This window comes from Nocardia rosealba (genome assembly GCF_020216065.1).
In the GTDB taxonomy this organism is placed as follows: domain Bacteria; phylum Actinomycetota; class Actinomycetes; order Mycobacteriales; family Mycobacteriaceae; genus Nocardia; species Nocardia rosealba.
Window position 1 is genome coordinate 1429147 of sequence record NZ_JAIWNA010000001.1, and the last position, 57114, is coordinate 1486260.

General features: G+C 68.6%; 51 protein-coding genes and 2 tRNA genes (1 of these 53 only partly in view). 36 read left to right on the top strand and 17 right to left on the bottom strand.

The genetic code is table 11. The annotated features are described in order from the left end of the window. The 4 genes from LDL21_RS06445 to LDL21_RS06460 all read left to right on the top strand — a co-directional run. Positions 1 to 33, top strand: the end of a protein-coding gene (locus tag LDL21_RS06445) for a fumarylacetoacetate hydrolase family protein (protein ID WP_225279150.1). 741 nt of this gene lie to the left of the window's left edge; the window shows 33 of its 774 coding nt (coding positions 742-774); the start codon falls outside the window, past its left edge; the stop codon is at positions 31 to 33. Positions 34 to 50: 17 nt separating this feature from the next. After that, positions 51 to 1526 carry a glutamate--tRNA ligase gene (gene gltX, locus LDL21_RS06450; protein ID WP_225279151.1) on the top strand — a complete coding sequence of 492 codons (1476 nt, stop codon included), beginning with the start codon at positions 51 to 53 and terminating at the stop codon, positions 1524 to 1526. Between the two features lie 187 nt (positions 1527 to 1713). Further along, positions 1714 to 1785: transfer RNA gene (locus LDL21_RS06455), tRNA-Gln, on the top strand. Between the two features lie 28 nt (positions 1786 to 1813). Beyond that, positions 1814 to 1889 (top strand) — tRNA-Glu (locus LDL21_RS06460). Positions 1890 to 1931: 42 nt separating this feature from the next. On the opposite strand, the gene LDL21_RS06465 is transcribed toward LDL21_RS06460, so the two are convergent. Then, positions 1932 to 2633, bottom strand: coding sequence for an IclR family transcriptional regulator (locus LDL21_RS06465; protein ID WP_067493334.1), 702 nt, complete (start codon positions 2631 to 2633; stop codon positions 1932 to 1934). Positions 2634 to 2696: 63 nt separating this feature from the next. On the opposite strand from LDL21_RS06465, the gene leuC reads away from it, so the two are divergent. The 3 genes from leuC (at position 2697) to LDL21_RS06480 (ending at position 5579) form a co-directional block, all read left to right on the top strand. Then, entirely contained in the window at positions 2697 to 4121 is a 1425-nt protein-coding gene (leuC, locus tag LDL21_RS06470) for a 3-isopropylmalate dehydratase large subunit (RefSeq protein ID WP_181698441.1), read from the top strand. A gap of 36 nt (positions 4122 to 4157) precedes the next feature. Beyond that, positions 4158 to 4766 (top strand): 3-isopropylmalate dehydratase small subunit, encoded by a 609-nt coding sequence (leuD, locus tag LDL21_RS06475; protein WP_067493338.1) that lies wholly within the window; start codon positions 4158 to 4160, stop codon positions 4764 to 4766. A gap of 156 nt (positions 4767 to 4922) precedes the next feature. Further along, positions 4923 to 5579, top strand: a complete 657-nt coding sequence (locus LDL21_RS06480) for an HU family DNA-binding protein (RefSeq protein WP_225279152.1) — start codon at positions 4923 to 4925, stop codon at positions 5577 to 5579. A gap of 117 nt (positions 5580 to 5696) precedes the next feature. Here LDL21_RS06480 and LDL21_RS06485 read toward each other — a convergent pair whose 3' ends face one another. From LDL21_RS06485 to cofC, 3 genes are read right to left on the bottom strand one after another with little or no spacing between them, the layout of a single operon-like run. After that, positions 5697 to 6617 carry an NUDIX hydrolase gene (locus LDL21_RS06485; protein WP_225279254.1) on the bottom strand — a complete coding sequence of 307 codons (921 nt, stop codon included), beginning with the start codon at positions 6615 to 6617 and terminating at the stop codon, positions 5697 to 5699. Positions 6618 to 6646: 29 nt separating this feature from the next. After that, entirely contained in the window at positions 6647 to 8815 is a 2169-nt protein-coding gene (locus LDL21_RS06490; RefSeq protein ID WP_181698444.1) for an RNA degradosome polyphosphate kinase, read from the bottom strand. Between the two features lie 60 nt (positions 8816 to 8875). After that, complete coding sequence (cofC, locus tag LDL21_RS06495; protein WP_225279153.1) at positions 8876 to 9547, bottom strand: 2-phospho-L-lactate guanylyltransferase; 672 nt, start codon at positions 9545 to 9547, stop codon at positions 8876 to 8878. Positions 9548 to 9578: 31 nt separating this feature from the next. Between cofC and LDL21_RS06500 the strand changes: the two genes are divergently transcribed. Together LDL21_RS06500 and LDL21_RS06505 are read left to right on the top strand one after the other, a co-directional pair. Then, positions 9579 to 10574 (top strand): NAD(P)H-dependent glycerol-3-phosphate dehydrogenase, encoded by a 996-nt coding sequence (locus tag LDL21_RS06500; RefSeq protein ID WP_067636818.1) that lies wholly within the window; start codon positions 9579 to 9581, stop codon positions 10572 to 10574. 44 nt (positions 10575 to 10618) lie between these two features. Beyond that, entirely contained in the window at positions 10619 to 11713 is a 1095-nt protein-coding gene (locus LDL21_RS06505; RefSeq protein ID WP_181698446.1) for a D-alanine--D-alanine ligase family protein, read from the top strand. Between the two features lie 84 nt (positions 11714 to 11797). Here the strand turns inward: LDL21_RS06505 and LDL21_RS06510 are convergent, their stop codons facing one another. Then, positions 11798 to 12472, bottom strand: a complete 675-nt coding sequence (locus LDL21_RS06510) for a DUF3515 domain-containing protein (protein ID WP_225279154.1) — start codon at positions 12470 to 12472, stop codon at positions 11798 to 11800. Positions 12473 to 12619: 147 nt separating this feature from the next. On the opposite strand from LDL21_RS06510, the gene LDL21_RS06515 reads away from it, so the two are divergent. The 3 genes from LDL21_RS06515 to LDL21_RS06525 are packed head-to-tail and all read left to right on the top strand — an operon-like array spanning position 12620 to position 14593. Continuing rightward, positions 12620 to 13597 (top strand): thiamine-phosphate kinase, encoded by a 978-nt coding sequence (locus LDL21_RS06515; RefSeq protein ID WP_372462143.1) that lies wholly within the window; start codon positions 12620 to 12622, stop codon positions 13595 to 13597. A gap of 11 nt (positions 13598 to 13608) precedes the next feature. Further along, the gene (locus tag LDL21_RS06520) at positions 13609 to 14292 is read left to right on the top strand and encodes a uracil-DNA glycosylase (RefSeq protein WP_181698448.1); all 684 of its coding nucleotides are present in this window, start codon (positions 13609 to 13611) and stop codon (positions 14290 to 14292) included. Between the two features lie 49 nt (positions 14293 to 14341). Next, positions 14342 to 14593 carry a hypothetical protein gene (locus tag LDL21_RS06525; RefSeq protein WP_225279155.1) on the top strand — a complete coding sequence of 84 codons (252 nt, stop codon included), beginning with the start codon at positions 14342 to 14344 and terminating at the stop codon, positions 14591 to 14593. A gap of 139 nt (positions 14594 to 14732) precedes the next feature. Here the strand turns inward: LDL21_RS06525 and LDL21_RS06530 are convergent, their stop codons facing one another. The 3 genes from LDL21_RS06530 to rpmB all read right to left on the bottom strand — a co-directional run bounded on the left by LDL21_RS06530 (position 14733) and on the right by rpmB (position 16264). Then, on the bottom strand, positions 14733 to 15506 hold the full coding sequence (locus tag LDL21_RS06530; RefSeq protein ID WP_225279156.1) for an enoyl-CoA hydratase/isomerase family protein: 774 nt from the start codon (positions 15504 to 15506) through the stop codon (positions 14733 to 14735). Positions 15507 to 15520: 14 nt separating this feature from the next. Then, on the bottom strand, positions 15521 to 15991 hold the full coding sequence (locus LDL21_RS06535; RefSeq protein ID WP_225279157.1) for a GNAT family N-acetyltransferase: 471 nt from the start codon (positions 15989 to 15991) through the stop codon (positions 15521 to 15523). Positions 15992 to 16072: 81 nt separating this feature from the next. Beyond that, the gene (gene rpmB / locus LDL21_RS06540; RefSeq protein ID WP_011210730.1) at positions 16073 to 16264 is read right to left on the bottom strand and encodes a 50S ribosomal protein L28; all 192 of its coding nucleotides are present in this window, start codon (positions 16262 to 16264) and stop codon (positions 16073 to 16075) included. Positions 16265 to 16514: 250 nt separating this feature from the next. Here rpmB and LDL21_RS06545 point away from each other — a divergent pair, with 250 nt between their 5' ends. Next, positions 16515 to 18839: a DAK2 domain-containing protein gene (locus tag LDL21_RS06545; RefSeq protein ID WP_225279158.1), complete on the top strand. Its 2325-nt coding sequence runs from the start codon at positions 16515 to 16517 to the stop codon at positions 18837 to 18839. A gap of 3 nt (positions 18840 to 18842) precedes the next feature. Next, positions 18843 to 21104: an ATP-dependent DNA helicase RecG gene (recG, locus tag LDL21_RS06550; protein ID WP_225279159.1), complete on the top strand. Its 2262-nt coding sequence runs from the start codon at positions 18843 to 18845 to the stop codon at positions 21102 to 21104. A 47-nt stretch (positions 21105 to 21151) separates the two neighbouring features. Here recG and LDL21_RS06555 read toward each other — a convergent pair whose 3' ends face one another. Beyond that, positions 21152 to 22576 carry a short-chain fatty acyl-CoA regulator family protein gene (locus tag LDL21_RS06555; RefSeq protein WP_084456592.1) on the bottom strand — a complete coding sequence of 475 codons (1425 nt, stop codon included), beginning with the start codon at positions 22574 to 22576 and terminating at the stop codon, positions 21152 to 21154. Positions 22577 to 22848: 272 nt separating this feature from the next. On the opposite strand from LDL21_RS06555, the gene LDL21_RS06560 reads away from it, so the two are divergent. The 3 genes from LDL21_RS06560 to coaD are packed head-to-tail and all read left to right on the top strand — an operon-like array spanning position 22849 to position 27296. After that, positions 22849 to 26247 carry a pyruvate carboxylase gene (locus LDL21_RS06560; protein WP_225279160.1) on the top strand — a complete coding sequence of 1133 codons (3399 nt, stop codon included), beginning with the start codon at positions 22849 to 22851 and terminating at the stop codon, positions 26245 to 26247. Continuing rightward, complete coding sequence (gene rsmD, locus LDL21_RS06565; protein WP_225279161.1) at positions 26244 to 26807, top strand: 16S rRNA (guanine(966)-N(2))-methyltransferase RsmD; 564 nt, start codon at positions 26244 to 26246, stop codon at positions 26805 to 26807. The genes LDL21_RS06560 and rsmD overlap by 4 nt, the downstream gene beginning before the upstream one ends. 3 nt (positions 26808 to 26810) lie before the next feature. Continuing rightward, the gene (gene coaD, locus LDL21_RS06570) at positions 26811 to 27296 is read left to right on the top strand and encodes a pantetheine-phosphate adenylyltransferase (protein WP_181698456.1); all 486 of its coding nucleotides are present in this window, start codon (positions 26811 to 26813) and stop codon (positions 27294 to 27296) included. 85 nt (positions 27297 to 27381) lie between these two features. Here the strand turns inward: coaD and LDL21_RS06575 are convergent, their stop codons facing one another. Next, the gene (locus tag LDL21_RS06575) at positions 27382 to 27921 is read right to left on the bottom strand and encodes a GtrA family protein (RefSeq protein WP_225279162.1); all 540 of its coding nucleotides are present in this window, start codon (positions 27919 to 27921) and stop codon (positions 27382 to 27384) included. A 208-nt stretch (positions 27922 to 28129) separates the two neighbouring features. Between LDL21_RS06575 and LDL21_RS06580 the strand changes: the two genes are divergently transcribed. The 10 genes from LDL21_RS06580 to LDL21_RS06625 all read left to right on the top strand — a co-directional run bounded on the left by LDL21_RS06580 (position 28130) and on the right by LDL21_RS06625 (position 38443). Further along, a complete protein-coding gene (locus LDL21_RS06580; protein ID WP_225279163.1) occupies positions 28130 to 28903 on the top strand; it encodes a DivIVA domain-containing protein in 774 nt (257 codons plus the stop codon). Positions 28904 to 28979: 76 nt separating this feature from the next. Beyond that, on the top strand, positions 28980 to 29666 hold the full coding sequence (locus LDL21_RS06585) for a YceD family protein (RefSeq protein ID WP_067493375.1): 687 nt from the start codon (positions 28980 to 28982) through the stop codon (positions 29664 to 29666). A gap of 2 nt (positions 29667 to 29668) precedes the next feature. Continuing rightward, a complete protein-coding gene (rpmF, locus tag LDL21_RS06590; protein ID WP_022565580.1) occupies positions 29669 to 29851 on the top strand; it encodes a 50S ribosomal protein L32 in 183 nt (60 codons plus the stop codon). Between the two features lie 22 nt (positions 29852 to 29873). Then, a complete protein-coding gene (gene rnc / locus LDL21_RS06595; protein ID WP_225279164.1) occupies positions 29874 to 30593 on the top strand; it encodes a ribonuclease III in 720 nt (239 codons plus the stop codon). Between the two features lies 1 nt (position 30594). After that, entirely contained in the window at positions 30595 to 31503 is a 909-nt protein-coding gene (gene mutM / locus LDL21_RS06600; protein ID WP_225279165.1) for a bifunctional DNA-formamidopyrimidine glycosylase/DNA-(apurinic or apyrimidinic site) lyase, read from the top strand. Between the two features lie 61 nt (positions 31504 to 31564). Next, on the top strand, positions 31565 to 32146 hold the full coding sequence (locus LDL21_RS06605) for a dihydrofolate reductase family protein (protein ID WP_181698459.1): 582 nt from the start codon (positions 31565 to 31567) through the stop codon (positions 32144 to 32146). 2 nt (positions 32147 to 32148) lie between these two features. Beyond that, positions 32149 to 33177, top strand: a complete 1029-nt coding sequence (locus LDL21_RS06610; RefSeq protein ID WP_225279166.1) for a PHP domain-containing protein — start codon at positions 32149 to 32151, stop codon at positions 33175 to 33177. An 86-nt stretch (positions 33178 to 33263) separates the two neighbouring features. After that, positions 33264 to 34772 carry a substrate-binding domain-containing protein gene (locus LDL21_RS30000; RefSeq protein WP_225279167.1) on the top strand — a complete coding sequence of 503 codons (1509 nt, stop codon included), beginning with the start codon at positions 33264 to 33266 and terminating at the stop codon, positions 34770 to 34772. 372 nt (positions 34773 to 35144) lie between these two features. Beyond that, on the top strand, positions 35145 to 36308 hold the full coding sequence (locus LDL21_RS06620) for a glycosyltransferase family 4 protein (protein WP_225279256.1): 1164 nt from the start codon (positions 35145 to 35147) through the stop codon (positions 36306 to 36308). Beyond that, positions 36305 to 38443 (top strand): amylo-alpha-1,6-glucosidase, encoded by a 2139-nt coding sequence (locus LDL21_RS06625; RefSeq protein WP_225279168.1) that lies wholly within the window; start codon positions 36305 to 36307, stop codon positions 38441 to 38443. The genes LDL21_RS06620 and LDL21_RS06625 overlap by 4 nt, the downstream gene beginning before the upstream one ends. Before the next feature lie 44 nt (positions 38444 to 38487). Here LDL21_RS06625 and LDL21_RS06630 read toward each other — a convergent pair whose 3' ends face one another. The 4 genes from LDL21_RS06630 to LDL21_RS29745 form a co-directional block, all read right to left on the bottom strand. After that, the gene (locus LDL21_RS06630; RefSeq protein ID WP_225279169.1) at positions 38488 to 39357 is read right to left on the bottom strand and encodes a potassium-transporting ATPase subunit C; all 870 of its coding nucleotides are present in this window, start codon (positions 39355 to 39357) and stop codon (positions 38488 to 38490) included. Between the two features lies 1 nt (position 39358). Beyond that, the gene (kdpB, locus tag LDL21_RS06635) at positions 39359 to 41494 is read right to left on the bottom strand and encodes a potassium-transporting ATPase subunit KdpB (protein WP_225279170.1); all 2136 of its coding nucleotides are present in this window, start codon (positions 41492 to 41494) and stop codon (positions 39359 to 39361) included. Between the two features lies 1 nt (position 41495). Continuing rightward, the gene (kdpA, locus tag LDL21_RS06640; protein ID WP_225279171.1) at positions 41496 to 43166 is read right to left on the bottom strand and encodes a potassium-transporting ATPase subunit KdpA; all 1671 of its coding nucleotides are present in this window, start codon (positions 43164 to 43166) and stop codon (positions 41496 to 41498) included. A gap of 83 nt (positions 43167 to 43249) precedes the next feature. Continuing rightward, complete coding sequence (locus LDL21_RS29745; protein WP_255495634.1) at positions 43250 to 43378, bottom strand: hypothetical protein; 129 nt, start codon at positions 43376 to 43378, stop codon at positions 43250 to 43252. A gap of 100 nt (positions 43379 to 43478) precedes the next feature. On the opposite strand from LDL21_RS29745, the gene LDL21_RS06645 reads away from it, so the two are divergent. From LDL21_RS06645 to LDL21_RS06675, 7 genes are all read left to right on the top strand, one after another. Further along, complete coding sequence (locus LDL21_RS06645; protein WP_225279172.1) at positions 43479 to 46001, top strand: sensor histidine kinase; 2523 nt, start codon at positions 43479 to 43481, stop codon at positions 45999 to 46001. A gap of 4 nt (positions 46002 to 46005) precedes the next feature. Continuing rightward, positions 46006 to 46746: a response regulator gene (locus tag LDL21_RS06650; protein ID WP_225279173.1), complete on the top strand. Its 741-nt coding sequence runs from the start codon at positions 46006 to 46008 to the stop codon at positions 46744 to 46746. Between the two features lie 190 nt (positions 46747 to 46936). Then, complete coding sequence (locus tag LDL21_RS06655) at positions 46937 to 47383, top strand: OsmC family protein (RefSeq protein ID WP_181700893.1); 447 nt, start codon at positions 46937 to 46939, stop codon at positions 47381 to 47383. A gap of 15 nt (positions 47384 to 47398) precedes the next feature. Then, positions 47399 to 47677: an acylphosphatase gene (locus tag LDL21_RS06660; protein WP_225279174.1), complete on the top strand. Its 279-nt coding sequence runs from the start codon at positions 47399 to 47401 to the stop codon at positions 47675 to 47677. A 25-nt stretch (positions 47678 to 47702) separates the two neighbouring features. Further along, positions 47703 to 48404 (top strand): hypothetical protein, encoded by a 702-nt coding sequence (locus LDL21_RS06665; protein WP_225279175.1) that lies wholly within the window; start codon positions 47703 to 47705, stop codon positions 48402 to 48404. Further along, a complete protein-coding gene (locus LDL21_RS06670; protein ID WP_181700897.1) occupies positions 48404 to 49567 on the top strand; it encodes a glutathionylspermidine synthase family protein in 1164 nt (387 codons plus the stop codon). The genes LDL21_RS06665 and LDL21_RS06670 overlap by 1 nt, the downstream gene beginning before the upstream one ends. Before the next feature lie 27 nt (positions 49568 to 49594). Next, positions 49595 to 50050, top strand: a complete 456-nt coding sequence (locus LDL21_RS06675) for a DUF350 domain-containing protein (protein ID WP_067636770.1) — start codon at positions 49595 to 49597, stop codon at positions 50048 to 50050. Positions 50051 to 50180: 130 nt separating this feature from the next. Here the strand turns inward: LDL21_RS06675 and LDL21_RS06680 are convergent, their stop codons facing one another. Then, the gene (locus tag LDL21_RS06680; RefSeq protein ID WP_225279176.1) at positions 50181 to 50648 is read right to left on the bottom strand and encodes a DUF1707 SHOCT-like domain-containing protein; all 468 of its coding nucleotides are present in this window, start codon (positions 50646 to 50648) and stop codon (positions 50181 to 50183) included. 244 nt (positions 50649 to 50892) lie between these two features. Here LDL21_RS06680 and LDL21_RS06685 point away from each other — a divergent pair, with 244 nt between their 5' ends. Continuing rightward, positions 50893 to 54828 carry an AAA family ATPase gene (locus LDL21_RS06685; protein ID WP_225279257.1) on the top strand — a complete coding sequence of 1312 codons (3936 nt, stop codon included), beginning with the start codon at positions 50893 to 50895 and terminating at the stop codon, positions 54826 to 54828. Between the two features lie 3 nt (positions 54829 to 54831). Here the strand turns inward: LDL21_RS06685 and LDL21_RS06690 are convergent, their stop codons facing one another. Continuing rightward, positions 54832 to 55734 carry an NmrA family NAD(P)-binding protein gene (locus LDL21_RS06690; protein WP_225279177.1) on the bottom strand — a complete coding sequence of 301 codons (903 nt, stop codon included), beginning with the start codon at positions 55732 to 55734 and terminating at the stop codon, positions 54832 to 54834. Between the two features lie 123 nt (positions 55735 to 55857). On the opposite strand from LDL21_RS06690, the gene LDL21_RS06695 reads away from it, so the two are divergent. After that, positions 55858 to 56634, top strand: coding sequence for a TetR/AcrR family transcriptional regulator (locus tag LDL21_RS06695; RefSeq protein WP_225279178.1), 777 nt, complete (start codon positions 55858 to 55860; stop codon positions 56632 to 56634). 4 nt (positions 56635 to 56638) lie between these two features. Here LDL21_RS06695 and LDL21_RS06700 read toward each other — a convergent pair whose 3' ends face one another. Beyond that, on the bottom strand, positions 56639 to 57028 hold the full coding sequence (locus LDL21_RS06700; RefSeq protein WP_019048221.1) for a DUF2237 family protein: 390 nt from the start codon (positions 57026 to 57028) through the stop codon (positions 56639 to 56641). Between the last annotated feature and the right edge of the window lie 86 nt (positions 57029 to 57114).

A 57114-nucleotide genomic window follows, 5' to 3' on the forward strand; every position in this document is an offset into this window, starting at 1 on the left:
ACCCTCACCAATCCTGTTGCCACCAAGCGCTGATAGCGGAGAAGAGAGTCATGACACAAGTACGGGTCCGTTTCTGCCCGTCGCCGACCGGCACGCCGCACGTCGGCCTGATCCGCACGGCGCTGTTCAACTGGGCGTTCGCCCGCCATCACGGCGGCAGCTTCGTGTTCCGGATCGAAGACACCGATGCCGCACGCGATTCCGAGGATTCCTACCGCGCGCTGCTCGACGCGCTGCGCTGGCTCGGGCTCACCTGGGACGAGGGTCCGGAGGTCGGCGGCCCGTACGAGCCGTACCGGCAGTCGCTGCGCCGCGACCAGCATCTCGACGTCGTGCGCAAGCTGCTCGAGGCCGGCGAGGCCTATGAGGCCTTCTCCACACCCGAGGAGGTCGAGGCCCGCCATCGCGCCGCCGGGCGTGATCCGAAACTCGGCTACGACAATTTCGATCGCGATCTGACGCCCGAGCAGATCGCCGCCTACAAAGCCGAAGGCAGGCCGGCGGTGGTGCGTTTGCGCATGCCCGACTCCGATCTCGGCTGGAATGATCTTGTTCGTGGCGAAACCACCTTCAAAGCGGGCACTGTTCCCGATTTCGCGCTCACCCGTGGAAATGGTGATCCGCTGTACACACTGGTGAATCCGGTCGACGACGCGCTCATGAAGATCACCCATGTATTGCGCGGTGAAGACCTGCTCTCGTCGACCCCGCGTCAGCTCGCGCTGTATGCCGCGCTGCAGCGTATCGGTGTTGCCGACTTCACGCCGGAGTTCGGTCACCTGCCGTTCGTGATGGGCCAGGGCAACAAGAAGCTGTCCAAGCGCGACCCGGAATCGAATCTGTTCCTGCACCGCGATCGGGGATTCGTTCCCGAGGGTTTGCTGAATTACCTCGCACTGCTCGGCTGGAGTATCGCCGAGGACCGCGACGTGTTCTCCATGCAGGAAATGGTCGCCGCTTTCGACATTTCCACCGTGAATTCGAATCCGGCTCGTTTCGATCAGAAGAAGGCCGACGCGATCAATGCCGAACAGATTCGTCTGCTCGAGCCCGGTGATTTCGGCCACCGTTTGCGTGAGTTCCTGACCGCGCAGGGGCATATCGGTGCCGAAATCGACGAGAAGACGTTCCTGGCCGCCGCCGAACTCGTGCAGACCCGGATCGTCGTGCTCGGCGACGCCTGGGACCTGCTGAAGTTCCTTTTCGTGGCACCGGGGGAGTTCGCGATCGACCAGGCCGCGGGCACGAAGAACCTCGGTGCCGAGGCCGACCAGGTGCTCGACGCCGCCATCGCCGCGGTGGAGCCGCTGGCCGAATGGACCACACCGGCCCTGGAAGAGGCCCTGAAGAAGGCGCTGATCGACGATCTGGGCCTCAAGCCACGCAAGGCCTTCGCGCCCGTGCGGGTCGCGGTGACGGGCTCGCACATCAGCCCACCGCTCTACGAATCGATGGAATTGCTCGGCCGCGAGGTCTCGCTCGACCGCTTGCGTGCCGCACGCGGTTGGCAGCCCACCGCGCAGTAGCCGTACGGCAGGCGGGTGCGGCACGCGCCGCACCCGCCCGGCGGCCGGAAATCGCTCGAAAAGTGGCCGCTGACCAGGCGATTTGTAGTTTACCCCCTGCTGTTTGGTAATCTTCTCATCGCCGCGGAACACGGCCTCGCAACACCGACAACCACTCGGTGAGCGCAGGGCCGAGCGTTTCCATCCTTGGGGTATGGTGTAATTGGCAACACAGCTGATTCTGGTTCAGCCATTCTAGGTTCGAGTCCTGGTACCCCAGCAAGGTTTCACTTCGGTGAAATCGTCCTGGCCCCGTCGTCTAGCGGCCTAGGACGCCGCCCTCTCAAGGCGGTAGCGCGGGTTCGAATCCCGTCGGGGCTACCAAGAAAGGCCCCCGGTCGAATCCGACCGGGGGCCTTCTTCATTTCACAACCGTTTGTGCAGCGCCTCCGCCGCCGCCACCAGATCGGCCGCCCAGCGCGCGCCCGGCCTGCGGCCCATCCGGTCGATCGGGCCCGATACCGACACCGCCGCCACCAGTACGCCCGAGGCGTCACGCACCGGGGCCGAGACGCTCGCCACGCCCTGTGCGCGTTCTGCCGCGCTCTGCGCCCACCCCCGCCTGCGGACCTCGGCCAGCGCCCGCTCGCCGAACACGGCGTCGGCCAGGACGGTGCGCTGTAGCTCCGGGTCGGCCCACGCCAGCAACACCTTCGCCGCCGAGCCCGCGGTGAGCGGTAGCCGCGAGCCGACGGGCACCGTGTCGCGCAGGCCGACGGGCGGCTCGAGCGCGGCCACGCACACGCGCGCATTGCCGTCGCGGCAGTACAGCTGGACGCTCTCACCGGTGATCTCGCGCAGCCGGGGCAGAATGGCTCCCGCCGCCTCGACCAGCGGATCGGCGGCCCCCGCCGACAACTCACTGAGCGCGGGCCCCGGCCGCCACAGGCCGTTGGCGTCGCGTGCCAGCAGCCGATGCGTCTCCAGCCCGACCGCCAGCCGGTGCGCGGTGGCACGTGGCAGGCCGGTTCGGGTGCACAGGTCGTTGAGACCGCATGGCTCGTCGGCGACGGCGTAGAGCACCGCCACGGCTTTGTCGAGAACACCGATACCGCTATGCTGTCTCATAGAACGATACTAACTTCTCATATGTTGAGATACCAAGTATGCCCGTCGAAAGGTGATCAAGCAATGGCCGAGCGCGCCCGCACACTGGCCGAGAAGGTGTGGGAACAGCACGTCGTCGTCCCCGGCAACGGTGACGGCACTTCCCGCGAACCCGACCTGATCTACATCGATCTGCACCTCGTGCACGAGGTGACCAGCCCGCAGGCCTTCGACGGGCTCCGCGCGGCCGGACGGCCGGTCCGCCGGCCCGACCTCACCATCGCCACCGAGGACCACAACGTCCCAACGGCCGACATCGACAAGCCGATCGCCGACCCGATCTCGCGCATCCAGGTGGAGACGCTGCGCCGCAACTGCGCCGAGTTCGGTGTGCGCCTGCACCCCATGGGCGATGCCGAACAGGGCATCGTGCACGTGGTCGGTCCGCAGCTCGGGCTGACCCAGCCGGGGATGACCGTGGTGTGCGGCGACAGCCACACCTCGACCCACGGCGCGTTCGGCGCGCTGGCCATGGGCATCGGCACCAGCGAGGTGGAGCACGTGCTGGCCACCCAGACGCTGTCGCTTCGCCCGTTCAAGACGATGGCCATCACCGTCGACGGCGAATTGGCGCCCGGCGTCACGAGCAAGGACCTGATCCTGGCCGTGATCGCCGAAATCGGCACCGGTGGCGGCCAAGGGTATGTGCTCGAATATCGCGGCGAGGCCATTCGCAAACTGTCGATGGAAGCGCGGATGACGATCTGCAACATGTCGATCGAGGCGGGCGCCCGCGCGGGCATGATCGCCCCCGACGAGGTGACCTACGAATTCCTGAAGGGCCGTCCGCACGCACCGCAGGGCGCCGACTGGGACGCCGCCGTGGCCGCCTGGGAGGCGCTGAAGACCGACGAGGACGCGGTTTTCGATGCCGAGGTGCACATCGACGCCGGCACGCTGACCCCGTTCGTCACCTGGGGCACCAACCCCGGTCAGGGCCTGCCGCTCGGCGCGAACGTGCCCGACCCGGCCCAGATCGCCGACGAGTCCGAGCGCGAGTCCGCCGAGAAGGCCTTGCGCTACATGGACCTGACGCCGGGAATGCCGCTGCGTGAGGTGAGCGTGGATACCGTTTTCGTCGGTTCCTGCACCAATGGCCGCATCGAGGATCTGCGTGCCGTCGCCGATGTTTTGAAGGGCCGCCGTGTGGCCGACGGTGTGCGAATGCTGGTTGTACCCGGCTCGATGCGGGTGCGCGCCCAGGCGGAAAAAGAAGGACTCGGCGAGATTTTCACCGCGGCCGGCGCGGAATGGCGCCAGGCGGGCTGTTCGATGTGCCTCGGGATGAATCCGGATCAGCTGGAACCGGGTCAGCGCTGCGCCTCCACCTCCAACCGCAATTTCGAAGGCCGACAGGGCAAGGGCGGGCGTACCCACCTGGTCTCGCCGCTGGTCGCCGCCGCCACGGCGGTGCGCGGCACCCTGTCGTCGCCCGCCGATCTGGCCTGAGCGGCCCCGAACCACCACGATCGAAGGAGAATCGTTATGGAAGCCTTCACTGTTCACAAAGGCATCGGGGTACCGCTGCGCCGGTCCAATGTCGACACCGATCAGATCATCCCCGCCGTTTACCTGAAGCGCGTGACTCGTACCGGTTTCGAGGACGGTCTGTTCGCCGGTTGGCGTACCGATCCGGACTTCATTCTCAACACCGAGCCGTACCGCAGCGGCAGCGTTCTGGTGGCCGGGCCGGATTTCGGCACCGGTTCCTCGCGTGAGCACGCGGTGTGGGCGCTGTCGGACTACGGCTTTCGAGTGGTGATCTCCTCGCGTTTCGCCGACATCTTCCGTGGGAATGCGGGCAAGGGTGGTCTGCTGGCCGCGCAGATGTCACAGAACGATGTCGAAATGCTCTGGAAGCTCATCGAGGAACAACCCGGCCTCGAATTGGTTGTCGACCTGTCGGCGCGCACCGTCACGGCGGGAACCATCGTGTTGCCGTTCGATATTGACGACTACACCCGCTGGCGTCTGCTGGAGGGTTTGGACGACATCGGCCTCACGCTGCGGCAAGGCGACGCGATCACCGAGTTCGAAAAGGGAAGGCCGTCATGGAAACCCGTGACGCTGCCGGAGCCTATTTCACCGGCGTAATCGGCTGGGGCGCTTAGGGGCGCTTCCCTGGGAGCGGTAGCTGGACGTGTGCTAAACCACATGAATTTTGGCGTGGCACATAGACTCTTGCTCAAACTGGGTTTACCGTGGTACCTAGTCGGTCCGACGACGGGCCATTAGTCTGCGGAGGATTCAATGAACAAGGCGGAACTGATCGACGTTCTGACCGAAAAGTTGGGTACGGACAGGCGCACGGCTACTGCGGCTGTCGAGAACGTGGTCGACACCATCGTCCGTGCCGTGCACAAAGGTCAAAGCGTCACCATCACCGGATTCGGTGTGTTCGAACAGCGCAAGCGTGCTCCCAGGGTTGCCCGTAACCCGCGTACCGGTGAAACCGTGAAGGTGAAGGCGACTTCGGTGCCTGCCTTCCGGCCGGGCGCTCAGTTCAAAGCGGTGATCGCGGGTAAGCAGAAGCTGGCCGCGTCCGGCCCTGCCGTGAAGCGTGGCGTGAATGCGCCCGTGGCGGCGAAGAAGGCGGCAGCCAAGAAGACCGCGGCGAAGAAGACCGCGGCCAAGAAGGCCACGCCGTCGAAGGGTCCGGCCAAGACCACGGCCCGCAAGGCCGCGACCAAGGCTCCCGCCGCCAAGAAGACGACGGCGGCCAAGGCCACCGCCGCCAAGAAGACCACGGCGGCAAAGAAGGCTCCGGCCAAGAAGACTGCCACCAAGGCCACCGCCGCCAAGACCACCGGTACCAAGGCCACGGCGGCCAAGAAGACCACCGCTGCTAAGAAGGCTCCCGCTAAGAAGACTGCTGCGAAGAAGACAGCCACCCGTCGTGCTCGTTGATCCTGCCGCAGCGGGATCAGGTCGGGGAATGTGCACGTAAAGCCGCATCACCCACCACTGGACCGAGAACGGCCCCGGAATTCCGGGGCCGTTTCGGCTGTGCGGGGTAACTTTTGTTCAGCCGGTGACGATTCCCGTAGACAACGCACGATCCATATGGTTCGCCGCGACTAATCGGTCCCCGATGAACGACAAAGCCCAGACGCTGCCCTTGCGATTACGAGCGGGCGGCAGGGTGAGTCCGTCGCGCTGCGCCAGCCACTGTGTCAGATCGGGAATCACGCCGCCCTGACTGCAGACCACCGGTACACCCCGATCTGTTACCAACGACAGAAATCGTTGCCGCGCCGCATCTTTCGCTGAATCGTAACCTTGCTCGGAAAACATTGGCTCGCAATTGATTTCGGCGTTCAGATGCTCCGCCAACGGGGTAACGGTTTGGATACAGCGCAGGGGATCGGCCGAATAGATCCGGGATGCTCCGAACGCCAGCAGATTCGGGACGAGAGCCGCGGCCTGCAGTCGTCCGGCGGCCTCGAGCGGGCGTTGGTCGTCCGGACCGTCGAACTCGGAGCGCTTGCCCGCCTTGGCGTGGCGGACGAGCAGCACGGTGGCCGTTTTCGGTGGGTGACGGGCGAAGACGCGCACGATCTGGCGGTCCATCGGGTACGACAGTTCGTCCATCACGTCGTCGAGCGGAATCCAGCGCAGCTGGTCGACTTCGGAGTTCTCGGTGAACTCGCCCTCGGCCGCCTCGGCGGCCCAGTAGTCCACCCGCTTGAGCTGGCGATGCCCCGGGATCGGGTAGGTGACCCGGCCGAGATAACGCCCGAGCGTGCACGGCAGGCCGGTCTCCTCGCCGACCTCACGCACTGCCGCGACCACCGGTGTCTCGCCGGGATCGAGCTTGCCCTTGGGTAGTGACCAGTCGCCGTACTTGGGCCGGTGGATCACCGCGATCTCCGGTCCGGTGGCGCCCGCACGCCACAGAACCGCCCCTGCGGCATGGATATTGGGCCGGACCCGCGGGTCGCGCATCGGTTCGGGCTTCTCCTGTGCGTGCTTGCTCACGGCTGTTCGGGACGACGCAACCGCATGAGGAATTCCTGGTGGTCGCGCACCTGGTTGGCGTCGGCGTCGGTGGGGCTCGCCTGCCAGGAGCCGTCGGGCAGCAGCACCCAGCAGCGCGTCATGGGGTCGAGCGCGGAATCGAAGACCACACCGAGCTGCTCGGTCAGACGCGGATCCTTCACCTGCACCATCACCTCCACCCGGCGGTCGAGATTGCGGTGCATCATGTCGGCGCTGCCGATCCAGGTCTGTTCCTGGGCCTGGAACTGCAGTACCCGCGAGTGCTCGAGGAAGCGGCCAAGGATCGAGCGCACCTCGATGTTCTCGCTGAGACCCGGCACGCCCGCGCGCAGGCCGCAGATGCCGCGCACCACGATCTGCACCGGCACGCCTGCCTGAGAGGCGCGGTAGAGGGCGTCGATGATCTGCTCGTCGACGATCGCGTTGGCCTTGAGCCGGATACGAGCGTCGAAACCCTCACGTGCCAGCTCGATCTCACGGTCGATCCGTTCGATGATGCCTGCGCGGACACCGAGCGGGGCGACCATCAGGTTGCGGTAGTCCTCCTTGCGGGAGTACCCGGTGAGCGAGTTGAACAGGTCGGTGAGGTCGGCGCCGATCTCCGGTGCCGCGGTGAACAACCCGACGTCCTCGTACAGGCGCGCGGTCTTGGGGTTGTAGTTGCCGGTGCCGATGTGGCAGTAGCGGCGGATGGTCGATCCCTCACGGCGCACCACCAGGCACGTCTTGCAGTGGGTCTTGAGGCCGACGAGGCCGTAGACCACGTGCACGCCCGCCTGTTCCAGCGCCCGCGCCCATTTGATGTTGGCCTGCTCGTCGAAACGTGCCTTGATCTCCACCAGGGCTACCACCTGCTTGCCCGCCTCGGCGGCCTCGATCAGGGCGTTGATGATGGGGGAGTCACCGGAGGTGCGGTACAGGGTCTGCTTGATCGCCAGCACCTGCGGATCGGCGGCGGCCTGTTCGATGAACCGCTGCACGCTGGTGGAGAACGAGTCGTAGGGGTGGTGCACCAGTACGTCGCCCTCGCGCAGCGCGCTGAAGACATTGCGCGGGGTCTCGCGCTCACCGAACGCGGCGGGGGTGGCCGGTACGTAGGGCGCGTCCTTGAGTTCGGGCCGGTCGACGCCGTAGACCTGCCACAGGCACGACAGGTCGAGCAGGCCGGGCACCTGGATCACATCGGCGGGGTCGACCTCTAACTCACGTAGTAGCAACTCCAGCATGTGCTCGGTCATGTCGTCGGAGACCTCGAGCCGCACCGGCTTGCCGAACCGGCGACGCGCCAGTTCGCGTTCCATCGCCTGCAGCAGGTCCTCGTCGCGGTCCTCGTCGACCTCGAAATCGGCGTTGCGGGTGATCCGGAACGAATGGGTCTCCACCACGTTCAGGCCGGGGAACAGCAGATCGAGGTGGGCGGCGATGAGTTCTTCCATCGGCAGGAAGGCCGCGATGGCCGACGGCGCGCCGGTGCGGCGCACGCGGACGAACCGGTCGACATTGTCGGGCACCTTCACGCGGGCGAAGTGCTCGCCGCCGGTGCCCGCGTCCTTCACCGTCACGGCGAGATTGAGGCTCAGGCCGGAGATGTAGGGGAACGGGTGGGCCGGGTCGACGGCCAGCGGTGTGAGGACCGGGAAGACCTGATCGGTGAAATAGTTCGAAAGACGTTGCCGTTCGGCTTCGTCGAGGCCCGACCAGCCGATGATGTCGATGCCCGCGCCTGCCAGCGCCGGGTTCACCGAATCGATGAAGACCTTCGCGTGCCGCTCGGCGAGTTCCTGTGCGCGAGCCGTGATCATCTCGAGCTGTTCGGACGGTGAGCGGCCGTCGGCGGAACGCACCGAGAGCCCGGTCTCGGCGCGGCGTTTGAGCCCGGCGACCCGGACCATGTAGAACTCGTCGAGGTTGGAGGCGAAGATCGCGAGGAACTTCGCGCGCTCCAGCAACGGCAGGGAGGCATCCTCGGCGAGGGCGAGCACGCGGGCATTGAAGTCCAGCCAGCTCAGTTCCCGGTTGAGGTAGCGATCGCGTGGCAATCGCTGCGAACTGCCGTCGGCGCCCGAGGCGATGGCGGCCGCAGGTGGCGGGGAAATCGGGGGCAGGGACTTGATGGTTTCCGTGTCGCTCACGCTGTCAATCATCCCCTACGGACCGCGTGGTCCGCAGCATGACATCGGGTGAACTCCTGGTGCGGCGACCGGCTAGCACACCGTGCGGACGGGATCGCCTCGGTGGGTGGTGATTCCGAACTCCCGCAGCGCGTCGGCGGTGTGGACGCCGACCCCGAGCGCGCGCACGGCGTCCAGATCCTCGGGTGTGTCGACGTCGCAGCGCAGGCCCGGCCAGTGGCCGGGCACGACGACGGCGCCGTATTCGCGGTGGGCGCGGGCCGAATCGGGGCCGAAGCGTGGTGCGAGCGCGTCCGGTGCGGTACCGGCCAGCAATGCCGAAGTGCCGGTCCCCGTGTGATCGATCACCACCGCGCGGGTGGCGGGCGCGACGGCGAGAAAGTCGACGAGTTCGGCGGTGCGCAGGGCAGGCAGGTCGGCCTGCAGGGCGAGCAGGCGGACCGGACCACTGCGGTGGCGTACGTCGTCGGCCGCGGCGGTGAGAGCGGTGTTGAGGGGGTCGTGGTCGGCGGGTGGCTCGGCCAGAACGTGCGCGCCGAGTTCGCGTGCACGGGCGGCGACGACGGGGTCGGGGGTGACGACGGTCAGCGAACCGATCGCGGGCACGGCGGCGGCCGCCTCGACGGTGTCGGCGAACATGGCCAGCACCAGCCGGGCGCGCTGGTCGGCGCTGAGCACGGCCGACAACCGGCTCTTGGCCCGGTCTCGGTGCTTGACCGCCATCACGGCGTGCACGGTGTGCATGGTCTCGATCCTTGCATGGCATATTGGGCTGATGACGAGGGCTGCGGTTATGGGTGCTGGGTCGTGGGGCACGGCATTCGCGAAGGTGTTGGCCGAAGCGGGTACCGAGGTGACGATCTGGGCCAGGCGCGAAGAAGTGGCTCGCGCGCTCGACACCGAGCATCAGAATCCGTTCTACCTGCCGGGCGTGCAGTTGCCGCCCGTCCGGGCCACCCACGATCACCGGATCGCGCTCGACGGCGCGGATCTGGTGGTGCTCGCGGTGCCGTCGCAGTCGCTGCGGGCCAATCTCGGCCACTGGAAGGACGACATCGGCGCCGACGCCACGCTGATGAGCCTGGCCAAGGGCATCGAGACCGGAACGCTGCTGCGGATGAGCCAGGTGATCGCGGAGGTGACCGGCGCCGAACAGGGCCGCATCGCGGTGCTCTCGGGGCCCAATCTCGCCCACGAGATCGTCGAACGTCAGCCCGCGGCCACCGTGATCGCCTGCACCGACACCGAACGCGCACAGCAGGCCCAACATGCCTGTGCCACCGGCTATTTCCGGCCCTACACCAATACCGATGTGGTGGGTTGCGAGATCGGCGGCGCGTGTAAGAACGTCATCGCCCTGGCCTGCGGTATCGCCTCGGGCATGGGCCTCGGTGACAACTCCGTGGCCAGTCTCATCACCCGCGGGCTGGCCGAGGTGATGCGGCTCGGGGTGGCGCTCGGCGCGCAACCGGTGACGCTGGCCGGACTCGCCGGCGTGGGCGACCTCGTCGCCACCTGCACCTCGCCGCTGTCGCGCAACCGGTCCTTCGGGTATGTGCTCGGACAGGGCGGGTCGATGCAGGCCGCGCAGGAGGCGACCAACGGTCAGGTCGCCGAAGGTGTGAAGTCGTGCACATCGGTGCGGGCACTCGCGGCCGAACACCAGGTGGAGATGCCGTTGACCGACGCGGTGCACAAGGTGTGCCACGAGGGGCTTTCGGTGAACGAGGCCGTCGGCAGCCTGCTCGGCAGGCGCATGAAACCCGAATAAGGCCGATGCCGCCGCGGCGGCGCGAACCTACTACGGTGACGTTCATGACGGAACGGATCAGGGTAGCTGTGGTGTTCGGCGGGCGCAGCAGCGAGCACGCCGTCTCGTGTGTGTCGGCGAGCAGCGTCCTGCGCAACCTCGATCCGCGACGCTACGAGGTGGTGCCCATCGGGATCACCACCACCGGCAGCTGGGTGCTTGCCGAGGGGATCGGCGAACTCACGCTCAGCCACGGCGAACTGCCCGCCGTCGATGCCACGGGCACCGCGCTCACCCTGGCCGCCGACCCCGGCCGTTCCGGCGCGCTCGTCGCCCTGGACGATCCGACCGCCACGCTCGGCACCGTCGATGTGGTCTTCCCCATCCTGCACGGCCCGTTCGGCGAGGACGGCACACTGCAGGGCATGCTCGAGCTGGCCGGGGTGCCCTATGTGGGTGCCGGTGTGCTGGCCAGCGCGGCCGGGATGGACAAGGAATTCACCAAGAAACTGCTGGCCGCCGAATCGCTTCCGGTCGGTGTGCAGGTGGTGCTGCGTCCCGGCACCCAGACCCTGACCGCCGAGGAACGCGACCGCATCGGCCTGCCCGCCTTCGTGAAACCCGCGCGCGGCGGTTCGTCCATCGGCATCACCAAGATCACCGACTGGTCGGCCCTCGACGACGCCGTCGCCACCGCCCGCGCCCACGACCCCAAGGTGATCGTCGAGGCGGGCATCGTGGGCCGCGAAGTCGAATGCGGTGTCCTCGAATTCGCCGACGGTGACGTGCGCGGCAGCGTCGTCTCCGAGATCCGCATGCCCGATGCCGACGCCGCAGCCCCCGAGTTCTACGACTTCGCCACCAAATACCTCGACGACGTGTGTGAATTCGACGTACCCGCCAAGCTCGACGACGCCGTCGCCGACGAGATCCGCGCCCTGTCGGTGCGTGCCTTCCGCGCCCTGGACTGCCAGGGCCTGGCCCGAGTCGACTTCTTCCTCACCGCCGACGGCCCGGTCATCAACGAGATCAACACCATGCCCGGCTTCACCCCCATCTCCCAATACCCCCGCATGTGGGAAGCGACCGGCATCGACTACCCGACGTTGGTGTCCACCCTCATCGAAACCGCCGTAGCCCGAGGCACCGGCCTGCGCTGACCCGCGCCACCGACTCCCATCGCGCCGAAAACCAAAACCGGTGGCGGCGCTTAGCGCCGACACCCGCGGCGCCAGCCGCCAAAATTACAGCTCGCCAGGGTTGATCGGTTGGGCGGGGAGGTTCGCGGTGATCGTGTCGGAGACCGTTTGCACAGCGGCGGTGCCCGACCCGTCGGGCACTGTCAGGGCGATGTAGGTTTCGCGATCGACGGCGAACCACGTGCCCGTCTTGGCCGTCTCGTCGCGAACCTGGAACCACTTCACCCCGTTGACCTCTTGCAGCGGTGAGGCACGGTTGAATTCGAGCGGCCGGTCCAGGCCGCAGCGCAGCACGATCGGCTCCCCGCCCTCGGGCAGCTGCCAGGCGCGGGTGGCGGGCGGGGCAGGTTCGGCGAGGGTCGATTTGGTGTAGTCGCCCAGGTCGGCGGGCAGGGCAGGCAGCAGGGCCGCGCAGGCGGGGCCGTCGGCGGCGGGCGCGGGGACCGGTCCCAGCGGGAGCGGTTCGCGTTCGACGGGGGCGCGCAGGATCAGGAAAGCGGCCACGAGGACGCCGACGATCAACACGATGGGCAGCGCCACGGCGGTGGCGATGAGCGCGGGGGAGTACTGGCTGTCGGTGGCCGGTTTGTCGTCGGGGCTCTCGTCGTCGGCCGATTCCGCTCCTGGAGAGTCCTTGCGGAGGGCTGACGGTTCGGCAGTGTCCTCGGGCCCGGTCGCCTCGTCGCGATCGTCCGCTGTCGGGTCCGACGATTCCGCCATAGCCGCGTGGTCCTTTCCTCGTCGCCTGCGCCGCGCACCGTCGGTGGTGCCCGATCGCCTCCGAAAGGGTACCGTCGTGGCGATTTCGTCGGTCGGGAGCACAGCGGGAAGGAGTCGGTCATCAGCGAGGACAGCCGTTCGCAGACGGTGCGTGAGCTGGGTGAATTCGCCTTGATCGACCGGATCAACGCCGGTCGCGAGCAGGCCGCGCACGTGCTGCTCGGTCCGGGCGACGACGCCGCGCTGCTCGCCGCGCCCGACGGCCGGTTCGTGGTGAGCACCGACATGCTCGTGGAGGGCAGGCACTTCCGGCTCGACTGGTCGACGCCGGCCGAGATCGGGCGCAAGGCGATCGCGCAGAACGCCGCCGACGTGGTGGCGATGGGGGCGCGGCCCACCGGCTTCGTCGTCGCGCTCGGATGTCCCGCCGACACTCCGGTACGGGTCGTCGAGGGCATCGCCGACGGCATGTGGGCCGAGGCCGTGCGTGCCGGCGGTTCCATCGCGGGCGGCGACCTGGTGCACAGCGAACAGTTGGTGATCTCGGTGACCGCGTTCGGTGACCTCGGTGGGCAGGGTGCGCTCACCCGTTCCGGTGCGGTCGAGGGCGATATCGTCGCTGTCGCAGGCGAACTCGGCTGGTCGGCCGGAGGGCTGGCCGTATTGTCCAGCGGGGCAGATGTTTCCGATCCTGCCTTCGCGCACGCGCTTACGGCACACCGGGTTCCGCAGCCGCCCTATGCCGAGGTGATCGACGTGTTCGGCGTCCACATCCCCAACGCCCTCACCGATGTCTCCGACGGTCTGCTCGCCGACCTCGGCCACCTCGCCGCCGCCTCCGGCGTCGCGATCGACGTGCACGCCGCCGCCCTCACCGACCCCGAACTCGACGTGGTCGCCGCCCGGCTCGAAGCCGATGCGGGGCAATGGATTCTGGCCGGGGGAGAGGACCACGCCTTCGTCGGCACCTGGTCGCCCGCGACCGCGCTGCCGCCGGGCTGGCGGCCCATCGGGGTCGTTACCGCAGGCAGCGGCGTCACCGTCGACGGTGCGCGGCCCGCCGGTGCCACCGGGTGGGAATCGTTCCGTGGGGCAGGCGCCACGGCCGCGCCCGGCGAACGATAGGTTGTGCGGTCATGGGTGCCAAACCACTGTCGGAGATCATCGACCCGGGCTGGGCCCGGGCCCTGGAACCGGTTGCCGACCGCATCAGCGAGATGGGTGAGTTCCTGCGCGCGGAGAACGCCGCCGGACGCGGATATCTACCCGCCGGGGAGAACGTGCTCCGCGCGTTCCGGCGCCCGTTCGACGCGGTGCGTGTGCTGATCGTCGGCCAGGATCCCTACCCGACTCCCGGCCACGCGATGGGACTGAGTTTCTCTGTCGCGCCGGATGTTTCGCCGATCCCGCGTAGTCTGTCCAACATCTTCGCCGAGTACACCAAGGACCTCGGCTTCGATACGCCCAAGTGCGGCGACCTGAGCCCGTGGTCGGATCAGGGTGTGCTGCTGCTGAACCGGGTGCTCACCGTCACCCCCGGCAGCCCGGCCTCGCATCGCGGCAAGGGCTGGGAAGCGGTGACCGAGCAGGCGATTCGCGCGCTCGTCGACCGCGACGAACCGCTCGTCGCCGTGCTGTGGGGCCGGGACGCGGGCTCGCTGAAGCCGACCCTGGTCGCCGCCGAGATCCCCTACATCGAATCGGCACACCCCTCGCCGCTGTCCGCCTCGCGCGGGTTCTTCGGGTCGCGACCCTTCTCCCGGGTCAACGAACTGCTCGACGAACTCGGCGCCGATCCTGTCGACTGGCGGTTGCCCTGACCCGGGGTGCCGCCCGCACGAGAAGAAAATGATGAAGGAGCACAACCGGATGCACACCACAACCGTTCGCGCCGCATTCGCGACCGCCGCCGTCGCCGCCGCCATCACCGCGGGCGCGGGCTCGGCCTCGGCCGCGGGCCTGCAGCTCGAGCCCTACAACGAGCAGGCGACCCCGGTCGCGACCAGCCCCGTCGGCGAGGAATGGACCTCCACCGGCACCTCGACCATCTCCTCCGGCGTCAACGCCAAGGTCACCTGCATCCTGCAGAACACTTTCAGCGCCCTGGGCGCTGTGTGTTAAAGCGGCTGGCGCCGCGGGATTTTCGGCCCTGAGGGCCTCGAATCCGAGGGGCGATACTTCGGCTTCGCCGTTACGTCTCGCCCCTCGGATCCGAGGCGGCCGAAAATCCGTGGTGGCGGAGTTCCGGCGTGAGCGCCGGTCAGGCGAGGTTCGTGTAGTCGGGCTTGCGCTTGGCGACGAAGGCGTCCACGCCTTCGCGCCCGGTGCTGCTGTTCGCGGCGGCGGCGATGCTGTCGCGTTCCGCGTCGAGCTGCTGGTCCAATGTTGCCGACGGCGACTGGGCCAGCAGCTTTTTCATGGCCGTGTAGGCGGCGCGGGGACCGGTGGTGAAGTCGGTGGCCACGCGCAGGGCCTCGGTGCGGATCTCGTCGTCGGGGACGATCCGGCTGAGCAGCCCGAGTCGTTCGGCCTGTTCGGCGCCGATCACGGCATCGGTCAACAGGATTTCGCGGGCCCGGCTGACGCCGACGATGCGCGGCAGCGACCACGACATCCCGCCGTCGGGGGTGAAGCCGATGCCGGGGTAGGCGGGACGCATCTGGGTCGACGGACCGCCGATGGCGATGTCGGCCGCGCATACCAGGCTCATGCCCGCACCGGCCGCCCAGCCGTGCACCGCCGCGACGACCGGGACGGGGGCGGCGGCCAGGGCGCGCACGAAGTCGTGCAGCTGGGTGGCCAGCTCGTGCAGGAAGGCGCCTCGGTCGTCGGCACCGGCGAAGTGACGGACATTGCCGCCGGCGCAGAAGTTCGCGCCCGCACCGGTGATCAGGATCGCGCCCACGTCGTCGCCGAGCGAACGCAGGGCGGCGGTGCCCGCGTTGATCAGGTCGAAATCGAGCGAGGTGCCCGCGGCCGCGGTCGCGATGGTCAGGTGCAGTACGCCGTCGACGACGACCGGTTCGCTACTCATGCCCGTCACATTAGCTAGGGGCGCGCCGCCAGTGTTGTTCGGGCAGCAGCGTGAACGGGTCGGTGCGGCGCAGACCCGTATCGGCAAAACCGTGCCTGCGGTAGAAGGCGTGCGCGCGCGGATAGTTGCCGAGCACCCACAGACTGCAGGGCGCGTGGGGGGACGGCGGCCGCGAGCAGGTCGTCGGCGACGCCGGTGCCGTGCCAGGCGGCGCGCACATACAGCGCTTCCAGCTCGCTGCCGGTCGGCTGCCGTGACGCGGCGGCGAAGCCGATCAGGTCGTCGCCGTGACAGGCGACGAGCAGCCGATAACGACCGTCGGTGCGGCGGCGTTCCCAGGTGATCGCCGAGCTGTCGAGATCGAACGCGGCGAGCAGGTGGGCGGGGACCAGCGAGTCGTAGGCCTCCCGCCAGCTGGCGATGTGGCAGGCCGCGAGCGCGGTAATGTGCGCGGCGCTCGCCGGGCCGATCCGCCACTCAACCACGAATCACCCGTTCGACGACAAAACCCCGGACAACCCATGAAGGGTGCCGGGGCACTGTCGGCAGAATGTACGGGCCGGAAATCAGCCGCGGACGACCTTGCCCGCCTTGAGGCAGGAGGTGCACACGTTCATCCGGCGGGTGTTGCCAGGGGCAACCTGCGCACGCACGGTCTGGATGTTCGGGTTCCAGCGACGGTTGGTGCGCCGGTGCGAGTGCGAGACCGACTTCCCGAAACCGGGGCCCTTGGCGCAGACGTCGCAAACGGCAGCCATGTCGCGAGCTCCTTCATGTCATAAGCGGTCAGCGCGCACGTGTGCCGCTGAACCGGAAACTGATGTCGTCAAATGCCTTGCCGACTTGCATCGGCCAGCGCAGACCTGTCGAGGCCGCACGAGGCAACCCTGCAAGCGTAGCGGGCCCGGCCGGGAACTTCCAAACCGGGTGTCCTGCTCGACGACGCGGACACGTGGTGCGCCCGTGGTCAGGGTACTGCTGTCGGTCGCTGGCGCTAACCTGGCTGCGATGCTCGGCGGTCGAGCACGGCCGACGGGGAACGAGGTGACGGTGACGCAGGTGCTCGAGGCGCTCGACGGCGCCGCGCTGCTGTCATGGGCCAGGTCCTGCCGCGCGGGCCTCGAGTCCCGCCGATCCGAGATCGACGCCCTCAACGTCTTCCCCATCGCCGATTCCGACACCGGAACCAACCTCCTGGCCACGATGCGGGCCGCCCTCGCTGCCGCCGAGGCCGACGACGGTGCGCAGGAGTGGTCGCGCGTGCAGCCCGAGCTGGGGAAGACGCGTTATGCAAACGACTCGGTAGCCGTCGCGCCACTGGGTGGAGCGGTTTCGGGTGGGGCGGCTGAGGCCATGTCGGCTGGCTCTTCGCCGGGTGTGCAGGCTTCGACCGGCGCGCAGTCGGCGGATGCGGTGCCAGGTGATCGTGGGGTGCAGGCGTCGGTTCCCGGGGAGCGATCGGAGATCGCGGGCGGCGGCGCGCTGGGCGATGGTCGGGCCGGGGAGGTGGCGAAGGCGCTGGCCCGTGGCGCCACGGCCGGGGCGCGGGGCAATTCCGGGATCATTCTTTCGCAGGTATTGCGGGGGATCGCCGAGGCGGTGGTGTCCGGGCCGTTGACCGGGGAGCGGTTGCGGGTGGCGTTGCGGCGGGCGGCGGTGCTGGTGCGGCAGGGGTTGAGTGCGCCGGTGGAGGGGACGATTCTGACGGTGCTCGACCGGGCCGCCGTCGCTGCCGCCGAGTCCGGCGACTCCTCGCTGGAGAGTGTGGCGAAGGCAGCGGCCGATGGTGCCGCACGTGCGCTGAACGAGACGCCCGCCCAACTGGGTGTGCTGCGGGCTGCGGGCGTGGTCGACGCCGGTGCGCGCGGTCTGCTGGTACTGCTTGATTGCCTTGTCGCCGAGGTGTGTGGTGTGGCTCCCGAACGCCACACCTACGCCCGTGAGCGAAGTGGCGGCGCGACACCGGCAACGGGTGCGGAGCGTCGGCACAGGCAGTCGATCAGTAGTTCCGAGCGCGGACGTGGTGAGGGGCAGCTGCCCAGGTCGGTCGGCGCGCATGCGGGTGGGGCCGATGCCCGGTGTGATCGCGGTGCGGCGCTCGGTGGTCGTGGGTTCGGCGAACACGCCGGGACGTGCGGTGACCACGACGAGGCGCCGGGGCGCTGGAATGGCGAGGGGCCGGCACGCTGGAATGGCGAGGGGCCGGGGCGCCGGGATGGCGAAGTGCCGAGACGCCGGGATGGCGAGGCGTGCGGGGTTGAGGGCGGGCCGGGCGGCGACCTGGACGAGTCGTTTTCTGGCCGCGACGGGGTGCGCGGAGAACGCGACGGTCTACGAGGGGACGAGGACCGGGGGCGCGGCGCAGACCCGCATTTCGAGGTCATGTATGTGATCTCCGGCACCGACGACGCCGGCGCGGGGGTGTTGCGGGAGCGGTTGGCGGTGCTCGGCGATTCCGTCGTTGTGGTCGGTGACGGGGATAGCACCTGGTCGGCACATGTGCACTGCCGTGACGCGGGTGCGGCGATCGAAGCCGGGCTTGCGGTCGGGGCGTTGAGTGCCATCCGGGTCGAAAGTTTCGCCGTCACAGCGCACAACGGCGTCGGCGACCATACGGAGTCGGCTCCGGTCGACGCGAGCTCCGTGGGGCGAACCACCCTTTCCACCGATGGGCTCGCTGACCGAGGGGTCGTCGCCGTCGTGGCCGGTGCTGATGCGGCGGAGCTTTTCGAGGACGCGGGTGCGGTGGTGTTGCGGGAGGACGAGGCCTTCGACGCCGACATCCTCCTGCGGACGATCCGGGCGATGCCGCACCGCGAGGTGCTTGTGCTGCCCAACGGTGCGCTGCCCGCGCAGGAACTGGTCGCCGTCGGTGTCGCCGCACGTGACGGTTCGCGCGACGTGCTGTTGTTGCCGAGCGCCTCGATGGTGCAGGGGCTCGCCGCGCTCGCGGTCCACGATCGGGGGCGGATCGCCGTCGACGACGCCTTCGCCATGTCCGAGGCGGCGGCGACCACCCGGTGGGGTGCGCTGCGAGCCGCCCGGGTGCGCGCGCTGACGATGGTCGGGACCTGTTCTCCCGGTGACGGTTTGGGTCTGGTCGGCGATGATGTGGTGGTGATCGACCCGGACGTGGTCGGCGCGGGACGCATCCTGCTCGACCGGATGCTCGGTCTCGGTGGGGAATTGGTGACCTTGCTGATGGGCGCGGGCGCCGGGCACGAACTGGGGCAGATTCTCGCCGATCATGTGCGCGCCGGATTCCCCGGCGTGGATGTGGTGGTGTATTCCGGTGGGCAGCAAGCGGATCTGGTGCAGATTGGGGTCGAGTAGACGATGACGACACTGAGCGACCGGCTCGACCACGTACTCGGCGTGAAGGCCGCCGACCGCCTGGCCGAGGCCTTCGACATGACCACCGTCGAAGACCTGCTGCGCCACTACCCGGCGCGCTACGCCACCCAGGGGCAGCCGCTGACGGAGGAGGAACCGGAAGAGGGCGCCCACATCACCGTCATCGGCCGGATCACCAAAACCGAACTGCGGCCGATGAAGAACCGCCGCGGCTCGCTGCTGAAGGTGCAACTCGACACCGGCGCCGCCCGTCCCATCGAGGCCACCTTCTTCAACGGTGACAAGGTCCGCTACCTGGTGAAAGACGGTGTGCGGGCAATGATGTCGGGCACCGTGCACTGGTGGCGCCCCGACCGCTGGAACCTCTCGCACCCCGACTATCTGATCCTGCCCGACAAAGCCGAGGCGGGCGTGGAGCAGCTCACCTCGGTGCGCGGCAGCGGTGCGTTGCGCGGGCTCGCCCAGAGCGCCAAAGGTGCCGGGGGAGTGGACGCTTCGTTCTTCGAGCGGGAGTTCGTCCCGGTGTATCCGGCGACGGCGAAGGTGCAGAGCTGGGATCTGCTCGCCTGTATCCGCCAGGTCCTCGACCAGCTCGACCCGATCGACGACCCGCTCCCGGTGGACCTGCGCGAGGAACGCAACCTGCTCGAGGTGTCGGACGCGCTTCGCCTGATCCACCTGCCCGAACACAAGCTCGATATCGAGCGGGCAAGGGACCGTTTACGTTTCGACGAGGCCCTCGCCCTGCAACTGGTGCTGGCCGAACGCCGTCACGAGGTGGAGGGCCGCACCGCCCCCGCCTGCCCGCCACGCACCGACGGCATCGCCGCCGACTTCGACCAGCGGCTGCCCTTCGAACTCACCGAAGGGCAGCGGCAGGTGATCGACGAGATCTCCGACGACATGTCGCGCACCCGCCCCATGCACCGCCTGCTGCAGGGCGAGGTGGGTTCGGGTAAGACGATCGTCGCCCTGCACGCCATGCTCCAGGCGGTGGACGCCGGTCGCCAGTGCGCGCTGCTCGCCCCGACGGAAGTGCTTGCCGCACAGCACTACCGGTCGCTGCGCGCGATGCTCGGCGATCTGGGCACCGCGGGCGAACTCGGCGCCGCCGAGAATTCGACCAAGGTGGTGTTGCTCACCGGCTCCATGTCGGCGGCGGCGAAGAAGTCCGCGCTGCTCGACGCGGTGACCGGCGAGGCGGGCCTCGTCATCGGCACCCATGCCCTCATCCAAGACGCGGTCGAGTTCTTCGACCTCGGTCTCGTGGTGGTCGACGAACAGCACCGTTTCGGCGTGGAACAGCGAGATGCGCTGCGCGCCAAAGCGAAAGGCGGCGTGAGTCCGCATCTGCTGGTCATGACCGCCACCCCCATTCCGCGCACGATCGCGATGACGACCCTGGGTGATCTGGAAACCTCCACGCTCACCCAGTTACCCAAGGGGCGTTCGCCGATCACGTCGAAAGTCGTTGCGCGCAAACTGCATCCTGCCTGGGTGGAGCGGGCATGGGAACGGATCGTGGAAGAGGTCGGCCAGGGCAGGCAGGCCTATGTGGTGTGCTCGCGCATCGGCGAGGATCCGGACGCGCCACCGGCCAAGGGCAAGAAGGCCGAGGAGAAGGAAGGCCCCACGACCCAGGCCGCGGTCGACATGTACGAGACGCTGAGTACCGGACCGCTCGCGGGTGTGCGCGTGGGCCTGCTGCACGGGCGGTTGCCGTCCGACGAGAAAGACCACGTGATGCGCCAGTTCAACGACGGCGCGATCGACGTGCTGGTGTGCACCACCGTGGTCGAGGTCGGTGTCGACGTGCCGAACGCCACCGTGATGGTGATCGTCGACGCCGACCGGTTCGGCGTGAGCCAGCTGCACCAGCTACGCGGGCGCATCGGCCGCGGCAAACACCCCGGCCTGTGCCTGCTGGTCACCGATGCCGCACCCGGCGGCACCGCCATGGCCCGGCTGGAAGCTGTTGCCGCCACCACCGACGGCTTCGAACTGTCGGTACTGGACCTGCGTCAGCGCCGCGAGGGCGACGTACTCGGCTCGGCCCAGTCCGGCACCGCGCGCTCGCTGCGCCTGCTCTCCCTGCTCGACGACCTCGAGGTCATCACCGCCGCCCAGGACCTGGCCCGCCGGATCGTCGCCGAAGACCCAGGCCTGGAGAAACACCCCGGCCTGGCGGGCATGATGAACGCCGCTGTCGACGGCGAACGACTCGAGTACCTAGCCAAGTCTTAGGAGTTCCGAGAGGACCACGCGGTTCGCCCGGCGCGCCCGCCCAGGGTTCACCGCGGTAGACGCGGGTACGGCAGGTCGGTCGCCGTGTGCTCGGCGACTGCCAGCGGTCGTCCGATCTGCGGGAATGCCCGCTGTGGGCAGGCGGGTCGTTCGCACACCTTGCACCCGGCCCCGATCGGCACGGCGATATTCGGGTCGTCCACCTGCATCCCCTGCGAGTACACCAGCCGGTCGGCGTACTCGATATCGCACCCGAGCGCGACGACGAAGTTCTTCGCCGCAGTGCCGTATCCCTGTGCCGTGGCGGGTGTGGTGCGCGCGATCCACAGGTAGCGGCGCCCGTCGGGCATCTCCGCGACCTGGGTGAGGATGCGTCCCGGGTGGGCGAAGGCTTCGTGGGTGACCCACAGCGGGCAGTTGCCGCCGACGCGGGAGAAGTGAAAAGCCGTGGCCGACTGACGTTTCGAGATGTTCCCCGCACGGTCGGTGCGTACCAGGAAGAACGGCACCCCACGCTGACCCTGTCGTTGCAGCGTCGCCAGCCGGTGGCAGACCGTTTCGAACCCGACTTCGAACCGCAACCCGAGCAGGTCGACGTCGTAGCGCAGTTCCTCGGCCGACCGCAGGAACCGCCCGTAGGGCAGGATCAGCGCCCCGGCGAAGTAGTTGGCCAGCCCCACCCGCGCCAGCGTGCGCGACTCCCCGACCAGTGCCCGGGATTCGGCGAGCACATTGTCGATCTCGCGGCCGTAGAGCAGCAGGCCGAGAGTGGACGCGATCTGGAACGCGCGCTGCCCGGGCCGCAGCCGCCGGGCCAGGGTGAGCGTGCGGGTGTCCGGGTCGTAGTGGCGTTTGGGGATGGACGGGTCAGCGCCGTCGCCCCGCACGAGCACGGTGACGCCCGCGCGTTCCTCGGCGATCCGCGCCAGCTGCCGGTCCAGCGAACCGATGCTCAGCCCCGATTCCTCGAACAGCTGCTCGGCGGCGTGATCGAGGGTGGCGATGTGATTGCGGTGGTCGTAGAAGAAATCCCGGACGTCCTCGTAGGGCAGCGGTGTGCCCGGTGCGCCGGTCGGGGTGTCGACGCGGGAGGAGAGCAGATCGAGCTGATCGGTGGCCGCACGCAGCCGCCGGTGCATGGCGATGACGATCCGCGCCACCTCCGGCAACCGGGTGGCCAGCTCCTCCACCTCGGTGATCGGTGCGGTGTCGCCACCGCCCGCCGCCTCGACGAGCACCTCGTGCAGGTCCGAGACCAGCCGCGCGTCGGAATCGGCGGCGAAGAACTGCACGTCCAGGTCGAAGGTCGAATTCAATTTCAGCAGAACGGGAATGGTGAGCGGACGCTGATCGCGTTCGAGCTGGTTGAGGTAACTCGGCGAGAGATCGAGCGATTTGGCCAGCGCGGCCTGGGTCATCCGTCGTTCTTCGCGTAGCCGTCGAAGTCTGGCCCCCGCGTACATCTTCCGCACGCCAGGATCCTAGCGCCGCTGGTTCGCAATGTTCGCTGAAAGTGGGGAATGCCCTAGGAGAAGTGCAGTCCCGCAAGGGATTCTGCCGCGGATTACTCGTGCGTAACATGCGAAGCGATCGTGGGCGCCGATCGCACCGGAGGCGGCGCGCGGCGGTGAGATGTGACGGCCGCGTAACCGCCGGTTCGCAGGTGGGCGGGGGCGGCGGTGAAGAATGCTGCGAACCCACCTTGCGTGCCGGACGGGTCGGTGCGGCCGGGTACCGTGGTCCAATGTTCTCGAAAGTCTTGGTCGCCAATCGCGGCGAGATCGCTATCCGTGCCTTCCGCGCGGCCTACGAACTCGGCATCGGAACGGTCGCGGTCTTTCCGCACGAGGACCGCAATTCCGTCCACCGGCTGAAGGCGGCCGAGTCGTATCAGATCGGCGAGGAGGGGCACCCGGTCCGGGCGTACCTCTCGATCGAGGCGATCATCGACGCGGCCAAGAGCGCGGGCGCCGACGCCATCTACCCCGGCTACGGCTTCCTGTCGGAGAACCCCGACCTCGCCGCGGCCTGCGCACGCGAGGGCATCACCTTCATCGGCCCGTCGGCGCAGGTGCTGGAAATGGCGGGCAACAAGGCGACCGCGATCGAGGCCGCGCGGGCCGCCGGTCTGCCGGTGCTGAAGTCGAGCGAACCGAGTGCCGACATCGACGAGCTGCTCGCTGCATCCGAGCAGCTCGAGTACCCGATCTTCGTCAAGGCCGTGGCCGGTGGTGGTGGGCGCGGTATGCGCCGGGTCGCCGCGCCGGAGCAGCTGCGCGAGTCGATCGAGGCCGCCTCACGTGAGGCCGAGTCGGCCTTCGGCGACCCGACGGTGTTCCTCGAGCAGGCGGTGGTGAACCCGCGCCACATCGAGGTGCAGATCCTGGCCGACCAGCACGGCAATGTGATGCACCTGTTCGAGCGCGACTGTTCACTGCAGCGCCGCCACCAGAAGGTCATCGAGCTCGCGCCCGCCCCCAACCTCGACCCGGCGCTGCGCGAGCGGATCTGCGCCGACGCCGTCGCCTTCGCCCGCCAGATCGGGTACAGCAACGCGGGCACGGTCGAGTTCCTGCTCGACGAGCGCGGCAACCACGTGTTCATCGAGATGAACCCGCGTATCCAGGTGGAGCACACGGTGACCGAGGAGATCACCGATGTCGACCTGGTGCAGTCGCAGTTGCGCATCGCCGCCGGGGAAACCCTCGCCGACCTGGGCCTGAGCCAGGACAAGGTAGCGATCCGCGGCGCCGCGCTGCAGTGCCGCATCACCACCGAAGACCCGGCCAACGGTTTCCGTCCCGACACCGGCCGCATCACCGCCTACCGCACGCCCGGCGGCGCGGGCATCCGTCTCGACGGTGGCGCGAACCTGGGCGCGGAGATCGGCGCCTACTTCGACTCCATGCTGGTCAAGCTCACCTGCCGCGGCCGCGACCTGCCCGCCGCCGCCGCGCGTGCCCGCCGCGCGCTGGCCGAGTTCCGCATCCGTGGCGTGACGACCAATATCCCGTTCCTGCTGTCGGTGCTCGACGACCCCGATTTCCAGGCGGGCCGGGTGACCACCTCGTTCATCGACGAGCGACCGGAGCTGCTCACCTCGCGCGGCTCGGCCGACCGTGGCACCAAGATCCTGACCTATCTGGCCGATGTCACCGTCAACAAGCCCAACGGTGACCGCCCGACCACGGTGTACCCGTACGACAAGCTCCCCGCCGTCGACCTGACGGTGCCGCCGCCGGACGGTTCGCGCCAGCGTCTGCTCGCCCTCGGACCGGAAGGTTTCGCGAAGGCTCTGCGCGACCAGAAGGCCGTCGGTGTCACCGACACCACCTTCCGCGACGCACATCAGTCGCTGCTCGCCACCCGGGTGCGCACCAACGGCCTGCTCGGTGTGGCGGGCCACGTCGCCCGGCTCACTCCCGAGCTGCTGTCGATCGAGGCATGGGGCGGCGCGACTTACGATGTGGCGCTTCGCTTCCTGCACGAGGACCCGTGGGAGCGCCTCGCCGCGCTGCGCGAGGCGGTGCCGAACATCTGTCTGCAGATGCTGCTGCGTGGCCGCAACACCGTCGGCTACACGCCGTACCCGGAGCAGGTGACGCGGGCGTTCGTGTCCGAGGCCGCCACCACCGGCATCGACATCTTCCGCATCTTCGACGCGCTCAACAATGTCGACCAGATGCGCCCGGCCATCGACGCGGTCCGCGAGACCGGCACCTCGATCGCCGAGGTCGCCATGTCCTACACCGGCGACCTGCTGAACCCCGATGAGCAGCTCTACACCCTCGACTACTACCTGAAGCTGGCCGAGCAGATCGTCGATGCGGGTGCCCACGTCCTGGCCATCAAGGACATGGCCGGTCTGCTGCGCGCACCGGCGGCCGCGAAGCTGGTCACCGCGCTGCGCAGCAACTTCGACCTGCCGGTGCACGTGCACACCCACGACACTCCCGGCGGTCAGCTCGCCACCTACCTCGCCGCCTGGCAGGCCGGCGCCGACGCCGTCGACGGCGCGAGCGCCGCGATGGCGGGCACCACGTCGCAGCCCGCGCTGTCGGCGATCGTCGCCGCGGCCGCGCACACCGAGCGCGATACCGGCCTGAACCTGCAGAACGTGTGCGATCTCGAGCCGTACTGGGAGGCGCTGCGCAAGGTGTACGCGCCGTTCGAGTCGGGTCTGCCCGCGCCGACCGGGCGCGTGTACACCCACGAGATCCCCGGCGGTCAGCTGTCGAACCTGCGTCAGCAGGCGATCGCGCTCGGCCTCGGTGACCGGTTCGAGGAGGTCGAGGCCAAATACGCGGCGGCCGACCGGCTGCTTGGCCGCCTCATCAAGGTGACGCCGTCGTCGAAGGTGGTCGGCGACCTGGCCCTCGCCCTGGTCGGTTCCGGCGTGGACATCGAGGACTTCGCCGCCGACCCCGGCCGCTACGACATCCCGGACTCGGTGATCGGCTTCCTGCGCGGCGAACTGGGCGAACCGGCCGGAGGCTGGCCCGAACCGTTCCGGAGCAAGGCCCTGGCCGGCCGCAGCGAACCCAAGCCGGAAACCCCGCTCACCACAGCCGATCAGGCCGGGCTCGACGGCACCGCCGAAGAACGGCGCGCCACCCTCAACCGGCTGCTGTTCCCCGGCCCGACCGCCGAGTTCCTGGCCCACCGCGAGAAGTACGGCGACACCACCGGCCTGTCGGAGAACCAGTTCTTCTACGGTCTGCGCCGCGGCGAGGAGCACCGGGTGCAGCTGGAGAAGGGCGTCACCCTGCTCATCGGCCTGGAAGCCATCTCCGAGCCGGACGAGAAGGGCATGCGGACGGTCATGTGCATCATGAACGGGCAGCTGCGCCCGATCGCGGTGCGCGACCGGTCGGTCGCCTCCGAGGTGCCTGCCGCCGAGAAGGCCGACAAGAACAACCCCGGCCACATCGCTGCCCCGTTCGCCGGCGTGGTCACCCTCGCGGTCACCGAGGGCGACACCATCAACGCAGGCGACACCGTCGGCACCATCGAGGCCATGAAGATGGAAGCGGCCATCACCGCGCCGCGCGCCGGTGTGGTCCGCCGCATCGCCACCGCCAAGGTGCAGCAGGTCGAAGGTGGGGATCTGCTGGTGGAACTGGCCGCGCGCGAGTCGGAATGACCCGCATCATCGCCGGTGTGGCCGGCGGGCGGCGCCTCACGGTGCCGCCTGCGGGCACCCGGCCCACCTCCGACCGGGTGCGCGAGGCGCTGTTCAGCGCCATCGACGCCCGGCTCGACCTCGACGGCGCACGGGTACTCGACCTGTACGCCGGATCGGGCGCGCTCGGGCTGGAAGCCCTCTCGCGCGGCGCGTCCCAGGCGTTGTTGATCGAGGCCGATCGCAAAGCGGGTGCGGTGGTGCGCGCCAATATCGCCGAGCTGAACCTGCCCGGCGCCGAACTGCGGCTCGGCAGCGTCTCCTCGGTACTGGCTCGTCCGGCTCCCGTGGCGTACGACGTAGTGTTCTCCGACCCGCCCTACGACGTGAGCACCGACGACGTCACCGCCGACCTGCGTGCCCTCGCCGAACACGGCTGGCTGGCACCCGAGGCGCTGGTCGTGGTGGAACGCTCGATCCGTTCACCCGAAATCACCTGGCCCGCAGGGTATTCGGTGCTGAAGGCGCGAAAATACGGGGAGACCAGGATCGAGCTCGCCGAATACGGTGCTAGCGTCTGAGTCATGGCTGCAGCACTGTGCCCCGGTTCCTTCGATCCGGTCACCAACGGTCACCTCGACGTGTTCGCCCGCGCGGCCGCACAGTTCGACGAGGTGATCGTCACCGTCAACGTGAACCCCAAGAAACAGGGGATGTTCACCGTCGAGGAGCGCATGGAACTGCTGCGCGAATCGGTGTCGCACCTGCCGAACGTGCGCGTCGCCTCCTGGCAGGGCCTCACGGTCGACTTCGCCAAGAAGGAAGGCGTGAGCGCGATCGTGAAGGGTCTGCGCGACGCGGGCGACTTCGGCTACGAACTGCAGATGGCGCAGATGAACCACAAACTGGCCGGTGTCGACACTTTCTTCATCGCCACCAACCCTTCGCTGAGCTTCCTGTCCAGTTCCCTCGTGAAGGAAGTAGCAGCCCTGGGCGGTGACGTGAGCGATATGCTCCCACCCGCGGTCCACAAGCGCCTCCTCGACCGCCTCGCGGAACGCAAGAACTGATCTCGCGAGCACATGGGTATCTCGCCGGGCACCGGCTCCGGCGACCACTCACCTTCGTCTGGCCGCCGACGCAATTCCGCCCGTGCTAAGCCTGGCCTGAATTCGCGGAGAGGCGGAACAAGCCTCTGAGCGCCAGGAAGCGCAGGCCGCCGACGGCGGCGGTGATGGTGAGGACGGCCAGCGCCTGGGCGACATCGCCGAGGCCGGGTGCCCAGACGCCGAGCGCGCCGAGGCTCGCGGTCGTGATGACCAGCCCGAGCAGGGCGAGCCCACCACCTTCCCACTGTGCGGTGAACCAGCCGACGCGATCGGTGGCGTGGAAGGTGAGCTGACGGTGCAGTTCGTTGGCGATCACGGTGCTCACGATCGAGCCGGCCACATTGGCCACCAGCGGGCCGGTGCCGATCATCGTGAAGAACAGCAGCACATAGGCGATATTGCTGGCGCCGCCGACCAGGGCGAACCGGATGAGCTGGGGGAAGGCATGGTCGCCGCGCAGGTACTCGAGGGCACGGTCGAGCCGGGGCCGGGCCGCGGGTGCGGCGGGCATCGTCGTCGGGTACGGGGCGAACCAGGGTGTGAAAACGCTCGTCACCGGATACTTCGGTGTTTCCAGGACGGTCATGATCGCTCCGATCGCGGTACAGGCGTCGACGCCGTTGTCGTGCCCTTCGATCGTAGCGAAGTGGAGGGTTGCACTCCACTTGATATCTGTGCGATCTCGGACACTGTCGCGACACACCGCGCCGACATTCGGCACACCGGCCGATCACGGGCAGACTGGGCACGGCGGTAGCCGTTTTTCGCCGTGAGTCCGCAGGAGGGTAGTGAGCATGTATCGCGTATTCGAAGCACTCGACGAGCTCGTCGCCATCGTCGAGGAGGCGCGCGGCATCCCGCCGACCCGCAGCTGCATCGTGCCCCGAGGTGATGTCCTCGAGCTGCTCGACGACGTCCGGGACGCCCTACCCGGCGAACTCGACGACGCCCAGGACGTACTCGACCACCGCGACAAGATCGTCGGCGACGCTCGCGCGGGCGCCGAGACCACCATCACCTCGGCCAACGAGCGGGCCCGCACCACCGTCGAGGACGCGCGCGCCGAGGCCGACCGGATCCTGGCCGACGCCAAAGCCCACGCCGACCGCATGGTCGCCGAGGCCACCGCGCACGCCGACCGGCTCGTCGCCGCCGCGCAGGCCGAGGCCGACCAGGTGGTCGCCGACGGCAACGCCGAATACGACGAACTCACCGGCCGCGCCCAGATCGACGCCGACCGCGCCATCGAGGCGGGCAAGGCCTCCTACGAGCGCTCGGTCGCCGACGGCGAGGCCGAGCAGGCCCGCCTGGTCTCGCAGACCGAGGTCGTGCGGGCCGCGCACGCCGAGTCCGCGCGCCTGATCGACGAGGCGCAGGCCGAGTCCGACCGGGTCCGCGCCGAATGCGACGAATACGTCGATCAGCGGATGGCCGAATTCGACGGCAAACTCGCCGCACTCGAGGAGACGCTCACCACCACCCGGCGCACGATCACCCGGGGCCGCAGGCACATGCGCGGCGCTCCGGCGCCCGACTATCCCGAATACGCCGCCGAGCACCGTCGGTGACGTTTTGAATTCGGGCGGGGTCCTGCATTACTGTTGAGTGGTTGCCCACGATCCCCTCAGCAGAAGTGAGTTTGTGATGTCCGCCCGTTCCGGTTCGCCTTCGCGTCCGCACAAGACCAGCAACGGTCCTGTGTCCGACGCGGGTTTCGTGCTGGATGTCCGCAATCTCGGCCGTCGGCCGGGAACCATGCGGGAGGTGCGGCGCACCGCCACCGAGCACGAGCGGATGGGTCTCGACCTGATCGCCATCCCGGCCGACGCCGAGGTGGACCTGGACCTGCAGCTGCAGGCGGTCTCGGAGGGTGTGCTGGTCACCGGCACGGTGTCCGGGCCGACGGTCGGGGAGTGCTCGCGCTGCCTCGAGCCGTTCGAAGACCGGGTCGAGGTTCGTCTGACGGAACTGTTCGCGTATCCGGACAGCAAGACCGAGCAGACGACCGAGGACGCCGAGGTCTACCGCATGGAAGACGACCTCATCGACCTCGAGCCGGTGATTCTCGACGCCATCGGGCTGGAGCTTCCGCTGCAGCCGCTGTGCACGCCGGACTGCGCGGGCCTGTGCCCCGAATGCGGTGTGCGGATGGCGATTGCCGGTCCCGATCATGGGCATGAGATACTGGATCCCCGCTGGGCCAAGTTGGCATCGTTCGCCACCGAGGCGCCCGGCACCGGCGATCCCGCCGAGGGTTCCACCCCCCAAGACCGATCCGCTCCCGGGGCAGACGACGCCCGTGTGGTCAGCGAAAACCAAGAGGAGAAGTAGCCGTGGCTGTTCCCAAGCGCCGGATGTCCCGTTCCAACACCCGGTCGCGGCGCAGCCAGTGGAAGGCCGTTGCGCCGACCCTGGTCACCTGCCCGAACCGTGCCTGCGGTGAGAAGACCCTCCCGCACATCGCGTGCCCGTCCTGCGGTACCTACAAGGGCCGCCAGGTCACCGCTGCTGTCTGATCGCCCGATCAAACGTAGCGACGTGACCGATCACGCCAGTCTCCTCGCCGCCCTCGGTGTCGACGTACGACCGGAGCTTCTGCGCCTCGCGCTGACGCACCGGTCGTACGCGTACGAGAACGGTGGCCTGCCGACCAACGAGCGCCTGGAATTCCTCGGCGACTCGGTGCTCGGCCTGAGCATCACCGAACGCCTCTACACCGAGCACCCGGAGAAGTCCGAGGGTGAACTCGCGAAGCTGCGCGCCAGTGTGGTGAACATGCACGCGCTCGCCGAAGTGGCGCGTGGCCTCGGCGACGGCGGACTCGGTCAATACCTGCTGCTCGGCAAGGGCGAAGAGCTCACCGGCGGCCGCGACAAGCCGAGCATCCTCGCCGACGGCATGGAGTCGTTGCTCGGTGCGGTGCACCTCGAGCACGGCATCGAGGTCGCGCGTGGTGTGGTGCTTCGCCTGTTCGCCGATCTCCTCGAGCGCGGTCCACGCATGGGCGCGGGCCTCGACTGGAAGACCAGCTTGCAGGAACTCACCGCCGAACGCGGTCTCGGCGTGCCCGCCTACGAGATCACCTCCACCGGCCCGGATCACAACAAGGAGTTCACCGCCACCACGGTGATCGCCGGGAATCCGTACGGTTCGGGTGTCGGCCGCTCCAAGAAGGAAGCCGAGCAGAAGGCCGCCGGTGCCGCCTACAAGGCGCTCACCGAGAAGACCGCCGCCGCGGACGAAGCCGCCCAAGCCTGACGTGCCGGAACTTCCCGAAGTCGAGGTGGTGCGGCGCGGTCTGGCCGAGCACGCCGTCGGCCGGGTCCTCGAGGACGTGACCGTCACCCATCCGCGTGCTGTGCGCAGGCATGTGGCAGGTCCGGCCGACCTGTCCGCGCAGCTCACCGGGCTGCGAATCGACGCCGCTCACCGGCGCGGCAAGTATCTCTGGCTCACCTTCGACGAGGCCCGGCCGCACCGGACCGACAGCGGCGACCCCGCGTCGGCAGCCGCAATGGATCTGGCCCTGGTCGTGCATCTGGGGATGAGCGGCCAGATGTTGGTGCAACCCGCCGCGGCGCCGGTCGAGAAGCACGCCCATATCCGGGCGATCCTCGACGACGGCGCCGAATTGCGGTTCGTCGACCAGCGCACGTTCGGCGGGTGGTCGCTGGCCGGGCTCGTCGAGGTCGACGGGAGCATCGTCCCCGACACCGTCGCCCACATCGCCCGCGACCCCCTCGATCCGCGTTTCGATCGCGAAGCTGTCGTCGCCGCGATCCGGTCCAAGAACACCGAGATCAAACGGGTGCTGCTCGATCAGACCGTGGTATCGGGCATCGGCAATATCTACGCCGACGAGGCGCTGTGGCGGGCCGGGCTGCACGGCACCCGGATCGCCGCGAGCCTGACCCGTCCCGCGCTGCGCACCCTGCTCGATGCGGTCACTGCCGTGATGACCGAGGCACTGGCCGTCGGCGGCACTTCCTTCGACGCGCTGTATGTGAACGTGAACGGCGAATCCGGGTATTTCTCCCGGTCACTGGCCGCCTACGGCCGCGAGAACGAACCGTGCGATCGCTGCGGTGCCCTGTTGATCCGTGAACAGTTCATGAATCGGTCGTCGTTTTCCTGTCCGACGTGTCAGCGGAAGCCGCGTCGACGCTGATCGCGGCGCGATACCGTTTCCCTGACAGATCTGCCGCAGGTGGGGTCCCAGGAGGACGGGTATGCGCAAGCTGACGTATTTCGTGGCATCGACGATCGACGGTTTCATCGCCGCCGAGGACGGGTCGGTGGACTTCTTCCCGGTGGGCGGTGATCACGTGCCATCGATCATCTCGCAATACCCGGAGACACTGCCGACCAAGGTGCGCGAGGCGCGCGGGGTCGCGGCGGGCAATATCTACTTCGACACCGTCATCATGGGCCGCAAGGCCCACGACTTCGGAGTACGCACCGGCACCGCGAGCCCGTACGAGCATCTGCGCCAGTTCGTCGTGTCGACCACGATGCCCGAGCCGCCCGCGCCCGGCGTCGAGGTGATATCCGGCGATCCGATCGCGGCGGTGCGCGATCTGAAAAAGCAAGCAGGCCTGGGTATCTGGCTCTGCGGTGGCGGTGAACTCGCCCAGACCCTGCTGCCCGAGATCGACCAGGTGTTCCTGAAGCTGTATCCGGTGCTGCTCGGCACCGGCAGGCCGCTGTTCGGTGGTGGCATGAAACTGCCCGAGCCCGAACGCTTCCGGGTGATCACCAGCCGGGTGTACTCCGACGGTGTCGCCTTCCTCAAGTACGGCCGGATCCGGTAGCGATGACGGGCCTCGATCCGGTTGCCGCCCTGCGCGAGATCGCGTTCTGGCTCGAACGATCGCGCGCCCAGACCCATCGCGTGAAGGCCTACCGGCGGGCCGCCGACGTCGTCGAGGGGCTGTCGGAGGACGAAAGATCCTCGCGCGCGGCCGAACACAGCTGGCAGGACCTGCCCGGTATCGGACCCAAGACCGCCACGGTCATCGAACAGGCCTGCGCCGGTGAGATCCCCGCCTACCTGGCCGACCTGCGCGCCGCCGCCGAACCCATCGGCCCCGCGGGCGAGCCCCTACGCACTGTCCTCCGCGGTGACCTGCACACCCACTCCGACTGGTCCGACGGCGGCAGCCCGATCGGCGAGATGATGCGCATGGCCGCCGCACTCGGCCACGAGTACTGCGCGCTCACCGACCACTCCCCGCGCCTGAAAGTCGCCAACGGGCTGTCCGCCGAACGGTTGCTGCGCCAACTCGACGTGATCGCCGAACTCAACGACGAACTCGCCCCCTTCCGCATTCTCACCGGCATCGAGGTCGACATCCTCGACGACGGCGCCCTCGACCAGCGCGCCGATCTGCTCGAACGGCTCGACATCGTGGTCGCCAGCGTGCACTCACACCTGCGCGACGACAGCGCGACCATGACCAAACGCATGGTCTACGCCGTGGCCGACCCGAATGTCGACGTGCTCGGCCACTGCACCGGCCGGCTCGTGGAAGGCGGGCGCGGCACCCGCCCCGAATCCAGCTTCGACGCCGAGCTCGTCTTCGAGGCCTGCCGCAAGTACGGCACAGCCGTGGAGATCAACAGCCGCCCCGAACGCCGCGATCCGCCCGGGCGGCTGATCGACCTCGCCGTCGAAGTCGGCTGTTACTTCAGCATCGACACCGACGCTCATGCACCGGGCCAATTGTCCTGGCAGGGCTACGGATGCGAACGTGCCGTCGCGCACGGGGTGACGGCCGATCGGGTCGTCAACACGTGGCCGCTGGACGACCTGCTCGCCTGGACGGCGGAATCCGGTGGGTGAAAGTTTGCCCAACAGCTGATGTCGGCGGCCGGGCAGCGGGTCCTCCTCTGATACAACTCGATTCGGACGAGTGGTGTGGGGGACTGGTGAACTTTCCGATCGAGATCGTGCTGTCGGTGCTCGGTATCGCCGTCGCCACCGCAACCTTCCTGCTGCAATTCGTACTGGTCGGTCGCAAACGCGTCGGGTACCGGGTACAGATGGACACGCCGGTGACCGGCGAAACCGAATCGGTGCTCGCAGGGGCGCTCCACAACCTCACGACGGGCGCGGGCGGCAACGAGCAGCTGGCGCGGCTGTCGTTGGTTCTGGTGCGGATCGAGAACGCGGGCAGCTTGCGCATCGGTGACGACGACTACGTGACGCGCACCAACAGCGAGGTGGGATTGCATCTGGTCTTCCCCGAACGCAAGGTGATCGGGCTCGCGGTCAACGAACTGTCCAACGGTGTACAGCGTGACAATTTCGACGCCGATTCCGCACTGGCGCAACGTGACGAGGTCGTCCGTGCGCAGCCGCGCGGCATCATCGACCTTCCGAAGGTGCCGCTGGAGCGGGGGCAGCACTACAAGATTCTCGCGGTTCTGCGCCGGGAGACCGGATCCGGTGAACCGGAAGCTCCGTTCGTCGAGGGCAGCATCAAGGGTGGCTCTGTCGCGGTGACAGAGAGCAACTCCGGGCCGAGTAAGAAGATGCTCGCGCTGTGCGGCTTTCTGGTCGCCGTGGTGGTCGTTCAGCTGGTTCTCTCGATCGTGCGGCCGGACCCCAAACCGAGCTACTGTGCCGACGGCAACCTCACCCTCGTGGGCTCCACCGCCATGGAGAAGATGGTTCGCGAGGCCGCGAAGAACTACGAAACCCACTGCTCCGGTGCCGGATTCACGTTCGACTTCGTCGGCACGAGCGACGGTCTGCGCGTGCTGGACAAACCCGAGCCCGCACCCGACACCGTCGCCATCGGCGAGGGCCCCAAGCGCGACACCTTCCCCGACCTCTTCGAGACTCCGTTCGCGGTGGCCCCGTTCGCCGTGGTCACCCACCCCGGCCTGGGCATCGCCGACCTGTCGACCGCGCAGATCCAGCGCCTGTTCCGCGGCGAGATCGACAACTGGCGAATGCTCGGTGGTCCGGATCTGCCCGTGGTCGTGGTGGATCGCCAGCACGGATCCGGGTCGCGGTACGCCCTCGAAGCCCGCCTGCTCGACTGGCAGCGCCCGCTCTACCAGCCCGAATTCTGTGCGGGCAGATCGCGACTTGTGCACTGCGAGGTCGGCTCCACCGGGGAGATGGCCGAGGTCGTCGCCGCGACGCCGGGCGCGGTGGGCTACCTCGAGGCGACGACCGTCGGCGAGGGGCTGCGCGCGGTGACCATCGATGGGCAGCCGGCGACCGAAACCCATGTGGCCGACCGCAGCTACCCGTTCTACTCGGTGGAATTCGCCTTCCACGACTACCCGGGCGGCGACATGCCCGCCGGGTCGCTCGCCGCGAAATTCGTCGACTATCTCGTCTATGGTGACGGGCGGCTCGTCGTCGCCGAATTCGGTGGCATCGCCTGCCTGGAGTTGGCCAGGCGATCAGAATGCGAACCGTAATCGAAGTGTGCTGATCGGTCGCTCAGTGCGCTACGGCCGTCGGTAGTCCGCAGCGCGACTCGGCCGTGACAATTCTCTGTACGGCGTAGACCGGCCGTGACGGCGGAATCTGCTGTCGCGGCAGGGAATCGCGTACAACAAAACCAGCAACATGCTGGTTTACTTTCCGGTAGCGGGGTACGTTCCTTGACGGCCCCTCTGATCAGGCGGGCACCCCAGCGGTGCGCTCCGCGCCTGGCCAGGCCAACCATGCCCCATGGACGGCGGTGAAGCTCTCGGTCTCCACCCCGCCGAGGCGGCCATCTCTTGTTCGCGCAAGTGTTGCGAGGTTGTGTCCCTGGAAGGAAGGTCATGAGTACAGATATGTCGGCAATGTCGCCGACCGGGTTCTCCAGTTCTGATCTCTATTCGATCGAGCACAATGGTGGCCCACTGCGAATTGCGATGGTCGTGCCACCGTATTTCGATGTTCCCCCCAAGGCGTACGGCGGGGTGGAAGCTGTTGTCGCCGAATTGGTCGATTCCCTGTGTGAGCGCGGCCATCACGTCACCCTGTTCGGTGCGGGCGAGGCCGGTACCAAAGCGAATTTCGTCCCGCTGTGGGACCGGATCGTGCCCGAGCGGCTCGGTGACCCGTTCCCGGAGGTGGTCCACGCGCTGCGCGTGCGCCGCGCGATCGAGCGACTGGCCGACACCGAGGGCATCGACCTGGTGCACGACCACACGTTCGCCGGACCGCTCAACGCCCCCGCCTACGCCAATCTCGGCCTGCCGACCGTGGTCACCGTCCACGGCCCCGTCCAGGACGACTGCTACCGCTACTACCGCGAACTCGGTGAGGAGTGCTCGCTGATCGCGATCAGCGATCGGCAGCGCGAGCTGGCGCCGGATCTGGGCTGGGCCGGTCGCGTGCACAACGCGCTTCGCCCGGATCAGTGGCCCTTCCAGCCGGAGAAGGACAACTACGCGCTGTTCCTCGGCCGCTTCTCGATGGACAAGGGACCGCACCTGGCCCTCGACGCCGCCCACGAGGCCGGTATCCCGCTGATCCTGGCGGGCAAGTGCTCCGAACCGCCGGAAAAGGCCTACTTCGAGGAATATGTGCGCCCGCGGCTCACCGCGGACGATCATGTATTCGGCCTCGCCGACGCGACCGCCAAGCGTAAACTGTTGGCCGGAGCTCGGTGTCTGCTGTTCCCCATTCGCTGGGAGGAGCCGTTCGGCATGGTGATGATCGAGGCAATGGTCTGTGGCACACCGGTTGTCGCCCTGCGCGGCGGCGCGGTGAGCGAAGTGCTGGTCGACGGTGTCACCGCGCGCATCTGCGAGGATCCCGCCGAACTGCCCGCCGCGATCCACGAGGTCGCCACCTACGACCCGGCCGCCTGCCGGGCGCACGTGGAGGCGAACTTCGGCGCCGACACCCTGGGTCGTGGCTACGAACAGGTGTACCGGGAAATTCTGGCGCGCACCACGATCGGATACGGCAGCGCCTTCGCGATGCCGTTCGTCGCGGCGACCACCGGGCGCGCATGAGCCACAGCGACGCGCAGCCGAGCCCGACTCCGCTGAACGCGGGTGAACCGGCCGGGCTCGGCGGCCACGGCGGCAATGTGACCCTGGTCGAGGGCGGCACCTTCTGTCTCTCGGACCGGCTCGGCGACGTGGAGCCGGGAAAACCGCAGGGTTTGTTCTTCCGTGACGCGCGGGTCATCTCACGCTGGGAACTGCTGGTCGACGGCAAGAAGCCCGAGCCGCTGTCGGTGCTGAGCCCGGAGGCTTTCGCAGCGCGTTTCGTGCTGCGCAGGCCGCCGCAGGCCGGCATGGCCGACAGCACCCTGCTCGTGGTGCGCGATCGGCTCGTCGCCGAGGGCATGCACGAGGTGATCACCCTCGAGAACATGAGCCGCGAAGCCACCGCGGTCGTGCTCGAGGTGCACGTCGACGCCGACTTCGTCGACCTGTTCTCGGTGAAGGAGGGCCGGGCGGGTGGGCGCCGCGCGGAGATGACCACCGCCGACGGCGAACTGCTGCTGCACGACCGCGCCGACCTGGCGCGCGGGCTCGCCCTCACCTCGACGGTGGAGCCGATGGTGCTGCCCGGCACCATGATCTGGCGCATCGTCGTGCCCGCGGGTGGTCGCTGGCAGACCGAGATCGCGGCCCTGCCCGCAGGCGCGGCCCAGCGCCCGCCGATGCAGGGTTCGGTGGGCGAACGCTATCGGGCGAGCGAACCGGTGAAGAAGATCCAGGCCTGGCGGGCGACGGCCACCGACATCACCAGCGATTCCCTGATGCTCAACCGGATACTGCGGCGCAGCGAAAGCGATCTCGGCGCACTGCAGATCCACAGCGATTCCGGTACCGGCCGGCCGTTCGTCGCGGCGGGCGCGCCCTGGTTCATGACCCTGTTCGGTCGCGACTCGTTGCTCACCGCCTGGATGTCGCTGCCGCTGGAAACCGACCTCGCCCTCGGCACGCTGCAGCAGCTGGCCGAATTGCAGGGCGAGACAGTGGATCCGCTGGTCGAGGAGGAACCGGGCCGCATCATGCACGAGATGCGCCGTGGCCCGGCCGTCGGGCAGGTCCTCGGCGGCCAGATCTACTACGGCACGGTCGACGCCACCCCGCTGTTCGTGATGCTGCTCGCCGAATGTCTGCGCTGGGGGGCCGATCCCGCGTCGATCGCCACCCTGCTGCCCGCCGCCGACGCCGCCATCAGCTGGATCACCGATTTCGGTGACCGCGACGACGACGGTTTCGTCGAATACGTGCGCGCCACCGACCGTGGACTCATCAACCAGGGTTGGAAAGACAGCTTCGACGGCATCAATTTCGCCAGCGGCCAGCTCGCGCAGGCCCCGATCGCGCTGTGCGAGGTGCAGGGGTACGTCTACGCGGCGCTGCTGGCGCGCGCCGAACTCGCCGACGCCTTCGACGACGAACCGCTGGCCCGCAAGATGCGCGAACGCGCCGTCGCCTTGCGCACGAAATTCGCCGAGCAGTTCTGGCTACCCCAGTGTGGTTGGTACGCCGTGGCTCTGGACGGCAACAAGCGCCAAGTCGATGCGCTCACCAGCAACGCGGCGCACTGCCTGTGGTCGGGAATCGCCACCGACGAGCACGCCGAGATCCTGATCCGGCACCTGTCCTCGCCGGAGATGGACTGCGGATTCGGTTTGCGCACACTGGCTTCCAACATGGGTGCCTACAACCCGATGAGCTACCACTGCGGTTCGGTGTGGCCGCACGACACGGCCATCGCGGTGGCCGGGCTCATGCGGTACCAGCACGTGCCGGGCGCGATCGAACTGGCCACCCAGCTCTCGGCCGGGCTGCTCGACGCGGCAGCGGCTTTCGACGGCCGTCTGCCGGAGCTGTTCTGCGGTTTCCCCCGTGGACGCTTCGCCGCACCCGTGCCCTACCCCACCTCCTGCTCCCCGCAGGCCTGGGCCAGCGCCGCGCCGTTGCTGCTCATCCGCTCCTTCGTCGGCATCGACCCGGACGTCCCCGCCAAGACCCTGACGGTTCGTCCGCGCGTGCCCGCCTCGTGGGGCATCGTGCGCCTGGCCGATTTCCGGCTCGGCACCGACACGATCGACATGGAAGTGCGTGGCACCGAGATACTCACCGCGAGCCTGCCCGAGGGTTGGGAACTGGTGATCGAATAGCGCGGCGATGCGCCGGGAACCCCCGCGGTACCCGGCGCATCCGTTCAGCGCGACAGCGGGAACTGCTCGTCCAGTGCGAGATTGAGCTCGAGGACGTGCACGCGCGGTTCACCGAGGAAGCCGAGCGTGCGGCCGTGGGTGTGCTCGGTGAGTACGGTGCGCACCTGCTCGGGGGAGATGCCGCGCGCCCGCGCCACCCGGTCGACCTGGATGGCGGCGTACTCGGGGGAGATGTGCGGGTCGAGGCCGCTGCCGCTGGCCGTCACCGCGTCTGCGGGCACCACCGGGTGGGCCGGTGCGTCGCCGAGGACCGGAACGAGCACGCCCGTCGAGTAGTCCTCGCCGGTTCGCGCGCATTCCACCGCGACACCACGGAAGGTGGCGGTGAAGGGGCGCGTCGGACATGGCTCGTTGACACTGACCACCCGTTCCGGCCGCGACACGTCTCCGTCGGCATCGCGCGGACCCAGCACCGAGATCACCGCGCCCACACCACTTTCCGTGCAGAACTGGCGACGGCCGTCGACCCCCTCACGGACACCGACCTCCGCAGAACGCGCGCAGGCGGCGGTGAGCAGGCTGATCCGGTCCGCCGTGTCGACGATGTCCTCCGGGCCGAGATTGCTCGCGGCGGTGGCGAGCGGGTCGTAGCCCTCACCCGCCGCCGACGGACGGCTCTGGAAGTACTGCCCGAGGGCGGTGCCGTCGGCAGCGGTGAACGACTGCCCGATCAGGCTCGAGCCAACCAGCCTCCCGTCCCGCTCGACGAGCGATCCGGCGGCTCGCTGATCCAGACCGGGCAACTGGGCGATCGTGAAAACCGCCAGCGGGTAGGCGATTCCGGTGACCGCGGTGAGCACCAGCAGTGCACGCAGGGCGGCAAGGTGCTGGCGGAACCAGGTCGAAGTACGCATGTCAGGCCATCCCGGGAAGGAGTCGGACGAACAGATCGATGACTTTGATGCCGAGGAACGGCACGATGATGCCGCCCAGCCCGTAGACGGTCAGGTTGCGGCGCAACAGGACCGACGCGCTGCTCGGCCGGTAGCCGACGCCGCGCAGAGCCAACGGGATGAGCGCGACGATGACGACCGCGTTGAAGATCACCGCCGACAGAATCGCCGACTGCGGGCTGGCCAACCGCATGATGTTCAGCGCGTCCAGGCCGGGGAACAGCGGCACGAACAGGGCCGGGATGATCGCGAAGTACTTGGCGATGTCGTTGGCTATGGAGAACGTGGTGAGCGCCCCACGAGTGATGAGCAGCTGTTTGCCGATCTCCACGATCTCGATCAGCTTGGTCGGATCCGAATCCAGATCGACCATGTTGCCTGCCTCTTTGGCCGCCGAGGTGCCGGTGTTCATGGCCACGCCGACATCGGCCTGGGCCAGTGCGGGGGCATCGTTGGTGCCGTCGCCGGTCATCGCGACGAGGCGGCCCCCGTCCTGTTCCTTCTTGATGAGGGCGAGCTTGTCCTCCGGAGTCGCCTCGGCGAGGAAGTCGTCGACGCCCGCTTCGTCGGCGATCGCCTTGGCGGTCAGCGGGTTGTCGCCGGTGATCATCACCGTGCGGATCCCCATCCGCCGCATTTCGTCGAAGCGTTCCCGCATGCCCTGTTTGACCACGTCTTTGAGATGGACGACGCCGAGCACGCGGGCGGTGCCGCCGTGGACCTCACCGACCATCAGCGGTGTTCCGCCGGACGCGGAAATACCGTCGACGAGGGCGGACGCTTCGGCCGGTACCGAACCGCCCTGCGTGCGAACCCAGTCGGCGACGGCACCGGCAGCGCCCTTGCGCAAGCGGCGCCCGTCGGCCAGGTCGACACCGGACATGCGCGTCTGGGCGGTGAACTCCACCCAGACGGCGCCCGGCAGTTCCCCCGCACCGCGCTCGCGCAGGTTGAACACTTCCTTGGCGAGGACGACGATCGAGCGGCCCTCCGGGGTTTCGTCGGCCAGGCTCGACAATTGCGCCGCATCGGCCAGCTCGTCGTCGAGAATTCCTGGCACGGCGACGAATTCGGCGGCCTGACGGTTGCCGAGCGTGATGGTTCCGGTCTTGTCCAGCAGCAGCGTGTTCACATCGCCCGCCGCCTCCACCGCACGTCCCGACATGGCGAGCACATTGCGCTGCACCAGCCTGTCCATCCCGGCGATGCCGATGGCCGAGAGCAGCGCGCCGATGGTGGTGGGGATCAGGCAGACCAGTAGCGACACCAGCACGATGCCGGTGATGCCGTCACCGTCGAGCGCCAGGGTGTCGGCAACGCCCGGGTTGTTCGACTTCGAGAAGATCGCCAACGGCTGCAAGGTCGCGACCGCGAACACGAAGATGATCGTCAGCGCGGCCAGCAGGATGTTCAGCGCGATCTCGTTGGGCGTCCGCTGCCGGTTCGCGCCTTCCACCAGGGCGATCATCTTGTCGATGAAACTCGCGCCTGGCTCCTGGGTGATGCGGACGACGATGCGGTCCGAAAGCACGGTGGTGCCACCGGTGACCGCCGAACGGTCGCCACCGGATTCGCGGATCACCGGTGCCGATTCACCGGTGATCGCGGATTCGTCCACCGACGCGATGCCCTCGACCACATCGCCGTCGCCGGGGATCACCTGGCCGGCCTCCACCACCACGAAGTCACCGCGACGCAGTTCGGGTGCGGCAACCCGCTGCTCGACGAGCGGGGCGCCCGGCGTCCAGTCGGTGAGCCGGCGGGCGACGGTGTCGGTCTTGGCTTTTCGCAGGCTCTCGGCCTGCGCCTTGCCGCGCCCCTCGGCCACGGCCTCGGCCAGATTCGCGAAGACCACCGTGAGCCACAGCCAGGCGACGACGGCCCAGGCGAAGAACGACGGTTCGGTGATCGCCAGCACGGTCGACCAGGCCGCGCCGATCTCCACGATCAGCATGACCGGGTTCTTCCAGAGGGTGCGCGGGTCGAGTTTGCGGATCGCCTCGGGCAGCGCCGTGCGCAACAGCGTCGGGTCGAGAACGCCGCGGGCGGCCCGCTCGGTGCGCGGTGCGCGCGGGGGAGTGAGGGTGGGGACGGTCATATCAGTGGATTCCTTCGGCGAGCGGCCCCAGCGCGAGGGCGGGCAGGAAGGTGAGCGCGACCAGGATCACCGTCACCCCGACCACCAGGCCGACGAACTGCGGCCGGTGGGTGGGCAGGGTGCCGACCGAGGCGGGCGTGTGGCCCTGCGCGGCCAGCGAACCGGCCAGTGCGAGCACGACGATGATCGGGACGAACCGGCCGAGCAGCATGGCCAGCCCGAGCGCGGTGTTGAACCAGGTGGTGTTGCCGGACAGTCCGGCGAAGGCCGAACCGTTGTTGTTGGCGGCGGAGGTGAAGGCGTACAGCACTTCCGACAAGCCGTGCGGTCCGCTGTTGAGCATGCTGTCGCGCGGCCCGGGCAGGGCCGTCGAGACCGAGGTGCCGACCAGCACGATCAGCGGGCTCACCAGGAAATATGTGGCGGCGAGCTTGATTTCGCGCGGCGTGATCTTCTTGCCGAGGTATTCCGGTGTGCGCCCGACCATCAGGCCCGCGACGAACACCGTGATGACGGCCAGGATCAGCATGCCGTAGAGGCCCGAACCCACCCCGCCGGGCGCGACCTCGCCCAGCTGCATGTTCACCATGGTCACCAGGCCACCGAGGCTGGTGTAGGAGTCGTGGAAGGAATTCACCGCACCGGTCGAGGTGAGGGTCGTCGCCCCGGCGAACACGGCCGAATCGGCCACACCGAAGCGGGTTTCCACCCCTTCCATCGACGCACCGACGGCGGTGGGCACGGTTCCGTGGTGTTGCGACTGGAACACACTGAGCAACGAAACGCTCACCAGAGCAATGGTTCCCATCACGGCGACGATCGCGTAGCCCTGCTTCGTGCTGCCGACCATGCGCCCGAAGGTGCGCGGCAGCGAGAACGCGATCAGCATCAGGGCGAAGATCTCCACGAAGTTCGTCCACGTGGTCGGGTTCTCGAACGGGTGCGCGGCATTGGCGTTGTAGAAACCGCCGCCGTTGGTGCCGAGTTCCTTGATCGCCTCCTGGCTCGCGACGGGGCCGCCGGTGATCGTCTGCGCGGCGCCGCCGAGGGTCTGCGCCACCTGGTCGTGCAGGTGGAAGTTCTGGATCACCCCGCCGGCCACCAGCACGACCGCGACGACGAACGCGAGCGGCAGCAGGATGCGCACGGTGCCGCGCACCAGGTCGACCCAGAAATTGCCGAGCTCACCGGTGCGGTGGCGGGCGAAACCACGGACCAGTGCGACGGCCACCGCCATACCCACTGCCGCCGATACGAAGTTCTGCACGGTCAGCCCGGCCATCTGCACCAGGTGACCCTGGGTCGACTCGCCGGAGTAGTTCTGCCAGTTGGTGTTGGTGACGAAACTGACGGCGGTGTTCCACGCCAGCGCCGGCGTCATCTCGGTGCCCGGATCGTTCAGGTGCAGCGGCAGCGCGCCCTGGACCAGCTGGAAGAAGAACAAGCCGAGCACACCGACGGCCGAGAAGGCCAGCACACTGCGGGCGTACACCGGCCAGGTCTGCTCGACCTCGGGCTGCGCGCCGATCGCACGGTAGATCAACCGCTCGGCACGGGAATGCCGTTCGCCGCTGTACACCCGGTACATGTAGTCACCGAGCGGCACATGTGCCAGTGCCAGCGCGAGTACAAGGGCCGCGAGGAACACGATCCCCGCTGTTGTCGTGGTCACCTAGAACCTCTCGGGAAAGAGCAGGGCCGCCACCATGAACACGGCGACACCGGCGGCGAGCACCAGACCGACCAGATTCGCGATCACAGCTTCTCCATCCCGCGCTGGATCAGGCCCAGCAGCGCGAAGACCGCCACGGTGAGCACCGTGAACACCACCACAGACATGTCCGACCTCCTCGCGCCCCACCGTGGGGCGCCAAGGCGAGTCAAGGCCTTCGGATGGGCGGCACGGGCATTCCTTACGGATCCTTAGCGCACCGAGGCGCCGCCTTTGCGGGTTGTTGACGGTGCACCGGGCGATGATGAACCGGTGAAACGCGGTCGACTACGCATCTACCTGGGTGCCGCACCCGGCGTCGGCAAGACCTACGCCATGCTCGGTGAGGCACACCGGCGACTCGAGCGTGGCCGCGATGTGGTCGCGGGCGTGGTGGAGACCCACGGGCGGGCGAAGACCGCCCAGCTGCTCGACGGGATCGAGCGGATCCCGCCGAAGGCCGTGCCATACCGAGGCACCGAACTGCCCGAGCTCGACGTCGACGCGGTGCTCGCGCGCAAGCCCGCCGTGGTGCTCGTCGACGAACTCGCCCACACCAACGCCCCGGGCAGTGCGCACGAGAAACGCTGGCAGGACGTGGAGGCGATTCTCGATGCGGGGATCGACGTCATCTCCACGGTGAACGTGCAGCACCTCGAGAGCCTCAACGATGTGGTCGCCCAGATCACCGGCATCGAACAGCGCGAGACCGTACCCGACGCGGTGGTACGCGGGGCCGACCAGGTGGAACTCGTCGATCTGACACCGGAAGCGCTGCGGCGCAGGCTTTCCCACGGCAACGTCTACGCCGCGGACAAGGTCGACGCGGCGTTGCGGAACTACTTCCGGCCCGGAAACCTCACGGCCCTGCGCGAACTCGCGCTGCTGTGGTTGGCCGACCAGGTCGACGCGGCACTCGCGAAGTACCGGGCCGACCACGACATCACCGAGCTGTGGGAAGCGCGCGAACGCGTGGTCGTCGCGGTGACCGGTGGTCCCGAATCGGAGACCGTGGTGCGCCGGGCCGGGCGGATCGCCTCGAAATCCAGCGCGGAACTCGTGGTGGTGCACGTGGTCCGGGGCGACGGGCTGGCCGGGGTGTCCACGCAACGCCTGGCGCGGCTGCGTGAACTCGCCGCCGCGCTCGGCGCCTCGCTGCACACCGTCACCGGCGACGACGTGCCGACGGCACTGCTGGAATTCGCGCGCGAGGTCAACGCCACGCAGCTGGTACTCGGCACCTCGCGGCGCTCGCGTTGGGCCCGGATACTGGACGAGGGCATCGGCTCCACCGTGGTGCAACGCTCGGGCAAGATCGACGTGCACATGGTGACCCACGAGGAAGCCAACCGTGGAGTCCGGCGCAATCCGCTGCGAACACGCCAACCCGTGGTCGCCTGGGTTGCTGCCTTGCTCGTGCCCACGCTGGTGAGCGTGCTCTGCTGGGCGGTGCTCGACCGGCATCTGCAACTCGGTGGGCTCAGCGCGATGTTCTTCGTCGGGGTCGTCGCGGTCGCGCTGCTCGGTGGGGTGCTGCCCGCGAGCGCCTCGGCTCTGCTGTCGGGGCTGCTGCTGAACTGGTTCTTCACCACGCCGCGCTACAGCCTCACCATCGCCGAACCGGACAACTTCGTCACCGTGGTCGTGCTGTTGATCGTGGCGGTGGCGGTGGCGGCGCTCGTCGACCTCGCGGCGAAGCGAACCAGGCAGGCGCGCAAGGCATCTCGCCAGGCCGAGCTGCTCACCCTGTTCGCCGGGGCGGTGCTGCACGGCGCCGACCTACCGCGTCTGCTCGAACAGGTCCGCGAGGTCTACGGGCAACGCGCGGTGAGCCTGCGCTGCGGTGACGAAGTGGTCGCCTCGGTCGGAGCCGACCCGCCGCATCGGGTCGCCGACGCGGCGACCGCGATCGAAGCGGGCGACGCGACCGGCGTGCTGCTGCTTGCCGGGCATCCGCTCGATCCGGGGGAGCGGCCCGTGCTCAACGCGGTGGCGAACCAGGCCGTCGGCTTGGTGCGTCAGCAGCGCCTCACCGAAGAGGCCGGGGCGGCGGCCGCACTGCTCGAAGCCGACCGGCTGCGACGCGCGTTGCTGTCGGCGGTGAGCCACGACCTGCGCACCCCGCTGGCCGGGGCCAAGGCGGCGGTGTCGAGTCTGCGCAGCGACGACGTGGAGTTCTCGCCCGAGGACACCGGCGAACTGCTCGAGGCCATCGAGGAATCCGTCGACCAGCTCACCGCGCTGGTCGGCAACCTGCTCGATTCGTCGCGGCTGGCGGTCGGGGTGGTCACGCCGCAGACGCGGCAGGTGTATCTGGACGAGGCGGTGCATCGGGCGCTCGTCAGCGTGGGTATGGGGACGAGGGGGCTGCGGCGTGCGGCGATGGACCGGGTGACGGTGGAGGTCGGTGAGATCTCGGTGTCGGCCGACAGCGGATTGCTCGAACGAGTACTGGCGAATCTGCTGGACAACGCCCTGCGCCACGCCGGACGCGACACGCCCGTGCGCGTGACCGCTGACCGCGTGGGCGACCGGGTCGTCGTCGCGGTGGTCGACACCGGGCCGGGCGTGCCCGCGGGTAGCGAGGAGCACCTGTTCGAACCGTTCCAACGACTCGGGGACCGCGACAACACCACCGGCGTCGGCCTGGGACTGTCGGTGGTCCGCGGTTTCGCCGAGGCCATGGGCGGTACCGTCCACGCCGAACCCACGCCAGGCGGCGGACTGACAGTGCTGCTCGACCTGCCCGCCGGTGCGTCTGCTTCGACCGCCCCCGCCGTGCGACGAGGAAAGTGAGGACATGAGCAACTCATCGGGGACGGACGCGCCGCAGCCCGGCGATTCCCGGTCGGCCGGGCCCACCACCCGCGTGCTCGTCGTCGACGACGAGCCGCAGATCGTGCGCGCGCTGCGGATCAACCTGTCGGTGCGTGGGTACGAGGTGTTCACCGCGGGCAACGGCGCCGCCGCGTTACGCGTGGCCGCGGAGAAGCAGCCGCACGTGGTCATTCTCGACCTGGGCCTGCCCGATCTCGACGGCATCGAGGTGCTCGCCGGGCTGCGCGGGTGGACCTCGGCGCCGGTGATCGTGCTCTCGGCGCGCACCGATTCGGCCGACAAGGTGGAGGCGCTCGACGCGGGCGCCGACGACTACGTCACCAAGCCGTTCGGGATGGACGAACTGCTGGCCCGGCTGCGGGCGGCGGTCCGGCGCGGTGCGGGGGCGGCCGACGAGGCGGAACCGGTGGTTGTCACCGATTCCTTCACCGTCGACCTGGCCACCAAACAGGTCACCAAGAACGGCACGCCCGTCCACCTGACCCCCACCGAATGGGGGATGCTCGAGATGCTGGTCCGCCATCGCGGAAAACTGGTGGGCCGCAAGGAATTACTGCGCGAGGTGTGGGGCCCGGCGTATGCCACCGAAACCCACTATCTGCGGGTCTATCTGGCCCAGCTGCGCCGCAAACTCGAAGACGACCCCGCCCATCCCCGCCACCTGCTCACCGAGCCGGGGATGGGCTACCGCTTCCACCAGTGACACGGTTCGCCCAGGCGCGGCGCAGGAGTCCGGCCTCGAGCCGAGCGCATGGCCGCGGCCGCACCTGTGCCTTTCGAAACCGGACTTGCCTCAGTGGGGTAGTGCGCGGCGTCACTCACCGGAATGACGATCGAGGCGCCGACGTTCCCAGGCGTGAGTTGTTCCCCACGAGGATGGCAGGATCAGGCCCATGTCAGTTGAGCAGAATGCACCCGTGACCACCGCGCCCGTCGAACTATGGGTCGAGCGCACCGGCACGCGGGCCTACACCGGACGTAGCAACCGTGGCGCCGAGGTGCTGATCGCCTCGCAGGGTGTGCCCGGCGCGTTCACCCCCGGTGAGCTGCTGAAGATCGCCCTCGCCGCGTGCACCGGGCTCAGTTCCGACCTGCCGCTCTCGCGTCGCCTCGGCGACGACTTCGACGCGACCATCCGCGTCTCCGGCGACGCCGACCGCGAGAACGAGCTGTACCCGCAGCTCGACGAGGTGTTCGAGCTCGATCTGTCCGAACTCGACGAAGAGGCCCGCGAACGACTGCTGGTCACCGTGCAGCGCGCCGTCGACAAGGTGTGCACCGTCGGTCGCACACTCAAGGCGGGCACCAAGGTGACCTTGAACTTCGACATCGACGCCTGACCCCGAGGAGCCGTTGTGACCGAACCTGTCCGACTGTCCGCGTGGGTCCACGGGTACGTCCAGGGTGTGGGTTTCCGCTGGTGGACACGCTCGCGCGCACTGGAGCTCGGCCTCACCGGGTACGCGCGCAACCACGCCGACGGACGGGTCCACGTGGTGGCCGAGGGACAACGAAGCTCGGGCGAGAAGCTGCTGGAGCTGCTACGGTCCGGCAAGGCGCCTGGGCGGGTCGACCTGGTTGTGGAAAGCTGGGAGCCCGCGCGCGGTGACATGACCGGATTCGAGGAGCGGTAGAAGTGACTTCGGGGGTTAGGCGGCAGTGAGCACACACAACCCTGGTTCGCCCGACCAGCCGGACCAGCCGGGCGGATCCTCGCCCTGGACCCCGCCCGACTCCGGAGCGGGCCCGACCCCGCCGGAACAACCCGCGGGCACGCCGCCCACCTGGCCGCCGCCACCGCAACAACCGCCGCAACCACGTCCCGGCCGAATGGACAGGCAGGAACCGGGCCGCACCCAGCCCCGCCCGCCGACGGTCGCCGAGGCACGCGCGCGCGAGAAGGCACGCAATCAGGCCGAGCAGGCCGAACGCGCCGCCGCCGAAGCCGCGGAAGCCAAGCGCCGCACCAGGAAACGGGTGATGATCGGCGGTGTCGCCGTGGTCGGAGTCGCGGCCCTCGTCGGCGGCGGCTACCTCGCCTACCGGGCGGTCAACGCCCCCGAACAGGTCACCGCCTCCTGCGTGCAGATCGACCAGAACGGCCAGGAGGTCGTCGTCCCGGACGAGCACTGCGGCGACGGCAAGACCAACTTCCGCAGCGACAACTCCGGTGGCATGGGCAGCCTGATCCTGCTCGGGTGGCCGCAGTACCGCTACCACTACGGCGGCAACGCCACCATCGGCCGGCCGCCGAGCGGGGGCACCACGGTGAAACCGCGCAACGCCGAGATCAAGACCAAGTCCGGCACCACCGTTCAGCGCGGCGGCCTGGGCAGCAAGTCCGGCGGGAGTGGTTCCTAGTGCGACGTGTCGCGAGTACGCCACGGCCGGGCTGGCAGCAGATCATCGAAAGCCAGGGGCTCGTCTACGGCGTGCCCGGCCGCGATGCCAGCGGCCAGCCACGGCCCTACTGGGACGAATCGGTGCACTACGAGTTCTCGATGGACGAGATCCTCGCGCTGGAAGCCGATGTGGAACTGCTGCAGTCGATGTGTCTGCACGCGGCCGAACACGTGGTTCTCACCGAGCGGTACGCCGATTTCGGTCTGCCGGAATGGAGTTGGGGCCCGATCGCCGAATCCTGGCGCCGCAGCGACCCTTACGTGTACGGCCGGTTCGACCTGCGCTACGACGCGCGCCGCCCAGCCAAACTGCTCGAGTACAACGCCGACACCCCCACCTCGCTGCTCGAAGCCGCCATCATCCAATGGCACTGGTTGCAGCAGGTGTATCCCGGTGGGGACCAATGGAATTCACTGCACGAGAAGCTGGTGGAGCGCTGGGGCGAGCTGCGTGATGTGCTGCCCGGCACCGAACTGCACTTCACCTGGTCGGGTGCCGACGCCACCGGTGAGGACAACGTCACCACCGCCTACATGCAGGAAACCGCCGCCGAGGCGGGCTTCGACACCGTCGCGCTGCCGATCGAGGAGGTCGGTTTCGACACCGAACTCGGCCGGTTCGTCGACCTCGCCGAGGCGCCCATCGAATCGGTCTTCAAGCTCTACCCCTGGGAATGGATCCTCGACGACGACTTCGGCAAACGCGTCGTCGCGAGCATCCCGCAGACCGCCTGGATCGAACCACTGTGGACCACCCTGCTGAGCAACAAGGCGCTGCTGGCGATCCTGTGGGAGATGTATCCCGGCCACCCGAACCTGTTGCCCGCCTACCTCGACGACCCGCACGAGCTCACCGAATACATCCGCAAACCCAAGCTCGGCCGTGAAGGCGCCAACATGACCATCGTCGGTCCCGGCATGGAGACCGCGACCGGTGGGGTGTACGGCGCCGAGGGCTTCGTCTACCAATTGCTCGACCCGCTCCCGGAATTCGACGGCATGCGTCCCGTGCTCGGGGCGTGGGTCGTCGGTGACAACGCCGCCGGGCTCGGTATCCGCGAGACCGCGGGCCTCATCACCGATGACGGCGCCGCGTTCGTCCCGCACCGCATCGTCGACTGACCACAACACTGTTTCGAAAGGACCACGATGACCGCCCTCGCCCTGGAATCGGGTTATTGGAGTGCGCTCGGTGAAGGCGTCGGCGCCATCATCCTGTACTGCCTGATCGGCCTGATCCTGATGCTGATCGGATTCTTCGCCATCGACCTGACCACTCCCGGCAAGCTGCGCGACCTGGTGATCGCGGGCAAGCCCAACGCGATCATCGTCTCGGCAGCGGGCATGATCAGCATGGCGTTCATCGTCGTGTTCGCGGTGCTGGCCACCGATCCGGGCGCCAAACTGACGCAGGGGCTGATCACGGCGGTCGTGTTCGGTCTGGTCGGCATCGTCGCGCAGGTGATCTCGGTGCGCGTGGTCGAGAAGGTCACCGGCATCGACATCGGCCGCACCCTGCACGCCGACACCTACACCCCCGAGGTCCTCGTCGTGGCCGCCGCCCACTTCGCCCTGGGCTTGGTGGTGGCGTTCGCGATCCTCTGACCCGCCTCCCCGCGAATTCTGGCCAGACTCAGGGGCGGTGAGACTCGGGACGCGGCCGACGGTGTCGCGTTGTGTCGGGTCAGCCCGTCCCCGGTGAGTTACCCATGTCCTTGCGATGGCGGTTGTTGCGTCAGTGGGGATTGATGTGCTTCATCTGCTTTTGCAGTTGGCGCAGGTGGGTGGCGGTGCCGGGCTGGGCCTCCCAGCCGGTGATGACGCGGAACAGCAGGACCGCGCCCCATGGGCCGATCACCCACATCGGCCAGAAGTAGGTGAGTTCGCCTGCGGTCAGCGAGATCAGGCCCCAGATGACCAGCACGATGATGCTCACGCCGAGCCAGCTGCCCGCTTCGATGCGCTGCCACACGGGGATGCGCGGTGCTTGTTTCGGCGGGGTGGTGGGTTGCTTGTCCGGCAGGGCAGGCAGGTCCGAAAGGACGAGGGCGAGGTCGTCGCGGGTGGTGGTCGCGTAGACCTTCGCGACGCGCAGGTCGTACTCGGCCAGATCGAGTCTGCCGTCGGCCAGGTGAGTGCTCAGCTGGGCCACGATCGCATTGCGCTCGGCATCGGACGCGCGCGTGCCGGGGGTGATGTCCATACCGACAACCTCTCGTTCACCAAACACAGTGATCTGCTGGTACCAAGCGTCCACCCTCCACTGTGTAATGTCAACCCTTCGTCCGCCTACCGGCCGGAGGTTCACGGCGCCACGACGGCGATCGGATAGGCTCACGCGAGCACACGGGCGGCAACACAGCCCGGTGCGATGTTCCAACCGCAGGCCGCGTGTCTTGCCCTCTCGCACCTAGGTCTGGCCAGAACTCCCGGAGAGGCGGGTGGCGTTGCATCTGAAGAGCTTGACGCTGAAAGGGTTCAAGTCTTTCGCGTCCGCAACCACGTTGCGCTTCGAACCCGGCATCACCTGTGTCGTCGGGCCCAACGGGTCGGGCAAGTCCAATGTCGTCGACGCGCTCACCTGGGTGATGGGCGAGCAGGGCGCCAAGGCGCTGCGCGGCGGCAAGATGCAGGACGTCATCTTCGCCGGAACCAGCGGACGTGCCGCCCTCGGGCGTGCCGAGGTGACGCTGACGATCGACAACTCCGACGGCGCGCTGCCCATCGACTACGCCGAGGTGTCCATCACCCGCCGCATGTTCCGTGACGGCGCGGGCGAATACGAGATCAACGGCAGCAGTTGCCGCCTGATGGACGTGCAGGAACTGCTGTCGGACTCCGGTATCGGGCGTGAGATGCACGTGATCGTCGGGCAGGGTCAGCTGTCGGCGATTCTCGAGTCGCGGCCAGAGGACCGGCGCGCGTTCGTCGAAGAGGCCGCGGGCGTGCTGAAGCACCGCAGGCGCAAGGAGAAGGCGGTCCGCAAGCTCGATGCGATGCAGGCCAATCTCGCCCGCCTCACCGACCTCACCACCGAACTGCGCCGCCAGCTCAAACCGCTCAGCAGGCAGGCCGAGGTGGCCCGTCGCGCCCAGACCGTGCAGGCAGACCTGCGCGATGCCCGGCTGCGCCTGGCCGCCGACGACCTGGTGACGCGGCGCGGCGAACTCGAGTCGCAGCTGAGCAAAGAGGCCTACGCGCGCGAGCAGCAGATCAATGTGCAGTCCGAACTCGACGCCGCCAATGCCGCGCTCGCGCAGCAGGAGTTCCAGTTGTCGCGGCTGAGCCCGAGCGCCGAGGCGGCCGCGCAGACCTGGTTCCAGCTCTCCGCGCTGGCCGAACGCGTCAACGCGACCATCCGCATCGCCGCCGATCGCGCCCGCAACCTGCACACCGAGGCACCCGTGGGCACCGGCCGCGACCCCGAGCAGCTCGAGGCCGAGGCAGACCGGATCGAGGCCGAGGAAGCCGAACTGCGCTACGCCGTGGAAATGGCCGCCGAAACACTCGAGGCCGCGCGGGAAGCGCTGGCCGATCGCGAACACGCCGCCAAAGCCGCCGAACAGGCGCACCTGGCCGCCGTGCGGGCCATCGCCGACCGCCGCGAAGGGCTGGCCAGGCTGTCGGGTCAGGTGGAGAACCTGCGCACCCGGGCGCAGTCTGTCGACGCCGAGATCGCGCGGCTGTCGGTCGCCATCGCCGACGCGCGGCACCGCGGCGAGGCCGCCCAGGCCGAATACGACACCGTGCAGGACGAACTCGGCGATCTCGACGCGGGGGAGAAGGGGCTCGACGCCCAGCACGAACACGCCGTCGCCGCTTTGGAATTGGCCGACGAGCGGGTGCGTGAACTGCGCGAACAGGACCGCGAGGCGAGCAAGCTCGTCGCCCGGCTCGGGGCGCGCATCGAAGCACTCGAGATGAACCTGGCCCGCAAGGACGGTGCCGCCTGGCTGCTCGAACACGGGGTGAGTGGCGTCGGCGACCGGCTGTCGGGGCTGCTGCGCGTGGAAGCGGGATTCGAAGCCGCCCTCGCCGCCTTGCTCGGCCCGCTGGCCGACGCGATCACCGCCGACACCGCCGCGGCCGCCGATGCGGCTGTGCGCGAGCTGCGAGCGGGTGACGGCGGTCGGGTGGCATTCGTCTTCGCCGCCGCGAGTTCGACCTCGTCCGCTGCTGAGAGCGGCTCGTCGGCGGGCGAGGCTGTGACGCGCGCTCGTGCCGATGCCGGGAGTGGCTTGCCGGGTGCGGACGTTGCGGCGCGCGCCTCTGACGACGCGGGGAGTGGTTCGCCGGGTGCGGACGCTCCGACGGGCGCTCGTGCCGATGCCGGGAGTGGCTTGCCGGGTGCGGACGTTGCGGCGCGCGCCTCTGCCGATGCCGGGAGTGGCTCGCGGGGAACGGATCAGCCTGCGAAGCGCGCTCCCGCCGATGCCGGGAGTAGTTCGGTGGGGTCGGGTCGAGGTCGTGCGCTCTCGGCAGACGCTGAGCGTGCGCCGCTGCCCGGAGGGGCCAGGTGGCTCGCTGATGTCGTCGACGGTGCCGCGCAGGTGCGGTCCGCGTTGGCCGCGCTCACCGCAGGTGTTGTCGTCGTTGACGATCTGGCAGCTGCCACGGCGCTGGCCGCTGAGCGACCGGAACTGCGGGTCGTCACCCGTGACGGTGATCTGGCCGGGTCGGGCTGGATCATCGGTGGTTCCGAGCGGATGCCGAGTCAGCTCGAGATCCAGGCCGACATCGACGCCGCCACCGCCGAATTGGCCGCCGCGCAGCGCCGCGCCGAGGAGCTCGAGGCCGCGCTGGCGGGTGCGCTCGCGGAGCAGACCGACCGGAAAGAGGCCGCCGACCACGCGCTGATGGCGCTGCACGAATCCGATCAGGCGCTGCTGGCCATCTACGACCGGCTCGCCCGGGTGGGCCAGACCGCGCGCGCCGCGCAGACCGAGGGCGAACGGCTCACCGCCCAGCGCGCCGAAGCCGAAGCGACCCGGGAGAAATCCCTCGCCTCCCTCGCCGAGCTCGAGGACCGGCTGCGCCACGCCGAAACCGAACACGACGACAGCGACGACAGCTACGGCACCGCTGGGACCGAGACCGCCGGGCGGGCCCGCGAAGAGGCCGCCGCCGCGCTTGCCGAGGCGCGGACCATGGAGGTCGAGGCAAGGCTGGCGGTGCGCACCGCCGAGGAGCGTGCGGAATCGGTTCGGGGCAAAGCGGATTCGTTGCGTCGCGCCGCACGTGCCGAGCGGGAGGCGCGGGCGCGGGCCGAACGGGCGCAGGCCGCGCGCAGGCAGGCCGCCGCCGTCGCGGCCGCGGTGGCCGAGTCCGGTGCCAAGATCGCGAAGGAACTCGAGCAGGTGGTGGCCTCGGCCGCCGCCCGGCGCGACGAATTGGTCCGGCGCCGTGGGGAAGTCGCGTCGGCCGTGGAACAGGTCAAGGAACGGGCACGCGCCCTCAACACCCAACTGGCCCAGCTCACCGACGCCGTACACCGCGACGAGGTGGCCAAAGCCCAAGCGGCGCTGCGCATCGAACAGCTCGAGACCACCATCTCCGAACAGTTCGGCATCGCGCTGGCCGATCTGGTCGCCGAATACGGTCCCGATGTGCCGCTGCCGCCGTCGGCGCTGGAGATGCAGGAATACGAGGACGCCAAGGAGCGCGGCGAGCAGGTCACCGCGCCGCAGCCGATGCCCTACGACCGCGCCACCCAGGAGCGCCGCGCCAAACGCGCCGAGAAGGACCTCGCCACCCTCGGCAAGGTCAATCCGCTCGCACTGGAGGAATTCGCGGCGCTCGAGGAACGCTACAACTTCCTGGCCACCCAGCTCGAGGACGTCAAGAACGCCCGCAAGGACCTCCTGGATGTGGTCGCCGAGGTCGACGCCCGCATCCTGCAGGTGTTCACCGAGGCCTACGCCGATGTGGAACGCGAGTTCGTCGGGGTGTTCGCCAAACTGTTCCCCGGCGGCGAGGGCCGACTCGTGCTCACCGACCCGTCCGACATGCTCACCACCGGCATCGAGGTCGAGGCCCGGCCGCCGGGCAAGAAGGTCAAGCGGCTGTCGTTGCTCTCCGGTGGCGAGAAGTCGCTGACCGCCGTGGCGCTGCTGGTCGCGATCTTCCGTGCCCGCCCGTCCCCGTTCTATGTGATGGACGAGGTGGAGGCCGCACTGGACGACACCAACCTGCGCCGCCTCATCGGCCTGTTCGAACAGCTGCGGGAGAAAAGCCAGCTGATCGTCATCACCCACCAGAAGCCGACCATGGAGATCGCTGACGCCCTCTACGGCGTGAGTATGCGCGGTGACGGCATCACCCAGGTGATCTCCCAGCGACTCACCCGTTCCGCCGCCCCGGTCGAGGCGTCCGCTCCGGCCTGACGATCACGCCGTCACGTCCATCTGGGCGGCGATGCGGTCGGCGCCGCCGCGGGCCAGCCAGTCCGGCAGGCTCGTCAGGCCCGGGTGGAGGGCGCGCAGGGCAGTCAGATCGGCGTGCCAGCCACCGGTTTCGCGGATGAGCCGCCAGGTGTTGGCGAGCTGGGGTCCGATCGCCGCGGCCTCGGCTTCCGAGACCTCGCGGTAGTGGATCGGACGGCCGGTGGCGGCCGAGATGGCGGCGGCCGCCTCGGTGGGCGTCATCGCCTCACCCGCCAGCTCCAGTGCACGACCGTGCCAACTGTCCGGGTCCGCGAACGCGAGCGCGGCGAAGGCGGCGATGTCGTCGATCGCGATCATCTGCAACGGACGGTCGGCCGGGAACAAGTGGCGGTGCTCCCCACCTGCTCGGATGCCGTCCACCGGTGAGCCGTGCATCAGATAGTTCTCCATGAACCGCACCGGCCGCAACAGGGTGTAGCGCAACCCCGCCGCGCGGATGGCGTCCTCGATCCGGCGCTTGCCCTCCTGCCCCCACGACTCGGCCGGGCCCATGGTGGCGATTCCGGAGAACACGAGCTGGTCGACGTCGGCAGCGCGGGCCGCCTCGATCATGGCGATACCGCGGCGGGCTTCGTCACCCGCGGTCCACCCGCTCGGCCCGTAGTCGGCGGGCGGGATGAGGAATACAGCCCGAGCGCCTTTCGCCGCGACGCGCAGCGAGGCGGGGTCGTCGAAGTCGCCGACGACCAGTTCGGCACCCGCCTCGGCCAGGTCGCGCGCGACGGGGGAGTGCGGGTCACGCACGAGCGCGCGAACCCGGTGGCCGTCGGCGAGCAGCTTGCGGGCGGTGACGCCACCCTGCTTGCCGGTGGCGCCGGTGATCAGGACGGGAAGTGCTGACGTCATGGCGGAGGAGCTCCGTTTCGTAGTCGATCCTGTGTCTACAATCGGGTCGTTCGACCCGTATTGCGGACGGTACGGGTGCGCCGACCGGGTATGCCACGTCCGAAGTGGGGAAGGCGTAACGAAATGACGGTCCGAGATGGCACGGAACCGGCGGTACGGGCCGACGCGCGCCGCAACCGGGCACTGATCCTGGCGGCCGCTCAGCGCGCCTTGGCCGAACGCGGCACCACCGTCTCGCTGATGGAGGTGGCCCGCCGCGCCGGTGTCGGCGCGGGCACTGTCCACCGCCATTTCCCCACGAAGACCGCGCTGCTGGAAGCGGTCATGCAGGAGCGGGTCGACGGGCTGGCGGCGCTGGCCGCCGAACACCTGACCGATCCGGACCCCGGCGCGGCCTTCTTCGCCCTGTGCGCCCATGTGATCGTGACGACGCCGGGCAACAAAGACCTCTGCGACCTGGTGCAATCCGACGACGGCTGGCCTCGTGCGCTGCTGCGTGGCGCGGGCGAGCGTTTCCACCGTGCCCTCGGTGCGCTGCTCGTCGCGGCCCAGCGTCAGGGCGCGGTCCGCGCGGAGGTGACCGTCACCGACGTGCTGGACATCTTCACCGGATGTGTTGCGATCCAACGCCATCGGCAGACCGGCGAGCCCGTCGCACCGGCCGTCGCGCTCATCCTCGACGCGCTACGGACGCCGTCCTCGACCGTAACGGAACTCGCGAAAACCGACCGTGACGAAACGGCGAGAAGTAGCGAAAGCCCGGCGCCGTGCCCCGTCTGCCGGGCACCGGTCCACCGACCGGCGGTCGGCAGACCGGCTCGTTACTGTTCCCCGGCCTGCCGCCAGAAAGCCCACCGGCTCCGCAGCTCGTCGAACTCCCCGCGGCTGCGCCGCGCGTGAGCGTCTACAGCAGGTCGCTGACGTCGTCGGGGACGTCTACGGCGTATTTGCGCAGGATGTCCATCGAGATGACCTCGAGGGCATTCTCGTGGGTCGCGGCCAGGACCACCGGCGCGGCGACACCGTCCTCGTGGGCGTGCAGCCACCGGACCGCGACCACGCACCAGCGGTCGCCCGGCTGCAGGCCGGGAAAGTTGTTCTCCGGGCGCGGGGTGCTGAGGTCGTTGCCGATGGACGCCTGATGTTCCAGGAATTCCGCCGTCACCACGGTGCACACGGTGTGGCTGCCGAGATCCTCCGGACCGGTGCTGCAGCAGCCGTCCCGGTAGAAGCCCGTGAGAGGATCGGTGCCGCACTCTTCCAGCGGCCCCCCAAGCACGTTTCGATCGGTCACTCCGCCGATCCTATGGGTGAAACGCCAGAAGTTCCGCAGGACAACGAATCTGTAGTGTTTCCGCCTATCGGCGAACACCTCCGAAA

What these genes read in the sequence shown, in the direction of transcription:
- LDL21_RS06625 (WP_225279168.1), top strand. Translation starts at nt 36,305, where the DNA reads ATGAGCCACAGCGACGCGCAGCCGAGCCCGACTCCGCTGAACGCGGGT.
- LDL21_RS06545 (WP_225279158.1), top strand. Translation starts at nt 16,515, where the DNA reads ATGCTCGGCGGTCGAGCACGGCCGACGGGGAACGAGGTGACGGTGACG.
- gltX (WP_225279151.1), top strand. Translation starts at nt 51, where the DNA reads ATGACACAAGTACGGGTCCGTTTCTGCCCGTCGCCGACCGGCACGCCG.
- leuC (WP_181698441.1), top strand. Translation starts at nt 2,697, where the DNA reads ATGGCCGAGCGCGCCCGCACACTGGCCGAGAAGGTGTGGGAACAGCAC.
- LDL21_RS06620 (WP_225279256.1), top strand. Translation starts at nt 35,145, where the DNA reads ATGTCGCCGACCGGGTTCTCCAGTTCTGATCTCTATTCGATCGAGCAC.
- LDL21_RS06695 (WP_225279178.1), top strand. Translation starts at nt 55,858, where the DNA reads ATGACGGTCCGAGATGGCACGGAACCGGCGGTACGGGCCGACGCGCGC.
- LDL21_RS06675 (WP_067636770.1), top strand. Translation starts at nt 49,595, where the DNA reads ATGACCGCCCTCGCCCTGGAATCGGGTTATTGGAGTGCGCTCGGTGAA.
- LDL21_RS06525 (WP_225279155.1), top strand. Translation starts at nt 14,342, where the DNA reads ATGCACACCACAACCGTTCGCGCCGCATTCGCGACCGCCGCCGTCGCC.
- LDL21_RS06465 (WP_067493334.1), bottom strand. Translation starts at nt 2,633, where the DNA reads ATGAGACAGCATAGCGGTATCGGTGTTCTCGACAAAGCCGTGGCGGTG.
- recG (WP_225279159.1), top strand. Translation starts at nt 18,843, where the DNA reads ATGACGACACTGAGCGACCGGCTCGACCACGTACTCGGCGTGAAGGCC.
- LDL21_RS06530 (WP_225279156.1), bottom strand. Translation starts at nt 15,506, where the DNA reads ATGAGTAGCGAACCGGTCGTCGTCGACGGCGTACTGCACCTGACCATC.
- LDL21_RS06690 (WP_225279177.1), bottom strand. Translation starts at nt 55,734, where the DNA reads ATGACGTCAGCACTTCCCGTCCTGATCACCGGCGCCACCGGCAAGCAG.
- LDL21_RS06655 (WP_181700893.1), top strand. Translation starts at nt 46,937, where the DNA reads ATGTCAGTTGAGCAGAATGCACCCGTGACCACCGCGCCCGTCGAACTA.
- LDL21_RS06585 (WP_067493375.1), top strand. Translation starts at nt 28,980, where the DNA reads ATGTCCGCCCGTTCCGGTTCGCCTTCGCGTCCGCACAAGACCAGCAAC.
- LDL21_RS06630 (WP_225279169.1), bottom strand. Translation starts at nt 39,357, where the DNA reads ATGCGTACTTCGACCTGGTTCCGCCAGCACCTTGCCGCCCTGCGTGCA.
- LDL21_RS06505 (WP_181698446.1), top strand. Translation starts at nt 10,619, where the DNA reads ATGACGGAACGGATCAGGGTAGCTGTGGTGTTCGGCGGGCGCAGCAGC.
- LDL21_RS06580 (WP_225279163.1), top strand. Translation starts at nt 28,130, where the DNA reads ATGTATCGCGTATTCGAAGCACTCGACGAGCTCGTCGCCATCGTCGAG.
- LDL21_RS06510 (WP_225279154.1), bottom strand. Translation starts at nt 12,472, where the DNA reads ATGGCGGAATCGTCGGACCCGACAGCGGACGATCGCGACGAGGCGACC.
- LDL21_RS06500 (WP_067636818.1), top strand. Translation starts at nt 9,579, where the DNA reads ATGACGAGGGCTGCGGTTATGGGTGCTGGGTCGTGGGGCACGGCATTC.
- LDL21_RS06610 (WP_225279166.1), top strand. Translation starts at nt 32,149, where the DNA reads ATGACGGGCCTCGATCCGGTTGCCGCCCTGCGCGAGATCGCGTTCTGG.
- LDL21_RS06680 (WP_225279176.1), bottom strand. Translation starts at nt 50,648, where the DNA reads ATGGACATCACCCCCGGCACGCGCGCGTCCGATGCCGAGCGCAATGCG.
- LDL21_RS06575 (WP_225279162.1), bottom strand. Translation starts at nt 27,921, where the DNA reads ATGACCGTCCTGGAAACACCGAAGTATCCGGTGACGAGCGTTTTCACA.
- LDL21_RS06605 (WP_181698459.1), top strand. Translation starts at nt 31,565, where the DNA reads ATGCGCAAGCTGACGTATTTCGTGGCATCGACGATCGACGGTTTCATC.
- kdpB (WP_225279170.1), bottom strand. Translation starts at nt 41,494, where the DNA reads ATGACCGTCCCCACCCTCACTCCCCCGCGCGCACCGCGCACCGAGCGG.
- LDL21_RS06485 (WP_225279254.1), bottom strand. Translation starts at nt 6,617, where the DNA reads ATGCGCGACCCGCGGGTCCGGCCCAATATCCATGCCGCAGGGGCGGTT.
- LDL21_RS06520 (WP_181698448.1), top strand. Translation starts at nt 13,609, where the DNA reads ATGGGTGCCAAACCACTGTCGGAGATCATCGACCCGGGCTGGGCCCGG.
- LDL21_RS06480 (WP_225279152.1), top strand. Translation starts at nt 4,923, where the DNA reads ATGAACAAGGCGGAACTGATCGACGTTCTGACCGAAAAGTTGGGTACG.
- LDL21_RS06560 (WP_225279160.1), top strand. Translation starts at nt 22,849, where the DNA reads ATGTTCTCGAAAGTCTTGGTCGCCAATCGCGGCGAGATCGCTATCCGT.
- coaD (WP_181698456.1), top strand. Translation starts at nt 26,811, where the DNA reads ATGGCTGCAGCACTGTGCCCCGGTTCCTTCGATCCGGTCACCAACGGT.
- rsmD (WP_225279161.1), top strand. Translation starts at nt 26,244, where the DNA reads ATGACCCGCATCATCGCCGGTGTGGCCGGCGGGCGGCGCCTCACGGTG.
- LDL21_RS06650 (WP_225279173.1), top strand. Translation starts at nt 46,006, where the DNA reads ATGAGCAACTCATCGGGGACGGACGCGCCGCAGCCCGGCGATTCCCGG.
- leuD (WP_067493338.1), top strand. Translation starts at nt 4,158, where the DNA reads ATGGAAGCCTTCACTGTTCACAAAGGCATCGGGGTACCGCTGCGCCGG.
- LDL21_RS06490 (WP_181698444.1), bottom strand. Translation starts at nt 8,815, where the DNA reads ATGATTGACAGCGTGAGCGACACGGAAACCATCAAGTCCCTGCCCCCG.
- cofC (WP_225279153.1), bottom strand. Translation starts at nt 9,547, where the DNA reads ATGCACACCGTGCACGCCGTGATGGCGGTCAAGCACCGAGACCGGGCC.
- rpmB (WP_011210730.1), bottom strand. Translation starts at nt 16,264, where the DNA reads ATGGCTGCCGTTTGCGACGTCTGCGCCAAGGGCCCCGGTTTCGGGAAG.